This window comes from Aeromicrobium marinum DSM 15272, from assembly GCF_000160775.2.
GTDB classification, from domain to species: Bacteria; Actinomycetota; Actinomycetes; order Propionibacteriales; family Nocardioidaceae; genus Aeromicrobium; species Aeromicrobium marinum.
In genome coordinates this window covers 1,712,518-1,767,968 of record NZ_CM001024.1, presented here as the reverse complement: position 1 = coordinate 1,767,968, position 55,451 = coordinate 1,712,518, and the positions used below count along the sequence as shown (strand labels likewise).

The window sequence follows — 55,451 nt, the reverse complement described above, 5'->3', positions numbered from 1 at the left end:
GGTGCCGTAGCGGATGCGGGTCAGCAGCCCGCCCCGGACCGCCTCGCCGATCTGGCGGTCGTTCCATCCGAGGTCGAGGATCTCGTGACGCTCGATGCTGCCGCCGAGCACCTCGATGACGGCCGTGATGTCGTCCATGTCGCGAGTGTGGTCGTCGGGCGATCGGCAGCGGTGATGCCGAAGAGGGGGTGTGGACGACGGGCGGGGTGGGGACGAGGGCAAGGCACAGCACGGGAAGTTGTCACTGGGCACGGCAGATCTGCCGTGCCCAGTGACAACGAGCCGTGCCGGCTCCGTAACTTCGCGCGGGGGGAGGGGTCAGGACTCGGCGCTGAGGAGGTACGCGGCGAGCATCCGCTTGAGCTCGATGACGGCCTCCGCGTGCTCCTGGCCGTCCCGGATGGAGAAGTTGAGCATCGAGTAGACGACATGCACGATGACCTCGCCGATGATCTTGCGGCGGACACGCGGTGTGCCCGGCGTCAACGGGGCCAGGACACGAGCCACCTCTGCGCCCAGCTCACGTTCGGTCACCGCGGCGGTCGCACGGGTGGCAGGGGTGGACTGGACCGCGTGCCAGACCGCCCGGCGCGACGGATCGGCGACCCACAGGGCGGCGATGTGGTCGATCAGCCGGTCGAGGAACCGCAACCAGTCCAGGGTCGGGAGCTGCTCGGCGAACGACGCCAGCTCCTCGCGCACGGCGACGGCGTCCTGCCGGTCGAGCTCGCAGACGATCACGTACTTGTTGGCGAAGAACTGGTACAGCGTGCCGATCGGGAGGCCGGCGCGGTGGGCGACCTCCTCGCAGGTGAACGACTCGAATCCGACCTCGAGCAGCAGCGCGCGCGACTCCGCCAGCAGCTGGTCGAACTTGACCCGGCTGCGTTCCTGCGTGGGTCGCCGCCGCGGTTCGAGGATCTGGGCCGTCACGGCCCTCACCCTAGCGAGTGGCGCGCAGTCCGGCGTCGATCAACGGCACGATCATGTCGCCGATGCCGTCGAACCCGGCTCCCACGGTCTGGCCCTGCGAGTGTCGCAGGTGGATTCCCTCGAGGATCACCGCGAGCTTGAAGAACGCCAGGCCCAGGTGGAAGTCCATCGTGCTGACGTCGCGACCGGACTCGGTGGAGTACAGCTGCAGGATCTCCTCCGCGGACAGGTAGCCGGGGGCTCGGGGGGCGTCGGTCACCAGGGCCGCGTCACCTCCCCCGACGAGGGCGAGCTGCTGGTAGGCCAGCAGGATCGCGACATCGGTGAGCGGGTCGCCGAGCGTGCTCATCTCCCAGTCCAGCACCGCGGTGATGTGGTCGTCGCCCCCGGGGGACCGGTCGACCAGGACGTTGTCGAGGCGGTAGTCGCCGTGCACGATGGTGCCGTCGCCGGAGTCGGGCACCCTGGCCTCGAGGCGGCCCACGAGCTCGTCCATGCCGGGCAGCTCCCGGCTGGTCGACGCCGCGAGCTGCTTCTTCCACCGGCGCAGCTGGCGTTCCAGGTAGCCGTCGGGTCGACCGAAGTCCGCCAGTCCGACCTCCGCGGGATCGACCGCGTGCAGGTCGGCGAGGGTGCGGACCAGCTGCTCGGCGATCGCGCGGGTCCGCTCGGCCCCGAGGGGCTCGAGCTGCTCGGCCCGGTTGTAGGGGGTGCCGGACACCCGCTCCATCACGTAGAACGGCGCGCCGAGGACGGAGTCGTCGGTGCAGTGGGCGTGCATCTGCGGCACCGGCACGGCCGTGCCCGCCAGGGCGGACATGACCCGGTGCTCGCGGCCCATGTCGTGTGCCGTCGCCAGCACGTGGCCCAGCGGGGGCCGCCGCACGACCACCTCGGTGGTGCCGTCCCCGACCCGGTAGGTCAGGTTGGACTTGCCTCCGGTGATGAGCGACGCCTCCCACGGGCCGTCACCGAGCAGCCCCGGCACCTCCCGGGTGAGCCAGGTGCGGAGTGCGTCGAGGTCGAGCCCGCGGGGTGCGTCGGTCATGTCAGGCCTTCGGTCCGCCCGCCACGTACAGCACCTGGCCGGAGACGAATCCGGCCTCGGGGCTGACGAAGAACGACACCGCGTGGGCGATGTCCTCGGGCTGGCCCACCCGGGCGACCGGGATCTGGTCGGCCGAGAACTTGATGAAGTCGTCGAACGGAACGCCGATGCGCTCCGCGGTCGCCGCCGTCATGTCGGTCTGGATGAAACCGGGGGCGATCGCGTTGGCCGTGACGCCGTACTTGCCCAGCTCGATCGCGAGGGTCTTGGTGAGTCCCTGGATGCCGGCCTTGGCCGCGGAGTAGTTGGCCTGCCCGCGGTTGCCCAGGGCGGAGGTCGACGACAGGTTCACGATCCGGCCGAACTTCGCCTCGGTCATGTGCTTCTGGGTGGCCTTGACGGTGTTGAACGCGCCGCGCAGGTGCACGTTCATGACCAGGTCCCACTCCTCGACGGTCATCTTGAACAGCAGGTTGTCGCGGATGATGCCAGCGTTGTTGACCACCACGGTGGGGGCGCCGAGCTCGGCCACGACCTGCTCCACGGCGGCGTCGACGCTGGCCGGGTCGGACACGTCGGCCCCGACGGCCAGGGCCTTGCCTCCTGCCTCGGTGATCGAGTCGACGACCGGCTGGGCGTCGGCGGCGTCGAGGTCGAGCACGGCGACCTGGAGGCCGTCGGCGGCGAGGCGTCGGGCGACGCCGGCGCCGATGCCGCGGGCTGCTCCGGTGACGATGGCGGTGCGGGTCTCGGTCACGAGGACTCCTTGGGGAACGGGGGCGGAACGGGGTAAGCGCTTGCTTAGCGCCCTTCGCACACTAACGCATGACCCCGGCCCGCGGCAGCCCCCGGTGTGGCCCGTCTCACGGTTCCCGTGTGGCCCATCGAACATGAGGGTTTCCTCAAGTTCTGTGTATACTTGAGGAAACCCTCATGTTCAGGAGCTGCTGTGACCCAGATCGACCTGCACCTGCTCGACGAGTCGGCTCACCGAGCGGCGCTCACGCAGCGCCGTCGTGAGCGGACGGCCCGGGTCGAGCCACGCGGGCGTCGGCAGTTCACCGCCCACGAGCGGGCTGACATGTTCGTCGACGCCGGGTCCTTCGTCCCGTTCACGCCGTTGCGCACGGCTGACGGACAAGGCCCCGGCGTCGTCACCGGGTGGGGCCGGGTCGCCGGCCGGCCGGTCGTGGTGGTGGCCCACGACGCCGCCGTCGCCTCCGGTGCGATCGGTGCGGTGTTCGCCCGTGCGGTCACCACCGCGCAGCTCTTCGCGATCGACCACGGCTTCCCGATCGTCTACATCAACGACTCCGGAGGAGCACGGGTCCCCGACGGGGTCTTCGCCCTGCACGGCTGCGGCGAGATCTTCGCGCTCAACGTCCGGGCCCAGGGCCGGGTGCCCCAGATATCCGTCATCCTCGGCCCGTGTGCCGGGGCCGCTGCCTACTCGCCGGCCCTCACCGACTGGACCATCATGGTCAAGGGTCACGGTCACATGTTCCTGACCGGGCCCGACATCGTGAAGGCCGCCACCGGCGAGGACGCCTCCGCCGACGACATCGGCGGGTCGCGCCTGCACACCGAGATCTCCGGGGTCGCCCACCTGGAGGTGGACGACGAGCGTGAGGCCCTCGAGGCGACCCGGCGGTTGCTGTCGTTCCTGCCGTCGCACGTCGGCGGACCAGCGGCCCTCGACAGCGCGGTGCCCGCCGACCCGGCCGCGGTCAGCGCTCTGCCGTTCGTCGTCCCGGACAAGGCCAGCGTCGTCTTCGACGTCAACCGGGTGCTCGACGGGGTGCTCGACGCCTCGGCCCGGCTGGAGCTGATGCCGAACCACGCACCGAGCATCCTCACGACCTTCGCGCGCATCGAGGGACGGCCGGTGGGCGTGGTCGCCAACCAGCCGCAGGCCCGCGGCGGGATCCTCGACTCCAAGGCGTCGGTGAAGGCGGCGCGCTTCGTCGAGTTCTGCGGACGCTTCGGACTGCCCGTGGTGACCTTCGTGGACGTGCCCGGGTTCCTCCCCGGCACGGTGGAGGAGGGCCGGGGCGTCATCACCCACGGCGCCAAGCTGCTCAAGGCCTACATCTCCTCACCCGCCCCCGTGCTGACCGTCGTGGTCCGCAAGGCCTACGGCGGCGCCTACATCGCGATGGGCGCCAAGTCGCTCGGTGCCGACTTCCAGTGGGCCTGGTCGAACGCCGAGATCGCGGTCATGGGGCCCGGCGGTGCCGTGGCGCTGCTGCACCGCAGGGCGCTGGCCGCCGCTGAGGACCCGGTCGCGCTGCGCGACGATCTCGCCGCCACGTACCGCGAGGAGGTCGCTCGGCCGTACCTGGCGGCCGAGGCAGGCATCCTCGACGACGTGATCCTGCCGGAGGAGACCAGGGGGCGGCTCTCCGACGCCTTGGCGATGCTGGACGCCGGTGCCGCGCGGTGATCGAGGCGAGGGCCGACATCGTCGCGAGCGTCTGGAAGCTCCTGGTCCGTGAGGGCGACCCGGTCGGCGCCGGCGACCAGATCGCGGTGCTGGAGTCGATGAAGATGGAGATCCCGGTCGTCGCCCCCGTCGGCGGACACGTCACGCGGGTCTGCGTCGACGAGGGGCAGATCGTGCAGGAGGGCGACGCGATCGTCGAGATCGACTCCAGTGCGGGAGCCTGACCGCCGCTCCCGATCCACGCGGGTCTGACATCATCGCCGGGTGCACCAGTACCGGATGCCCATGCGGTGGGCCGACATCGACCTGCTGAACCACGTCACCAACGTGGTCTACGTCGCCCACGCGGCGGAGGCGCGCGCCGATCTGCAGGACCAGGGACTGCTGGCCGCCGACCGCTGGGAGGGCCGCGTCGAGGTGGAGTACCTGAGGCCGATGGCGCTGTCGCGCCGGTCGGTCGTCGTGGACTCCGTCATCGACGGCGGTCGTGTCGACCAGGAGATCACGCTCGGCGCCGGGGACGAGCGCACCGTGCACGCGACACTGCGCACCACGCTGGGCGCGCCCGACCCGCTCGAGCGGCGGGTCACGACCGACGAGCCCTTCCGGTGCCGCCTCCGGCGGTCCGACGTCGGGCCGGACGGCGTGGTCACCCAGACACGACTCTTCGAGGTGTTCCAGGAGGGCCGCGTCGCGACCTTCGCCCGGGCCGACGCGCACGCGACGGTCGGGGCGTTCGTCGTCGCGCGGGTCGACGTCCGTCAGGCCGCGCCCCTCACGTGGAGGGCCGAGCCGGTCGAGATCCACACCCTCGTCGCCGCGACGGGTACCAAGTCCTTCACCATGGCGGCCGATCTGGTGCTCGACGGGCTGGTCGTCGCCACCGCCGACGTGGTCTGCGTCGGGTTCGACCCGCAGACCCAGCGGTCCAGGCCGCTCACCGCCGAGGGACTCGCCGCGCTGCGCGCCCTCGGCTGATCGGTCAGGACGCGGTGTTGACCATGCTGTGCTGTTGGTCCACGGCCCCCACCGCTTCGCTGCGCTCAGGACGCGGTGTTGACCATGCTGTGCTGTTGGTTCCTGGCCCAACCCCGCTTCCCTTCGGTCAGGACGCGGTGTTGACCATGAACGTGGCCGCGTGCTGCGCGTAGGCCCAGAACTGCTCGTCCTGCTCCGGCGTCAGGTCGGCGCTGTCGAGGCCGGCGCGGAAGTGGTGCAGCCAGGCGTCACGCGCCTCGGCCGTGACGGCGAACGGCGCGTGCCGCATCCGCAGCCGCGGGTGGCCGCGCTGCTCGCTGTACGTGGTCGGCCCGCCCCAGTACTGCTCGAGGAACAGGGTGAACCGCTCTCGGGCCGGGTCCAGGTCGGCTTCCGGGTACATCGGACGGAGCAGCGGGTCGCCGGCGACTCCGTCGTAGAAGACGCGTACGACCTGCTCGATGGTCGACCGTCCACCGATGTCGTCGTAGAAGCTCATTCCGAGGACTCCTCGACGCGGGCACGGAAGAGGCTGGGGATCTCGATCCCGGCCTCGTCGAAGCGGTACTTGATGCGTTGACGCATGGCGCGTGCCACCGCCCACTGCTGCAGCGGTGCGGTCTTCAGCACGACCCGCACCACGGCTCCGTCGCTGTCGAAACGTTCGACGCCCCATACCTCGGGCTCCTCCAGCACCACCTCGCTGAACTTCTCGTCGGTGTACACCGCGTGCGCCTCCTCGGCGAGGATCTGCTGCACCACGTCGAGGTCGGCGTCGTAGCTGACGGTGATGTCCAGCACCGTGCGGGCCCACGTCTGGCTCTGGTTGCCGACGCGTACGACCTCTCCGTTGCGGACGTACCAGACCGTGCCGTTCACGTCGCGCAGCCGCGTGATGCGCAGGCCCACCGCCTCGACGGTGCCACTGGCCTCACCCATGTCGATGACGTCACCGACCCCGTACTGGTCCTCGAGGATCATGAAGATGCCGGCCAGGAAGTCCTTGACCAGGGTCTGTGCGCCGAAGCCGAGCGCCACACCCAGGATCCCGGCTCCGGTGAGCAGCGGCGCGATGTTGACGCCGAGCTGGTCGAGGATCATGACGAAGGCGATCCCGGCGATGAGGATGCTGGCGATCGAGGTCAGCAGGTCGCCGATGGCCGTGGCCCGCTGCTGGCGCCGCTGGGAGGCTCCGGGCCTCAGGTCGGCGAGGAACTCACCGGCCTTGGAGCGCGGGGTGGCACCGGGGACGCTGCCGGCGCCGGCGCGCCGGACGACGCGGCCGATGGCCCGTCGCACGAGCCATCGCAGGACGAGGGCGAGGACGACGATGAGCAGGACGCCGGACGGTCGCTCGACGAGGTATTCGAAGGCGCGTCCTTCGGGCAGTTGAAGGTCGAGGTCAGGCATGTGTCCAGCCTACGGACCGATAGAATGGCCCCATGTTGACCCCCGTGCGCCTCTTCGCCGTCGTCACGTCCGTCCTCGTCACCGTGCTGGCCACCGCCTCCGCCGGTGCGGCCGACGCCCCCACCACGTGGGAGGCCACCGAGGGGCTGAGCGGGCTGGAGTACCTCGGCCTGCTGGTGGGGATCCCCGCGGCCCTCTTCGGGGTCATCTGGCTGTTCGCGCTGCTCACCGCTCGCCGCAACTACGTCCCGCCGGCGCCGGGCACCGAGATCGAGCGCGTCTCCGCCCACTGACCCGTCCCCGCTGGGAGTGACGAATCGGCCCCTGATCTGCGGGATCAGGGGCCGAAACGTCACTCCCAGCGGGAAGGTGGGTCAGGCCGACCGGGCGCGAAGAGCTCGCGCGAGGTCGTCGCGGCCCTCCGAGACGTAACGCACCGCCGCGGAGTTCGCCTTCGTGGAGGCGAGCCAGGCATCGACCTTCGCCAGGACCTCCTCGTCGGGGTTGGCCGACGGGAAGAGATGGACCAGGGCCACCTGCCCGATCCAGACGCCCATGTCGTCGATGACCGTGTCGGCCATCGAGAGGTACTGGTCGACGTAGGGACGCAGGAGCTCCGCCTGGCCGGAGACCTGGAAGGCCCCCGCGATGTTGCGACGGGTCTCGTTGGGGGTGCCGGCGTCGACCGCCGCCCGGTGCCATGCCTCGGCCTTCGCGTCGGCCGTGGGCCGCACGGCCCGGACTCCCGCTGCCCGCTCACGACCGGAGTTGCTGGGGTCGCGCTCGAGCTCGGCCTCCAGCTCGGCATCGGTCAGCTCGCCCAGTCGGGCGAGGGCGAACAGCAGCGTCCAGCGCAGGTCGGTGTCGACCGCGAGTCCGTCGAGGGCGCCGCCCAGCACCGCCCGCAGGAACTCCGGCCCCTGGGCGGCCGACGCGCACCCACGGACGAGCGCCAGCTGGTGGTCGCTGCCGGGCTCGGCCGCCTCGACCAGCTCGCGCAGACCGGTCTCCCACCGGTGCCCCAGGTGGGGCTGCTGGGCCTCGGGGGTGTAGAGGTTGACGGCACCCTGGCCCTGCCGCAGGAGCGAGGCCACGGCGGTCAGGTCGGACTCCGACCCGACACCGGCGAGCACGAGGGACACGAAGTCCGCGGACGGCAGCTCGGCGTCCCGGGTCATGTCCCAGGCCGCGCCCCAGCACAGCGCCCGGGGCAGCGACTCCTCGAACGCATCGATGCCGCCCACCAGGGTCTGGAACGACCGGTCGTCGAGGCGGATCTTGGCGTAGGTGAGGTCGTCGTCGTTGAGCAGCACCAGATCGGGTCGGCGGCGCCCCACCAGCTCGGCGATCTCGGTCTCGGCTCCTCGCACGTCGGTCTCGATGCGCTCGGTGCGCACGAGCGCTCCCGCGACGAGGTCGTACAGGCCGATGGCGATGCGGTGGCGCCGGAGCGTCGGGTGGTCGGGGTGGGCGGTCTGCTCCACGACGAACGAGGTGAAGTGCTCGTGGCCCTCGGCGTCAGGCTCGGAGGTCTCGAACCGGGCCCGCAGCGTGTTGACGCCCGTGGTCTGCAGCCACTCGGCCGACCACGACTCCAGCTCGCGGCCCGACGCCTGCTCCAGCTCGACGAGCAGGTCGGCCAGCTCGGTGTTGCCGAAGGCGTGCCGGGTGAAGTACGCCCGGAGTCCGGCGAGGAAGTCCTCCTCACCCACCCAGGCGACCAGCTGCTTCAGGCTCGAGGCGCCCTTGGCGTAGGTGATCCCGTCGAAGTTCGCCTCGACCGCGTGCAGGTCGTGGTTGTCGGCGGCGATCGGGTGGGTCGACGGCAGCTGGTCCTGGCGGTACGCCCAGTTCTTGCGGTTGTTGGTGAACCCGGTCCAGGCGTCGGTGAACCGGGTCGCCTGCACCGACGAGTGGTGCGCGGCCCACTCCGCGAACGATTCGTTGAGCCACAGGTCGTCCCACCACCGCATCGTGACGAGGTCGCCGAACCACATGTGGGCCATCTCGTGCAGGATCGTGTTGGCCCGCTGCTCGTAGGCCGAGACGGTCTGCCGGCTGCGGAAGATCATCTCGTCGCGGAAGGTGACGCAGCCCGCGTTCTCCATCGCGCCCATGTTGTACTCCGGCACGAACAGCTGGTCGTACTTGCCGAACGGGTACCCCATCTCGAAGGCGCCCTCGAAGAACTCGAAGCCCTGCTTCGTGACGAGCAGGATGTCGTCCGCGTCGAGGTGCTCGACGAGCGACTGACGACAGAACACGCCGAGCGGGATGTCGTCGTACGCGCCGCTGTAGGAGTCGCGGACGACGTGGTACTCGCCGGCGACGAGCGCGGTGATGTAGGTCGACATGACCTGCGTGGGGGCGAAGTGCCACACGGCTGTGTCGCCGTCCACCGGCTCCGGCTCCGGCGTGGGTGAGTTCGACACGACCTGCCACTGCGACGGGGCGGTGACGTGGAACTCGAACGTGGCCTTGAGGTCGGGCTGCTCGAAGGTCGCGAAGACCCGCCGGGCGTCGGGCACCTCGAACTGGGTGTAGAGGTAGACCCGGTCGTCGGTGGGATCGACGAAGCGGTGCAGTCCTTCACCGGAGTGCGAGTAGCTGCACCGGGCCTCGACCCGCAGCTCGTTGTGCTCGGCGAGGTCGGTCAGGGGGATACGACTGTCGCGATAGGAGTCGACCGGCAGGTCGTGACCGTTGAGGGTGACGGCGAGGACCTCTGCGTCGACCAGGTCGACGAAGGTCGACGCACCGGCCGTGGCGTCGAACGTCAGGGTGGTGACGGACCCGAACCGGTGCGGCCCGGAGGCGGGCGGGTCGAGCGTGAGGTCGAGCTCCACCACGTACGTCCCGGTGGAGACGACGCTGGCGCGCTGCTGGGCTTCTTCACGGGTGAGATTGGTGCCGGGCATGCCGGCTACTCTGCCACGCGGTCAGGACACCGACGCGTCGGGCCGTGGGAGGATTCGGGGATGGATGCAGACTCTCCCCGGCCGACGCCGGCGGCCCGGGCCACCGGCAGGATGTAGGCATGCAGATCCCCTTCGCGACGTCCGAGCGCTCGTCGATCGGCATCGAGTGGGAGCTGGCCCTGGTCGACGCCGACTCCGGCGACCTGCGTCAGGTCGCGGGGTACGTGCTCGACGCGGTCGCGCCACCGGGCGGAGGGCCGCACCCGCACATCCGGCAGGAGCTGCTGCTCAACACGGTCGAGGTGGTGTCGGGGGTGGCGAGCACCGTGCGCGAGGCCGCCGAGGACCTGTCGCGCAACGTCGACCTCATCCGGACCGTCACCGACCGGTTGCGGGTCGAGCTGATGTGCGCCGGCACCCACCCCTTCTCGCGGTGGGACATGCAGCACGTGACCGACAAGGAGCGGTACGCGACGCTGATCGACCGCACCCAGTGGTGGGGGCGCCAGATGCTGATCTACGGCGTGCACGTGCACGTCGGTATCGAGGACCGCGACAAGGTGCTGCCGATCAGCCGGGCGATGCTGGCCTACTACGGCCACTTCCAGGCCCTCAGCGCCTCGTCGCCGTTCTGGGGCGGCAAGGACACCGGCTACGCCTCCAACCGGGCCCTCATGTTCCAGCAGCTGCCGACCGCGGGGCTGCCGTTCCAGTTCGAGCGGTGGAGCGAGCTGGAGGGGTACGTCGCCGACATGATGCGCACCGGCGTGATCGACAGTTTCGACGAGATCCGCTGGGACCTGCGTCCGTCACCGAAGTTCGGCACGCTGGAGGTGCGGATCTGTGACGGTTCGCCGACCCTCGCCGAGGTCAAGAGCCTCGCCGCCCTGACCCACTGCCTGGTCGAGCACTTCTCCGCCGAGCTCGACGCCGGACGCCCCCTGCCGACGATCCCGGCCTGGTTCGCCCAGGAGAACAAATGGCGGGCCGCGCGCTACGGGATGGACGCGATCCTCATCCTCGACGACGACGGCAACGAGGACCTGGTTACCGACGACCTCCGGCGGCTGCTGCCGGTGCTGGAGCCGGTCGCCGAGCGACTGGACTGCACCGCCGAGCTGGCCGGCATCCTGGACATCGTGGCTGCCGGCGCCTCCTACCAGCGTCAGCGGGCCGTCGCCGCTGCCAGCGGGGGCCGGCTCGACGTCGTGGTCCGGCACCTGGTGGAGGAAATGCGCGCGGGCCGTCCGTTGTTGACCACCCCATGACGACTCCCGCAGCTGACGCCACCACCACCGAGCAGGTCGACTTCTGGTTCGACCCGCTCTGCCCGTTCGCCTGGATCACCTCGCGCTGGATGCTCGAGGTCGAGCAGGTGCGCGACGTCCACACCGAGTTCCACGTCATGAGCCTGTCGGTCCTCAACGCCGACAAGGACGTGCCGGACGAGTACCGCGAGATGATCGAGCGGGGCTGGGGCCCGGTCCGCCTCGCGATCGCGACGGGCCAGCAGCACGGTCAGGCCGCGGTCCGCGCGCTGTACACCGCGCTCGGCACCCGCCGTCACAACGAAGGACGCGACTTCGGGCCCGAGCTGTACGCCGAGGCGCTGGCCGAGGCCGGTCTGCCCGCCGACCTGGCCGCAGCGGCCGACGACACGAGCCTCGACGACGCCGTCCGCGCCTCCCACGCCGAGGGCATCGGCCGGGTCGGCGAGGAGGTCGGCACCCCGGTGGTGGCGATCGGCGGCGTCGCGTTCTTCGGTCCGGTGCTCACCAGCATCCCCAAGGGGGAGGACGCCGGCACGGTGTTCGACGGCGCCCGGCTGCTGGCCGGCTACCCGGACTTCTTCGAGCTCAAGCGCACCCGCACCGGCGACCTGGACTTCGACTGACCCGTCGCCGGGTCCGGCGTGGCCGCCGGGTGTGAGCGGTGCCAGACTGGGCACATGCGCGTTCACGTCGCGGCGGACCACGCCGGTTTCGAGCTCAAGACCCATCTGCTGGCCTGGCTGACCGGGCAGGGCCACGAGCCGGTCGACCACGGCGCCTTCACCTACGACGCCGAGGACGACTACCCGCCGTTCTGCGTCGCCGCGGCCCAGGCCGTCGTCGACGAACCCGGATCGCTCGGCATCGTCATCGGCGGATCGGGCAACGGTGAGCAGATGGCCGCCAACAAGGTCACCGGCGCACGGGCCGCCCTGGCGTGGAGCACCGAGACGGCCGCCCTGGCCCGTCAGCACAACAACGCCCAGATCGTGTCGATCGGGGCCCGCATGCACTCCGTCCCGGAGGTCGAGGCGATCGTCGAGACCTTCCTGACGACACCGTGGAGCGAGGCCGACCGGCACCAGCGACGGATCGACCTGCTGCTGGGCTACGAGACCAGCGGCACCTTTGCCTGAGGGGCACACCCTCCACCGAGTGGCGCACGACCTGTCCGAGGCCTTCGCGGGTCGCCGGGTGAGGTCGACGAGTCCGCAGGGCCGGTTCGCCGCCGGCCGGCTCGACGGCCGCGTGCTCGCCGGCGCCGAGGCGTGGGGCAAGCACCTGTTCGTCTCGGTCGAACAGGTGCCGTGGCAGGTGCACGTCCACCTGGGCCTCTACGGGACGTTCCGGATCAGCCGTGGCGGCCGGCTGCCGGTGGTCGGGCAGGTGCGCTGGCGACTCACCGCCTCCGCGCGCAGCGGAGCACCGGTGACGGCCGACCTCCGGGGGCCCACGGCCTGCGAGCTGCTGATGCCGGACGAGGTCGACGCCGTGCTCGCGCGACTCGGGCCCGACCCCCTGCGCGCCGATGCCGACGCCGACGCGGCCTGGCACCGGGTCAGTCGGTCGGGTACGCCCGTCGCCGTCCTGCTGCTGGACCAGAAGGTGCTGTCCGGGGTCGGCAACGTGTACCGGGCCGAGGTCCTCTTCCGGCACGGCATCGACCCGATGACGCCGGGACGCGATCTCGACCGCTCCCGGTGGGACGCGGTGTGGGACGACCTGGTGCACCTCATGGCGATCGGCGTCCGGCGGGGCCGCATCGACACCGTGCGCCCCGAGCACGAGCCGGGCCCCATGGGGCGTTCGGCGCGGGCCGATGCCCACGGCGGAGAGGTGTACGTCTACCGGCGCGACGGACGGGCCTGCCTCGTGTGCGGGACCACGATCTGCTCCACCGTCCTGGCAGGAAGGAATCTGTTCTGGTGCCCCGGGTGCCAGTCCGCGACTAGGGTCAGCACGTGATCACGTCCCCTCGCGCCGTCGGGCGTTCGGTGATGCAGTACGCCAACGACCGGGTGGTGCGGTGGCGCAGCGGCTCGCGCGAGGGCCAGCTGACCGTGCTGGCCATCATCGTCGGCATCGACCTGGGGTTCTTCGCCGTGTCGATGGTGGAGTACAACCGCATGCCGGTCAGCGGGTTCTACGTGCCGCTGCTGCTCGGCATGCTGCTGCTGAGGTTCTGGCCGCTGGTGACGCTGGTGTCGGTCACGGTGCTCCTCGGGACGGTGACGGTGGTCAACGAGGGAGCCCTCACGACGGCCCGGACCACCTCGATCGTGCTCATGACGATCTCGATCTCGATCATCGTGTTCGAGGCCAGCCGGCACCGCAGCGGGCTGCCGGGCCCCCTCGGCGAGGCGATGCTGGTCGACCTGCGCGACCGCCTGCAGTCCCAGGGGGTCGTGCCCGCCCTGCCGGCCGGGTGGCGTTGCCAGTCGGCCACCGAGACCGCCGGGGGCATCAACTTCGCCGGTGACTTCCTCGTGGCGAACCTGTCGTCGGACGAGCGACACCTCGAGATGGTGCTGGTCGACGTGTGCGGCAAGGGCGTCGGTGCCGGGTCGCAGTCACTGCAGTTCGCGGGCGCACTCGGAGGCCTGATCGGTTCGCTGCCCCCGCTGGGCCTGTTCGCGGCGGCCAACGACTTCATGCTGCGGCAGCACTGGGACGACGGCTTCGCCACGGCGGTGCACGTGCAGGTCGACCTCGTCAGCGGCGACTACGGCATCATCAACGCCGGGCACCCCCCGGCGTTGCGGTGGATGGAGGCGTCGGGGCAGTGGGAGGTCGACGGTGCGCGCGGGCTGGCGCTCGGCATCGCGCGTCACCCCGAGTTCGATCAGACCACCGGGACGCTGGCCCCGGGCGACGCGCTGATGTTCTACACCGACGGCGTGATCGAGAGCCGCACCCAGGGCGTCACCGAGGGCATCGCCTGGTTGCAGGGCACCGCCACGACGCTCGTCGCGTCGGGGTTCGACCAGGCACCCCGCCGCATCCTCGCCAAGGTGAGCAACCACGACGACGACCGCGCCGTGCTGGTGCTGCGCCGGGATCCCTGAGCTCAGGCCCCCGGCCGCGGGAAGCTCGTGCGCATCGCCAGGTCCCAGCCGCGGTCGCCCAGCACCGTGCGGGTGGCCATCGACAGGGGTGCTGATGCCGTGACGGTGTAGCGAGGCTTCGGTCGGCGCACGGTCAACGACTTCTCGATGACCTTGGCGACCTTCTCCGGCGGGCCGCCGAGCCGCGCCATGGGGCCGGAGTAGACCTCCTGGGTCGCCCGCCCGACGCCGGCGTTGAACTCCGCGTAGGGACCGTCGGTGAGCCCGGTCAGGGAGGCGGCGGCGGCCTCGTCGAACGAGGTGGTGATCAGCCCCGGTTCGACGGTGACCACCTTCACGCCGAAGCCGGAGACCTCGAACCGCAGGGCGTCGGACAGGGCGTTCACGGCGTACTTGCTGGCGTGGTAGGCGCCGCCCCCGGGAAAGGTCAGGTGGGCGCCCATCGACGAGATGTTGACGATGCGGCCCGAACGGCGGTCCCGCATCGAGGGGAGCACGAGCTGGCACATGCGGACCAGCCCGACCACGTTGGTCTCGAACTGCCGCCTCAGGTCGGCGCTCGTGAGGGTCTCGACCGCGCCGGACTGCGAGTAGCCGGCGTTGTTGACGAGCGCGTCGATCGGTCCGTGACCGAGTGCCTCGTCGACCGCGGACCTCATCGAGTCCTCGTCGGTGACGTCGAGCGCCAGGGTGCGGCACCCGGCTGCGGCGAGCGACTCCAGGGTCTCGGGCCGTCGGGCCGTCGCCCACACGGTCCACCCCGATCCCACGAGTCGCCGGGCGGTGGCCTCGCCGATGCCCGAGGAACAGCCGGTGATGAGGACGGAGCGCGAGGTGGCCATGCCGACAGTATGCCCGCCGCGCCCCGTCAGGACAGGCGTTCGACGAGGGCGCGGCCCAGGTCGCGGCCGGACCGCCAGGCGGTCTCGACCGACGAGCTAGGGCCCCAGGAGTCGCCGCAGGCGCCGATCCGGTCGTCGCCGAGGTGGTGGGTGGCCGGACGGCCGTGGACGGGCCGGGCGAAGGTCCAGCGCTGCACGTGGACCAGGTCGGGATCCTCGTCCGGGACGTCGACGACCTCGCGGAGCGCTGCCAGCAGGGGTCCGGACGCCTCGGACGGGTCGGTGAGGTGGCGGGAGGCGCGATCGGCCGTCGCGTGGGCGACGAGCACCGGCGCCCGGTCGCCGCGCCGCAGGCCGTCGTCCGCCACCCACACCAGGTCGGGGTGGTCGTTGACGAAGATCCCGTCGACGTCGGCCCAGGTGCGGCGCGTCCACCGGGCGGTCAGCACCATCGAGGGCGAGTACGGGTCGTCGAGCGCGGCGTGCACCGGGTGACCCGGGCGCAGCAGTCGGCGGGCCTGCGGGTCGGGCATGGCGAGGACCACCGCGTCGTGGGGATGGTCGTCGACCCGGGGTCGCTGCCCGTCCGGCGTCACCGACCGGACGGGGTCGGCCTGTCGGACGTCGAGCCCGGTCGCCAGGTCGGCGACGAGGCCCCGCAGACCGCCCGGTGCCGCCCACCGGACCGGCCCGGTGGTGGTGCGACGTCCCTCGGGTGATCGGACGGCGAACGTGTCCGTCCAGGGCCGGGCGAGTCCGCGGGCGGACCAGTCGTCGACCACCTCGGCGAAGTCGGGCCCGGAGACGGTGAAGTACGAGGCGCCGATGTCGACGACCCGTCCGTCGTGGCGTCGCAGTGCCATGCGGCCGCCGGGCCGTCGACCGGTGTCGCGCACGACCACGGCGTGGCCGGCGGTCCGGAGCTCACGCGCGCACGCGATCCCGGAGATCCCGGCACCCACCACGACGACGTCGGCCACGCGCCGATCCTGCCATCGTGGGCGACGGTTCGCCCGTCGGGAGCGGAGGAGGAGCTGGAGCGGACGACGAGACTCGAACTCGCAACATTCTGCTTGGAAGGCAGAGACTCTAACCAATTGAGTTACGTCCGCGCGCTGCCGTGGCAGCGGGACCATGATGCCACATCCGGCCGCCGGGACGACCGGTCGGTCAGGGCCCCGACCGATCGGACAGCCAGGCGTCGTAGGTCGTGGTGCCCCGGTACGTGGGCTCGTCCGGCACCAGCGCGCCGGAGGCCATCTGTCGGCCGACCGCCCCGGGCAGACGCACGGGCACGACGAGTCGGCGGCGCCCCTCGGCGCGCAGCTGTCGGCGTGCCAGGTCCGGGATGTCGTGCAGCTCGGGCCCACCCATCTGCAGCTGGCCGGCTGGTGCCCCGGCGGCGATCCGGGCCACCACGCCACCGACCTCGGCCGCGGCGACGGGCTGCGACGCCATGCGGGGGACGAGGGCCACGGGTCCGGGGGAGGCGTCGACCACCTGGCCCGCGAACTCGTGGAACTGGGTGGCCCGCAGGACCGTCCACGGGACAGTGCCTGTGGTCACCAGCGCCTCCTGGGCGCGTTTGCCGAGGTAGTAGCCGTAGTCGACCACGTCGCACCCGACGACCGAGACGGCGACGTGGTGACGGACCCCGGCGGCGGCTCCGGCTGCGAGGAGGTTCCGGGTCGTGGCCGCGAAGAAGTCGACGGCGGCACGCCGCCGGATGGTGGTGACACTGAGCGCGTCCACGACGGCGTGCGTCCCCGCGAGGGCCTCCGCGAGTCCGTCCCCGGTCCGCACGTCGGTCCCGCGCCCGCGGGAGAGCACGACCGTCTCGTGGCCGTCGTCCTCGAGGGCCCGGACGACGTGGCTCCCGAGCACGCCGGTGCCTCCGGCGACAGCGATCCGCATGGCGAGATCGAACCATGCCGGGGCCCTGTGCGTCACCCCCCGGTGGCGACCCGGACGTCGGCGAAGGCCGCGGTGCCCTCGCGGGAGAAGTGGGTCGCCTCCTGCGAGGCCCACACGTCCCACCAGGGGGCGTAGGTCTCGCCGTCGCGGGCCAGCCCACGGTGACGACGCAACGGTGCCGGTGCATCGACCCAGACCAGGAGGCTGAGGAACGGGCGGATGGCCGCGGCTCCGCTGCCGACGCCGTCGAGCACGAGCAGGGGGACGGGGGGACACCGCACCGGCGGTGCCGGTGCGTCGCGGACCCAGCTCCAGCGCGCGATCGACCCCACCTGCCCGACGGCGATCGGCGCGAGGACCTCGGCGGCGACCCGCGGCGGGACGTCGTCGAGACCGTGCCAGCCCGGATAGAGGTCGTCGAACCGGAGCAGGGCAGCACCGGTGCGAGCCACGAGCGCGCCGGCCAGCTCGGACTTGCCGGCCCCGCTGGGCCCGTCGATCGCGACCACCGACGTCGACCCGCACGCCGGTGCCCGGTCGGAGACCAGTCCGACGAGGCGGTCGAGCAACGCATCGGGCACCGTGCCAGTCTCCACTAGACTCCCCGGAGTCGACGGGATGTGGCGCAGCTTGGTAGCGCGTCCGCTTTGGGAGCGGAAGGTCGCAGGTTCGAATCCTGTCATCCCGACTCGGTGAACCGGCTCGACCCGTGGCGGCAGGCAGCGGAGCGACCGCGAGGGCCGATGCTCGCGCGGGGTTCGCCTCGCTGCGCTCACGCCCTCGCAGGCTCGGGCTGGCGAACGCAGCACCGTGGCCGCCAGGGAGCGGAGCGACCGTGAGGGCGGAGCCCGAGGCGACGCGCGTCGGGTCGTCGTTCCGCTCCTGCCCTCGAGCCTCGGGCCGGTCAGTGAGGGCGGCGGGCGATCCAGAGCTGACGGTCGACCTCGACGTGCAGGTCGCGGCGCTGACGCACGTCGTCCGGGCCTCCGTCCAGCAACCGGTCCAGGCCTTCCGTCCTGTCGGAGCCGAGCCGACCGGCGAGCACCCGGCGGATGCCGCTCAGCCCGGCGAACGCGTACTCGCCCACCAGCCCGGGCGGCAGCTCGGCGACGTCGACGACCAACGGTCGGTGCACCTCGACGGCCAGCCCGGCCTGCTCGAGCGCTGGACCCCAGTCCGCACCCATGGCCGGCATGTCAACCTCGCGGTCCGCCCGCAGGACTGCGTGCGCGCGCTCCTCGGCCGATCCTCCGGGGGTGCCGTCGGGCACGAAGCGGGGGAATCCTGCCATCTCCACCACGGCGAGCAGCCCGCCCGGCCGGATCGTCGAGGCGATCGTCCGCAGCGCGCGATCGGGTGCGGCGAGGTGGTGCAGGGAGGCCGAGGCCCACGCCACGTCCACGGGCTCGAGGGCGGGCACGGTTCCGTCGAGGTCGGCCACGACCGTCGTGACCCTGCCGGCGAGCCCACGTTCCGTGGCCCGGTCCCGCAGGCGGTCCAGCAGCTCGCCCGAGGCGTCGACGGCGACGGCGACGGCGTGCGGGAAGTGGTCAAGGAGGCCGAGGGTGCCGGCGCCGGTCCCGGCGCCGAGGTCGAGGACCGAGCGGACGGGGCCGTCGGACAGGCGCTGGAGGTCCAGGTGGATCCCGTGCAGGGTCGGCTGCATCGCCCGGGTCTCGAGATCCAGCAGGTCGGCGAACGCGGCGTGGTCGTGGGAGCTCATCCGGTGAGGCTAGCCCGCGCTTGCTCTCAAGGCATAGCATCTTGCGTATGACGCAAGACAGGCCCGACAGCGGTCGGGTGGACGAGCTGGTCGGACGCCGCGTGCGGGCCCTGCGGGTCGCGCGGGGCTGGTCGCTCGACGACCTCGCGGGCCGCTGCTGGTTCAGCCCGGCCACGCTGAGCCGGATGGAGACCGGGCGCCGCCGGATCGGGCTCGACCAGCTGGCTGCCCTGGCCCGAGCCCTCGGCACGTCGATCGACCTGCTCGTGGCGCCGGAGGACGACGAGGACGTCGTCATCCGGCCGCACCGCGACGAGGCCCGAGGCACGACGGCCTGGTCGCTGACCCGGGAGCACGGGCCGCACGGGTTGAAGGTCGCCCGCATCCGTCTCAGCCGGCCTCTGCCGCCGGACGACGAGCTGCCCGTCCATCCGGGTCGGGACTGGTTCACGGTCCTGTCCGGCACGGTGCTGCTGCGCCTGGGGGACCGCACGATCCGGGTCGAGTCCGGGCAGGCGGCGGAGTTCTCCACGATGGTCCCGCACGCCTTCGGTGCCGAAGGAGGTCCCGCGGAGATCATCACGGTGCTCGACCCCGAGGGCGAGCGGGCGCACCGTCTCGGGTGATCGGACCGTTGCGCGGTTCAATGGTCCCGTGCTGCGACTCCTGGGACCCGTGCTGGTCGTGCTGCTCCTGGGCGGTTGCCAGCTGGCGTTCGACTCCCCGTCAGCGGTTCCCGGGTCGACCGCACCGCCGATCGACGCGGGCGTCCGACCTGAGGCGCCGCAGCGGGGGACCACGGCGACGGCGACCGTGACCCGGGTGGTCGACGGCGACACCCTCGACGTGGACGTCGACGGCGGAGGGAGCGAGTCGGTCCGACTGATCGGCATCGACACCCCGGAAGTGTTCCCCGAGGAGGAGTGCGGCGGCCGCGAGGCGACCCGACTCATCGGGTCCCTCGCCCCGGTGGGGACCGTGGTGCGCCTGGTGTCCGATCCCTCCCAGTCCGACCGCGACCGGTTCGACCGCCTCCTGCGCTACGTCGAGCTGCAGGACGGCACCGACCTCGGGGCCGCCCAGGTGGCCTCCGGTTGGGCAGAGGTCGTCGTGTTCGCGGCACCGTTCACGCGGCTGGGCGCGTACGACCGTCTCGCGGCGAGCGCCGGAACCCCAGCCTGCTGACCCTCCAACCCCGGGGAGGAGCGCGGGAGGGTGGGGCGGCTCAGGCGGCGTCGTCGAGCGTGGGGTAGTCGGTGTAGCCCTCGGCCCCGCCGCCGTAGAAGGTTGCGGGGTTCGGCTCGTTGAGCTCCGAGCCCGTGCGCCAGCGGGTCTCCAGGTCCGGGTTGGCGAGGTACTCGCGGCCCACCGCCACGAGCTCGGCCTGCCCCTGCTCGACGATCCGCTTCACCTCGTCGAGATCGGTGACCTGCGAGAAGCCGGTGTTGGCGATGACGGGTCCACCGAAGCGGGACCGCAGGTCCTGGAACAGCTCGCCCGCCGGATCGCCGAGGATGCTGAGGTACGCGATGCCGAGATCGGCGATGCCGTCGACGAGTGCCGCGTAGGTGACCGCCACGTCGGCCGGGTCGGTCTCGAGCGCGCCCTGGATGTTGTGGGCGGGGGAGATGCGGATACCCGTGCGCTCCGGTCCGATCGCCTCGGCGACCGCGCGGACGACCTCGACGGTCAGGCGCGCCCGGTTCTCGGGCGAGCCCCCGTAGCCGTCGGTGCGCTCGTTGGACGAGGGCGCGAGGAACTGGTGCAGCAGGTAGCCGTTGGCGGAGTGCACCTCGACCCCGTCGAGGCCGGCCGTGATCGCCGACTCGGCCGCGTGCACGAACTCGGCCACGATGCCGGGGATCTCGTCGGTCTCCAGCGCCCGCGGGACGGGATGCGGCTTCTCGCCCTCGGCGGTGATCATGTTCCCCGGTGCGGCGATCGCGCTCGGTGCGACGCTCTCGAGCCCGCCCTTGTTGTCGGGGTGGGCGATGCGACCCACGTGCATGAGCTGCACGACGAGTCGGCCGCCCCGTTCGTGGACCGCCTCGCCGACGGCGCGCCAGCCCTCGACCTGCTCCGGCGTGTGGATGCCCGGGGTCGCGAGGTAGCCCTGCCCCACCGCGCTGGGCTGCGTGCCCTCCGCGACGATCAGGCCGGCACCGGCACGCTGCCCGTAGTAGGTCGCGGCGATGTCGCGCGGCACCTGGCCGTTGCCGGCGCGGTTGCGGGTCAGCGGGGCCATGACGAATCGCTGGGGCAGGGTCCAGTCGCCGATGGTGACGGGCTCGAACACGTCGGACATGGGTACTCCTTGACGTCGGGGAAGGGCTCGTGGGGACCGCCCCGCAGCGGGGCGGTCCGTGAAGGTTCAACCATCGCGACGGTGATCCATTCCCGGCGTGGGCGGGATCACCGAGATGACCGCGACGCGACAGCCGACGTTCACCGGGAGGACGGCCGGGCATCGGTCACACCTGCGCGAATGGGCTCGTGCGGAGCTCCCTGGCCCCCGGCCCGTCCCGTCGTCAGGTGCTGATCGGCGGCATGGGTCTCGCTGCCGTCGCCGGAGTCGTGGGCCCGGCGGCCATACCGTCGCCCGCCGCCTCCTTCCGTCACCACCGGTTCCAGCACGGCGTCGCCTCGGGTGATCCGTTGCCGGGCGCCGTGGTGATCTGGACCCGCGTGTCGCCCACCCTCGACGCGCGTCCCGGCTCCGGGCTCGGTGACCCGGTCGAGGTGACCTGGGAGGTCTCGACCGACGAGGACTTCACCCGGATCGTGCGCTCCGGTGTCGTCACGACCGACGTCCGCAGCGACCACACCGTCAAGATCGACGTCGACGGGCTCCTGCCGGGCCGGAGCTACCTCTACCGCTTCGTGTCCGGGCCCGACGTGTCGCCGGTCGGCCGGACCCGGACGGCACCCGCGCCGGGCGCGATCCCGGCGCGTCTCCGGTTCGGTGTGGTGTCGTGCTCCAACTGGCAGGCCGGTTGGTTCAGCGCCTACCGTCACCTGGCCGAGCGGGGGGACCTCGACGCCGTCGTCCACCTGGGCGACTACCTGTACGAGTACCAGCCGGGCAAGTACACCCACGGACACGACTGGGACGACGTCCGCCACCACGAGCCGCCCCACGAGACCGTCACGCTGGCCGACTACCGGGTGCGGCACGCGCAGTACAAGACCGACCCCGACCTGCAGGCGCTCCATGCCGCCGTGCCGTTCGTGGTCACCTGGGACGACCACGAGGTGGCCGACGGATGGTTCCCCGGCGGGGCCTTCGAGCACCAGCCCGACGAAGGCTCGTTCGAGGACCGCAGATGGGCGGCACAGCGGGCCTACGACGAGTGGATGCCGGTCCGGCTGTCCGGCACCGCGGTCGCCGGCGACGGCGCCGACATCCACCGTCACCTGCAGTTCGGCGACCTCGCCGACCTCACGATGCTCGACCTGCGGGGGCACCGCGACCAGCGGCTCGAGGTCGACGACCCGCGCACCCACGCTGCCGACCGCTCGCTGACGGGTCCGGCGCAGCACGCCTGGCTCGTCGACACCCTGCGCACCTCCACCGCCCGGTGGAAGCTGGTCGGCAACCCCGTGATGATCGCCCCGATGCTGATGCCACCCCGGCCGTCCGCCGAGGAGATCGCGGTCCGTCGCACGACCGACCCGATGGCCTGGGGTCCGGCGCAACCGAACACCGACACGTGGGACGGGTACCCCGCCGACCGTCGACGCCTGCTCGAGGCGATCGGCGCGGACGACGTGGACGGCGTCGTGTTCCTCAGCGGTGACGTGCACACCGCGTGGGCGAACGAGGTCGAGGGTGCGGACGGTCGCCCCGTTGCGGCGGAGTTCGTGTGCGCGTCGGTCACCAGCAACAACGTCGACGACTTCATGGGCACGTCCCCGAGGACGGTGTCCCTCGCGATGGAGGAGGCGATCGTGACGCTCAACCCGCACGTCCGCTTCGTCAACCTCGACGACCACGGGTACTGCGTGCTCGAGGTCACCCCCGAGCGCCTCCTGATGGAGTGGTGGGCGATCAGCGACCGCACCGACCCGGGGGCCGGGACCCGCCGGCTCGCCGCCCGGGCGCTGCGGCCCGGATCGGCGCGGATCCTCACCGTGTGAACCGGCCGGGTGGATCCGTGGGCACGGCCCGGTGCCGTCGCTCGTCCCCGGATATCCCCGCAGCCCCGGGGTCGCGGGCCCGGTCCGACCCCGTAGAGTGGCCGGTGGCTCGCGTGGGATTTCCGCGGGCCATGTTCGTTCATCCACCGCAGGAGTCACCCACGTGAAGAGCACCACCGAGAACCTGAGCCCCACCCGGGTCAAGCTGACCATCGAGGTGCCGTTCGAGGAGTTCACCCCCTCGCTCGAGCAGGCCTACAAGACGATCGGTGCGCAGATCCAGGTGCCCGGGTTCCGCAAGGGCAAGGTGCCGGCGGCGATCGTCGACCAGCGCATCGGTCGCGGAGCCGTCCTCGACGAGGCCATCAACAGTGCCCTGCCCGGCTGGTACAGCGCCGCCGTGGCCGAGACCAAGCTGCAGCCGCTGAGCCAGCCCGAGATCGACCTGGCGAAGTTCGACGACGGCCAGGACATCGAGGTCGTGGCCGAGTTCGACGTGCGCCCCGCGATCGAGCTGCCGGACATCTCCACCATCGAGGTCAGCGTCTCCGACGCCACGGTCGGTGACGACGACGTCGACGAGCAGATCGAGGCGCTGCGCCAGCGTTTCGCCACCTTTACGGTGGTCGAGCGGGCCGCGGCCGAGGGCGACGCGCTGACGATCGACCTCTCGGCCGCCGAGAAGGACGGCACGGCCATCGAGGCCGCCACCGCGGAGGGCATGCCCTACACGATCGGCGCCGGGACCATGCTGGACGGGCTCGACGAGGCCGTCACCGGTCTCTCGGCCGGCGAGACCGCGACCTTCGGCACCACCCTGGTCGGCGGCGAGCTGAAGGGCCAAGAGGTCGACGTCACCGTCACGGTCACCGAGGTCAAGCAGACCGAGCTGCCCGACCTCGACGAGGAGTTCGTCCAGATGGCGTCGGAGTTCGACACCGTCGACGAGATGCGTGCCGACCTGACCGAGAAGGTGACCCGCGGCAAGCGGATGGAGCAGGCCGCCGAGGCCCGCGACCTCGTGCTGGAGGAGATCATCGGTCGCGTCGAGGCGCCGCTGCCCGAGGACATCGTGTCGGCCGAGCTCACCGGCCGCCGTCAGCAGATCGAGCAGCAGCTCGCCCAGGCGGGCCTCACCTTCGAGGGCTACCTCGAGGACGAGGGCCAGACCGCCGAGGAGTTCGAGGCCGAGCTGGAGCGCAGCGTGCGCGACTCGATCACCGCCCAGTTCATCCTCGACCAGGTCGTGGAGGCGAACGAGATCGGCATCGACGACAACGAGCTGAGCCAGCACATCTTCCGCCGCGCCCAGCAGTCCGGGCAGGACCCCAGCAGCTACATCCAGCACATCATGGAGCACAACCACGTGCCCGAGATGGTCAGCGAGGTGCTGCGCGGCAAGGCGCTCGCCTCGCTCGTGGAGGGCGCGAAGGTCGTCGACGGCTCGGGCAACCCCGTCGACCTGGCCAACCTCAAGGCCGACGGTTCCCTCGGCGGCCCCGACGACGAGGCCGAGGCCGAGCCCACCGCCTGACCGGTGCCACGGGGTGGGGCGCCGGGTCGCGACCGCTGAGAAGTGACCAAGAACGCCCCGCCCGGTGGTTCCGTTCATCGCGGGATACCGGCAGTATGTGACCATGCCCGCCACACCCGCCCGCACCACCGACGTCGCCGCCCTCGCGCTCGACTACGGTGACCGGTTGATCGTCGGCACGGCCCGCGACGTGCACCAGGCCGTGGCCGACCGCGCGTTCCGTGCCACCCGGGTCGTCGGCAGCCGCGTCCCCGAGTCCCTGCACGACGCGGTGGTCACGTCCCTGTACGGAGCCATCTCCGGTGTGCTGCGCGTCGGCAGCGGATCCGTGCGCGCCCTGTCGGCGCGAGGTGTTGGCCGGCCCGTCGAGACCACCCGGTTCGGTCGTCAGGTGGTCGCGGCCGTCAACGGGCTGATCGGTGACGAGCTGCGGATGCTCGACGACCCGCAGGCGATCACGATGTCGGTGCGGGTCGACGGTGACGACGTCCCGGTCACCGCGTGGCCGCTGACCGAGGCCTTCCGCGACGCCTCGAGCCACCTCGTGGTGTTCCTGCACGGCTTGTGCGAGGACGACGAGTCCTGGTTGAACGGCCGCAAGGTCCTCGGGACCAGCTATCCCGAGCGGATCACCGCCGAGACCGACGGCACCCCCGTCACGATCCGGTACAACACCGGGCTCCACGTGTCCGAGAACGGCAAGCACCTCGACGCGATGCTGCGGCAGATGGTCGAGGCCTGGCCCGTGCGGGTCACGCGCATCACCCTGGTCGGCCATTCCATGGGCGGCCTGGTCGTGCGCGCCGCCACCAACCACGCGACCGCCGCCGGCGAGACCTGGCCGCACCTGGTGCGGGACGTGGTCTGCCTGGGCACCCCGCACACCGGCGCCGCGCTCGAGAAGGTGGCGCACGTCGGGTCCCGCATGCTGCGGTTCCTGCCCGAGACCCGCCCGTTCGGCCGGATCCTCGACACCCGTTCGGCCGGCATCGTCGACCTGCGTCACGGCTACATCAGCGCCGACGAGTGGGAGGGCCAGGACCTCACCGTGCAGTGGGGTCTCGACCGCATCGCGGCCGCGCCGCTCGCCCATGCCGAGTACCACTTCGTGGCCTGCACCCTGGGCGCCAGCCAGCGCCACCCCTTCAGCGCGGTGCTGGGCGACCTGCTGGTCCACTTCTCGTCGGCCACCGGCGTGGGCCGCAGCGGCGCTGTGGTCGAGGGCGCCCGCTTCGAGTACATTCCGAGCGCGAACCACTTCGCCCTGCTCAACCACCCGAGGGTGGGGGACTGGCTGATCGAGTGGATCACCGCGTCGGCGCGCTCGCGCCGGGCGATCGCCGCCTCCGGCGACCGCTGACCCGCACCACCAGCCCGAAGGAACCCCATGGCCAACCGTGACCTGATCTCCGCGAGCATCGACATCGCCGCCCCGCCCGAGAAGGTGTGGTCGATCGTCTCCGACCTCAAGCGGATGGGGGAGTGGAGCCCGCAGTGCCGCAAGATGATCGTGCGCGGCGGCGAGGTCGGCGTCGGCACGACCACCATCAACGTCAACCGCCGAGGCCTGCTGGTGTGGCCGACCCGGTCGAAGGTCAAGGTCTTCGAGCCGAACCGCGAGCTCGCCTTCCGGGTGGTCGAGAACGGCACGGTCTGGAGCTACGAGCTGGAGCCGACGGCCACCGGTACCCGGCTCACGGAGTCGCGGCGTGCCCCGCACGGCGTCAAGAAGGTCTCGAACGTCCTGACCAACAGCCTCATGGGCGGCACGGACGACTTCGAGACCGAGCTGCAGGCCGGCATCGAGTCGACCCTGGCCACGATCAAGTCGACCGCCGAAGCGTCCTGACCGGGCGCGGGCGCGGCACCCGCGGCCTCGTCCGCCATCAGCGAACAGGCGGGGTTTGTGCGTGTGTCGCCCCGTCCCGGCGTCTACTGTCGAGAGCGTGAACACACCACACGATCAGCCCCGCATGGCCGGTGAGGCGGGCCAGCTCGACCTCGACGGTCACATCTACCAGCGCCTGCTCAAGGAACGCATCGTGTTCCTCGGGTCCGAGGTGCGCAACGACAACGCCAACGCGATCTGCGCCCAGATGCTGCTGCTCAGCGCGGAGGACCCCACCTCCGACATCTCGCTGTACATCAACAGCCCGGGTGGTTCGGTCGACGCCGGCATGGCGATCTACGACACGATGCAGTTCATCAGCAACGACGTCGCCACCTTCGGCATGGGCCTGGCCGCCTCGATGGGCCAGTTCCTGCTGGCGGCCGGCACCAAGGGCAAGCGGTACGCCCTGCCGCACGCCCGCATCATGATGCACCAGCCGTCCGGCGGCATCGGTGGATCGGCGTCCGACATCAAGATCCAGGCCGAGCAGAGCATCCTGCTCAAGAAGCAGCTCAACGAGCTGCAGTCCCTGCACACCGGTCAGACGCTGGAGCAGGTCGAGATCGACGCGGACCGCGACCGCTGGTTCACGCCGCAGCAGGCCCTGGAGTACGGCTTCATCGACCATGTGGTCGCCACCGCCGGCGAGGTCAACCGATGAGCACCACGACGACGGACAGGACGCAACCATGAGCTACTACATCCCCCAGTGGGAGGAGCGCACGTCCTACGGGTTCCGGCGCATCGACCCCTACGCCAAGCTGTTCGAGGACCGCATCATCTTCCTCGGCACGCCGATCAGCGACGACGTCGCCAACGCCGTCATCGCCCAGCTGCTGTGCCTGCAGGTCATGGAGCCGGACCGCGACATCAGCATCTACATCAACAGCCCCGGCGGCTCGTTCACGGCCATGACGGCCATCTACGACACGATGCGCTACCTCAAGCCCGACGTGCAGACGTTCTGCCTCGGCCAGGCCGCCTCGGCCGCGGCCGTGCTGCTGGGCGCCGGGACCCCGGGCAAGCGGTTCGCGCTGCCGAACGCGCGCATCCTGATCCACCAGCCCTACACCGAGGGCACCGGCGGTCAGATCTCGGACCTGGAGATCCAGGCCAACGAGATCATGCGGATGCGGTCGCTGATGGAGCAGATGATCTCGACCTCCACGGGCCGCTCGCCCGAGGACGTCAGCCGCGACGTCGACCGCGACAAGATCCTGACCGCCCAGCAGGCCCTCGAGTACGGCCTGATCGACCAGGTCCTCGACACGTTGAAGACCCCCGAGGTCTGACGACACGCACCCCGGGCCCCGCTCGAGACCGCGACGCCGTCCGTGATGGCGGTTACGCTGGCGAGGGCGGTGTCCGGGGTCTCGGGCTCGTCACCTCAGGCACGGAAGGGAAGGACCCCACATGGCACGCATCGGTGAGACCGCCGACCTGCTGAAGTGCTCGTTCTGCGGCAAGAGCCAGAAGCAGGTCAAGAAGCTGATCGCCGGGCCCGGGGTCTACATCTGCGACGAGTGCATCGACCTGTGCAACGAGATCATCGAGGAGGAGCTCGCCGAGGGTGCCGAGCTGAGCCTCGGTGAGCTGCCCAAGCCGCACGAGATCTTCGCCTTCCTCGAGGGCTACGTCATCGGCCAGGAGGGCGCCAAGCGCTCGCTGTCGACGGCGGTCTACAACCACTACAAGCGCGTGCAGGCGCAGAGCGCCGGGGGACGCGGCAAGGACGACCAGGTCGAGCTGGCCAAGTCCAACATCCTGATGGTCGGCCCCACCGGCTGCGGCAAGACCTACCTCGCCCAGACGCTCGCCCGGATGCTCAACGTACCGTTCGCGATCGCCGACGCCACCGCGTTGACCGAGGCCGGGTACGTCGGCGAGGACGTCGAGAACATCCTGCTCAAGCTCATCCAGGCCGCCGACTACGACGTCAAGAAGGCCGAGACCGGCATCATCTACATCGATGAGATCGACAAGATCAGCCGCAAGAGCGAGAACCCGTCGATCACCCGCGACGTGTCCGGCGAGGGCGTGCAGCAGGCCCTGTTGAAGATCCTCGAGGGCACCACCGCCTCGGTCCCGCCGCAGGGCGGCCGCAAGCATCCGCACCAGGAGTTCATCCAGATCGACACCACCAACGTGCTGTTCATCGTCGGTGGTGCGTTCGCAGGACTCGAGGAGATCATCGAGCAGCGCAACGGCAAGGTCAGCGTGGGCTTCAACTCCGAGCCGAGCGCCAGCACCCCCACCTCGGCCGAGAAGACCTATGCCCGGGTCGAGCCCACCGATCTGCTGAAGTTCGGTCTCATCCCGGAGTTCATCGGCCGACTGCCGGTCATCGCCAGCGTCAACAAGCTCGACAAGGAGGCGTTGATCCGCATCCTCACCGAGCCGCGCAACGCGCTCAGCAAGCAGTACGAGCGGCTGTTCGAGATCGACGGCATCGAGCTGGAGTTCACCGAGGACGCGTTCGACGAGATGGCCGAGCTGGCCCTCAAGCGTGACACCGGGGCCCGTGGGTTGCGCTCGATCGTCGAGGAGGTGCTGCAGCCGACGATGTTCGACGTGCCCAGCCGGGACGACGCCGCTCGAGTCGTCGTCGACGGAGCGGTCGTCCGCGGCGAGAAGGAGCCCACCATCATGACCCACGACGACGTCGAGAAGAAGGCGTCCTGATCCCGTGGCGCACACCGACATCACCCTGCTCGGTGCCACCGGGTTCACCGGCGGACTGACGGCCGACTACCTCGCGAAGCACCTGCCCGAAGGCGCCACCTGGGCCATCGCGGGCCGCAGCCGGAGCAAGCTCGAGGAGGTCGCGCGCCGCATCGACGCGGCCGGCGGTGTCCGTCCCGAGATCGTCGAGGCCGACACCGGTGACGACGAGTCCCTCGCGGCCATGGCCGCCCGCACCCGGGTGGTCGTCACGACGGTCGGGCCGTACCTGAAGTACGGCGAGGGCGTCGTCAGGGCGGCCGCCGAGGCCGGCATCGCCTACGTCGACCTCACCGGAGAGCCGCAGTTCGTCGACGAGATGTGGCTCAGGTACCACGCCACGGCCGAGGCCAGCGGAGCCCGCATCGTGCACGCCTGCGGCTTCGACTCCATCCCCTACGATCTCGGTGTCCTCGCGACCGTGCTGGCGCTGCCCGAAGGCGTCCCGCTGAGGGTCCGGGGGTACATCCGGGCCGCCGCGGAGTTCTCCGGGGGCACCTACCACTCGGCCATCAACCAGATGTCCTCGCTGCGACAGTCCGCACGCGTCGCCGGCGAGCGCCGGTCCGCCGAGGAGCGGCCCGCCGGCCGGGTCGTCAAGGGCGGCGGTCGGGCCGGGAGGGCCGACGGCGTCGAGGGCTGGGGCATTCCCCTGCCGACCCTCGACCCCTTGGTCGTGCTGCGGTCCGCCCGCGCGTTGGAGCGGTACGGCCCCGACTTCCGGTACGAGCACTACGCCCACCTCAAGACCCTGCGGATGACGGTCGCAGGTGGTCTGGGTCTGGGGGTGGCGACGCTGGCCGCACAGGTCCGTCCGCTGCGGGCGTTGATGCTCAAGGCCAAGGATCCGGGCGACGGTCCCAGCGAGGCGACCCGTGAGAAGTCCTGGTTCCGGCTGACCGTGATCGGCGAGGGCGGCGGACGCACCGCCCGAACCCTCGTCAAGGGCGGCGACCCGGGCTACACCGAGACGTCCCGCATGTTGGCGGAGTCGGCGCTGTGCCTGGCGTTCGACGACCTGCCCGCGGTTTCCGGTCAGGTCACCACGGCGGTCGCGATGGGTGTCCCGCTCATCGAACGTCTGCAGGCGGCGGGCATCAGCTTCGAGACCGAGGTCTCCTAGCGCTCACACCAGGCGCTGCGCCGGCGGCACGTCCGGCAGGTCGTCCGGGCCCGGCATCCTGGAGCCCGGCAGCGATGCCGCCGCGCTGCCATGGGCCACGGCACTGGCCAGACGCTCGGCCGGCCCCCGGCCCATCAGGTCGGCGATCAGATATCCGGCCAACGCGGAGTCCCCGGCGCCGACGGTGCTGCGCGGAGTGACGGGCGGTGGTGCAGCCGACCAGGCGCCGTCCGCGGTGAGCAGGAGCGCGCCACGGGACCCGAGGGTCAGCAGGACCTCCCCGAGGCCGCGGTCGAGCAACGGCTGCACGAGACGGTGCGCGCGGGACGGATCCTCCTCGAGGATCGTCGACGGCACCCCGAGCAGCTCGCCGAGCTCGTGGGCGTTGGGCTTGATCACGGCGATGCGGTCGGCGCAGCGCTCCAGAGCGGCGGCGAGGGCCGGACCGGAGGTGTCGAGGGCGATCCGTGCCCCGTCCACCCGGTCGACGACGTCCGCGTAGTAGCCGGGGTGCACGCCGGGCGGCAGAGAGCCGCAGAGCACCGCCCACCGCGCCCCGGACGCCTCGCGCGCCACGTCGCGGATGAGCGCCCTGTGGTGCTCGGTCGCCAGGGCCGGACCGGGCGCGTTGATCTTGGTGGTGGTGCCGTCGGCCTCGGTGAGGGTCAGGTTGACCCGGGCCGGCGAGCCGGTGGCGACGGTCCGGTGCGGCAGTCCGAGCTCGCGGAGCAGACGCAGCAGCGGGTCGTCGTGGTCACCGGGGAGCACGGCGACGGCGCGATGACCGGCGAGACGCACGACCTGCGCCACGTTCACACCCTTGCCGCCCGGCTCGTCGACGGTCGAGGTGGACCGGACGACACCGCCGCGCTCCAGCGCCCCGGCGAGGGTGACCGTGCGGTCGATGCTGGGGTTGGGGGTCAGGGTGACGATCATGCGAGGACGACCTCGACCCCGTGGTCCCGGAGCGCTGAGAGCTGGGCAGGATCGGCGCCGTGATCGGTGACCACGACGTCGAGGTCGGCGTAGGAGGCAAAGGTGTGCAGGTGTTCGTGGCCGAACTTCGAGGAGTCGAACAGGGCGACCACCCGGCGTCCCGATCGCACCAGGGCGGCCTTGACGGCGGCCTCCTCGTCGTCGGGGGTGCTGAGGCCGTGCCCGGGGGTTGCCGCGTTCGTGCCGAGGAAGCAGACGTCGGCCCGGATCGAGGCCAGGGCGCCCGTGGCGGCGGGTCCGACGGCGGCCGCCGTGACGCCCCGGACGCGACCGCCGATCAGCTGGAGCGTCACCGAGGCGATGGCGGTCAGCTTGCCCGCGACGGGCACCGAGTGCGTCACCGCGGTCACGGGGCGGTCGAGCGGGATCCGGTCGACCAGATGGCTGATGGTCGTCCCGGCGTCCAGGAGCATGCTGCCCCCGGCAGCCGGCAGGAAGGTCGCGGCAGCGTCCGCGATGCGTTCCTTCTGGTCGGCGTTGGTGGCGGCGCGCTGCGCCAGCCCCGGCTCGAGGACCGGGAGCCCTCGCGCGCTGACCGCGCCCCCGTGGACCCGCTGGGCCAGTCCGTCGCGCTCCAGGACGGCGAGGTCGCGACGGATGGTCTCGGTCGACACGCCGAGCTCCTCGGCCAGATCGAGGACGGCCACCCGTCCGTGCAGGTGCAGCCGCTCGGTGAGCAGCTGCTGGCGTTCGGGTGCGTACACGATCCTCCTGGCCCCAGCGGCGGAACCGTGACGGCACGACCTGTCGCGCTCGGTGCGTCGCGTTCTGCACGTGGGTTTGTGTGGGATTTGTGGCTTCTGGCCATTGTTCTACGTGGGAATACGTGTAAAGTCAAGGACTGCCGCGTGTTGTAGATCACCAGGAGGACCCCGATGGAGCCGCTGACCACCACCCCTGACCGTCAGGTGCTGCGGGGCGCCGGGGTGGTTCCCGGGGTCGGGTCGGGGCCGGTCGTCCGGCCCATGCCGCGCCCCTCGATGCCGGACCGCGATCCGCTGGTGGCCGTCTCGAAGGGGTCGGCCCAGTTCTCCGAGGCGGCCGCGACGGTGGCCGACCGACTGGCGACCCGGGCCGCCCGGGCCAGCGGTGCGGCGGCCGGGGTGCTGATGGCCACCTCCTCGCTCGCTCGGGACCGCGGACTGGCCGCCCTGGTCGAGAAGCGGTTGGCCGACGGCCATGGCGTGTGCGCCGCGACCGCCGGTGCGGTCGAGGAGCTCAGCGCGATGTTCGCTTCCGTCGGAGGACTGATGGCCGAGCGGGTCACCGACCTCGCCGACGTGCGCGACCGGATCGTCGCCGAGCTCACCGGCCAGCCGGAGCCGGGCATCCCGCAGCCGACCGAGCCGTCCGTGCTGTGTGCCGACGACCTGGCTCCGGCGGACACCGCCGGCCTGGACCCCGCCGTGATCGTGGCGATCGCGACCTCGCTCGGCGGAGCAACCAGCCACACCACGATCATCGCCCGACAGCTCGGCATCCCGTGCGTCGTGGGGGTCACCGGTCTGGACGACCTCGAGGTCGGGACCCCGGTGCTGGTCGACGGGGCGACGGGTGAGGTGGTGACCCACCCCGCCGTCGACGTGGTCCGGCTGCGCACCGAGGCGGCTGCCGCGGTCGGCGAGGCCGCGCGGTCGTGGACGGGGCCCGGGGCCACGTCCGACGGCCACCGGGTCGACGTGCTGGCCAACGTCCAGGACGGGGCCGGTGCCCGCGCGGCTGCGGAGCGTCCGGTGCAGGGGGTCGGGCTGTTCCGCACCGAGCTGTGCTTCCTCGACCGCGACGTCGAACCCACCGTCGTCGAGCAGGCCGACATCTACGGCGAGGTCCTGGCCGCGATGAGGGGCCGCAAGGTGGTGATCCGCACCCTCGACGCCGGGTCCGACAAGCCGGTCAGCTTCGCCACCATCAGCGACGAGCCCAACCCGGCGCTCGGCGTGAGGGGCCTGCGGCTCGGCCTGCGGGACCCGGCCATGCTGGACCGCCAGCTCGACGCGATCGCGACGGCCGCCGCGGACCACGACGCCCCGGTCTGGGTCATGGCGCCGATGGTCGCGACCGAGCAGGAGGCGGCCTGGTTCGGCGACCGGGCCAGGTCACGGGGACTGGTCCCGGGCGTGATGGTCGAGATCCCGAGCGCGGCCCTGCTGGCCGACCGGATCCTGCGCCACGTGGACTTCGTCTCGATCGGGACCAACGACCTGAGCCAGTACACGTTCGCCGCCGACCGGATGGCGCCGTCGCTGTCGCGGCTCACCGATCCGTGGCAGCCTGCGCTGCTCACCCTGGTCGAGCTGGTGGCCCGTGCCGGTCAGGACGCCGGGAAGCCGGTCGGTGTGTGCGGCGAGGCGGCCGCCGACGCGTCCCTGGCCTGCGTGCTGGTCGGGTTGGGGGTCACCTCACTCTCGGCGGCCGCGACCGCCGCGCCGCTGGTGGGGTCGAAGCTCTCGGCCGTCACCCTCGAGCAGTGCCGGGCCGCGGCCCGCGCCGCGCTCGCCGCAGGCGATCCGGCTGCCGCCCGGGAGGCCGCGGCGGCAGCCCTCGCCTGACCCGGTCGCCTGCTCCCCGGTGGTCGAGGTGCTGCGCTCAGACGGCCAGGGTGGCCTCGGTGGTCGCCCGCTCCTCGGTGGTCGAGGTGCTGCGAGGAACGAGCAGCCTCGAGACCACACCGACGGCCAAGGTGGCCTCGACGGTCGCCTGCCCCTCGGTGGTCGAGGTGCTGCGAGGAACGAGCAGCCTCGAGACCACACCGACGGTTCGGGGCAGCGCTCAGACGGCCAGGGTGGCCTCGACGGTCAGCGCGTCGGCCGACTCGTCGGCCACCAGGGTGACCTCCCCGACGACCCGGCCGGCGGCGGTCACGTCGGGCAGGGCTGAGGACAACAGGTCGAGGTCACGCTGCCGAGCGGTGACCGTGGCGGCGGAGATCTCGGTCTTCATGCCCACCTTGGCCACGGACTTGGCCCCCCGGAGGCCGGCCAACGCCTGGGCGGCGACGTCCTGGAGCGCCGGATCGCCCGGCTCGACCGCCAGGTCGGCGGAGGCCTCGGGCCAGGACGCGCGATGGATCGACCCCTCCTGCCACCACGACCAGACCTCCTCGGTCACGTAGGGCAGGAAGGGCGCCAGGAGCCGCAGCTGCACGGCGAGGGCGAGGGCGAAGGCCGACCGGGCCGAGGCCCCCTCGGCATCGTCGCGGCGGGCCCGCTCCTTGACCAGCTCCAGATAGTCGTCGCAGAAGTCCCAGAAGAACTTCTCGGTCACCTCCAGCGCGGAGGCGTAGTCGTAGTCCTCGAAGTGGGCCGTGGCGGCGTCGACCACGCCGCTCAGCCGGGTCAGCATCGCCCGGTCGAGCGGCACGGTCACCGCGGCCGGGTCGAGGTCGGCCACGCCGGCGCCCAGCCCGTAGGCGTCCTCGGCGGCCAGCACGAACTTGCTGGCGTTGAGCACCTTCATCGCCAGTCGTCGCCCGACCTTCATCTGGGCCTCGTCGAACGGCGAGTCGGCTCCCGGCCGGGCTCCGGCGGCGCGCCAGCGGACGGCATCGGCGCCGTAGGTGCGGAGGATCTCGTCCGGCACCACCACGTTGCCCTTGGACTTGCTCATCTTCTTGCGGTCGGGATCGACCACGAAGCCCGAGAGCGCGGTGTGGGTCCACGGCACTCCACCGAACTCGGCGTGCGACCGCACGACCGAGCTGAACAGCCAGGTCCGGATGATGTCGTGACCCTGGGGCCGCAGGTCCATCGGGTAGGTGGCCGCGAACAGCTCGGGGTCCCGCTCCCAGCCGGTCACCAGCTGCGGGGTGAGCGAGGAGGTGGCCCACGTGTCGAGGACGTCGGGGTCGGCCATGAAGCCGCCGGGGACCCCTCGCTGGTCCTCGCTGAACCCGGGCGGCACCTGGGACGCAGGATCGACCGGGAGGTCGGCCTCGTCGGCCAGGATCGGGTTCTCGTGGTCGGGCAGTCCGTCGGCGTCCAGGCGGTACCAGACCGGGAACGGGATGCCGAAGAACCGCTGGCGGGAGACCAGCCAGTCGCCGTTCAGGCCCTCGATCCAGTTGGTGAAGCGGGACTGCATGTAGCCGGGCTTCCACGAGATCTCGTCGCCCCGGGCGACGAGGGCGGACCGCAGCTCGGGATCGCGCCCACCGTTGGAGAGGTACCACTGCCGGGTCGAGACGATCTCGAGCGGCTTGTCGCCCTTCTCGTAGAAGTTGGCCACCCGCTGGGTCGGCACCGGATCACCGTCGAGGTCGCCGCTGGCGCGCAGGGCCTCGACGATCAGCTCGCGGGCGGTGAACGTGGTCTTGCCCGACAGCTCGGAGAACAGGTCGCGACCGGCGTCGGTGGCGATCCAGTCGGGGACCTCGCGCAGGATGCGCCCGTCCCGCCCGATCACGGTGCGGTTGGGCAGGGCGAACTCGCGCCACCACTGCACGTCGGTCAGGTCGCCGAAGGTGCAGCAGTGCACGATGCCGGACCCCTTCTCGGGGTCGGCGAGGGTGTGGGCGATCACCGGGACCTCGACGCCGAAGATCGGCGAGGTGACCGTGGTGCCGAACAGCGGCTGGTACCGCTCGTCGTCGGGATGGGCGACCAGCGCCACGGCGGCGGGGGTCAGCTCGGGTCGCGTGGTCTCCACGTGCACGGTGCCGGCGGGGCCGTGGTACGCCACCCGGTGGTAGGCGCCCGGGTAGTCGCGCGCCTCGAGCTCGGCCTGGGCCACGGCCGTCTGGAAGGTGACGTCCCAGAGGGTCGGCGCGTCCTGGCTGTAGGCCTCTCCGCGGGCCAGGTTGCGCAGGAACGCCCGCTGGCTGGTGGTCTGCGCCGCCGGGCCGATGGTCGTGTAGGTCTGGGTCCAGTCGACGCTGAGTCCCAACGTGCGCCAGAGCTCCTCGAAGACCAGCTCGTCCTGGGCGACCAGCTCGTTGCACAGCTCGATGAAGTTGCGCCGGCTGATCGGCACCTGCTTCTTCGCGTCGGGCTCGGCGGGAGGGGTGAAGCCGGGGTCGTACGGCAGCGACGGGTCACACCGCACCCCGTAGTAGTTCTGCACCCGTCGCTCGGTCGGCAGACCGTTGTCGTCCCACCCCATCGGGTAGAAGACCTCCTTGCCGCGCATGCGCTGGTAGCGGGCGATCAGGTCGGTGTGGGTGTAGCTGAACACGTGGCCGACGTGCAGCGATCCGGACACGGTCGGCGGCGGTGTGTCGATCGAGTAGACCTCGTCGCGGCTCCGGCTGCGGTCGAAGCGGTAGGTGCCCTGGTCCTCCCAGCGGGCCGACCACGCCGCCTCGAGGCCTTCGAGGGCGGGCTTCTCCGGGACGCGGTTGGCGGGGGTGGCAGTCACGAGGGAACAGTCTAGGCCGCCGGCCGCCCCGGCCCACTCCGCCTCGGCCCCCGCCCCCGCTGGGCGTGACGTTTCCGCCCTCGAATCGACGGAATCGGGGCGGAAACGTCACGCTCAGCGGGGAGTCAGCGGGGAGTCAGCGGGGAGTCAGCGGGGGACGAGTGAGGCGGTCCCAGTGGTGTCGGTGGTGACCGGCTCGATGTCCTCCTTGCGGCCGAGCGCGGACGGCCACCACATGTGCCGGCCGATGTCGAGGTTGAGCGCCGTCACCAGCACCGACCGCACGATGATGGTGTCGAGCAGCACGCCCAGGGCCACCGCGAAGCCCAGTTCGGCGAGGAACACGATCGGCAGGGAGCCGAGTGCCGCGAAGGTGCCCGCCAGGACGAGTCCGGCCGAGGTGATCACCCCGCCGGTGGCCGAGAGCCCGATCAGGGCGCCGCGCCGGGTCCCGTACTTCAGGGCCTCCTCGCGCACCCGGGTCATGAGGAAGATGTTGTAGTCGATGCCCAGCGCCACCAGGAACACGAACGCGAACAGCGGCAACGAGGTGTCGGCACCGGCGAACCCGAACACGTGGGTGAAGACCAGGGCACTGATGCCGAGCGCCGCACCGAACGACAGCACCACGGTGCCGAGCAGGATCACCGGCGCGACGATCGCTCGCAGCAGCACCACCAGGACCAGCAGCACGACCACCAGGATGATCGGGATGATCAGCTGGTTGTCCGCGGCCGACGCGTCCTGGACGTCCTTGATCAGCGCGGTCTGGCCGCCGACGAGGGCCGCTCCGTCGCCCACGTCGTCGAGGGCCGAACGGGCCCGGTCGACGGTCTCGTACGCCTCCGGCGAGTCGGGCGCGTCGACGAGGGCAGCCTCGACGTAGGCGACCTCGTCGTCCTGGCCGAGCACCTCGATCGCGCTGGGCTCCACGCCGTCGACCTCGGCCAGGGCGGCCACGACCTCGTCGGCGGTGTCGACCGCGGCGATGACCTGCAGCGGCGAGTCGGTGCTGACGGGGAAGTACTCGTTCACGATCTTCCCGGCCTCGATGGAGGGCTGCTCGGTGGTGAACGACTCCTCGTTGGTCAGACCGTCGGCGTCGAGCTGGAACAGCCCGAGCGTGCCGGCCGCGAGTGCCGCAGTGGTGACGGCCCAGACGACGCGCGGCCGGACGGCGATGCGGCGACCGATCCGTGCCCAGAACCCGGTGTCGATGCGCTCGGGGTCGCCGAAGTGGGGGATGAAGGGCCAGAAGACCCACCGCCCGCAGATGACGAGCAGCGCGGGGAGGAGCACCAGCATGAGCAGCAGCGCGACGGCGATGCCGGAGGCCGCCACGGGTCCGAGGCCGGCCGTGGAGTTCAGCTGCGCGAACACCAGGCACAGCAGGCCGATGATGACCGTGGCACCGCTGGCCAGGATGGCCGGCGCGGCACGGTGGAGGGCATGGGCCATGGCCTCGTGACGGTCCTCGTAGCGGCGCAGCTCCTCGCGGTAGCGGGCCACCAGCAGCAGCGCGTAGTCGATCCCGGCACCGAGGACGAGCACGCTGAGGATGCCGGCGCTCTGACCGTTGACGGTCAGGTCGGCGTACCGGGCGAGCAGGTAGACGATGCCCTGCGCGGTGAAGACGCTGGCCACCCCGCAGAACAGCGGGATGATCCACAGGATCGGGCTCCGGTAGGTCAGCAGGAGCATCACGACCACCACGCTGATCGCGGCGATCAGCAGGATACCGTCGATGCCGGCGAACGCCTCGGACTGGTCGGCGCCGAGGGCCGCAGGTCCGGCCAGGTACACCTCGAGGCCGTCGGCCCCCGCGTCGGCGAGCTCTCCCGCGGCCTCGACCCGGTCGGGGAGGACCTCCCAGCCGTCGCTGCCGAGCACCACGGTGGCGATGACCTGGGCAGCCTCGCCGTCCGCGGACGGGATCGGGCCCACGGCGTCGTCGGCGAAGTCCTCGATGTCGGCGAACGCCGCGGTGTCGGCCGAGATCTTGGCGAGGTCCTCAGGGGTCAGGCCGCCCTCGCGGACGTAGAGGACGACGAGGGGCACGGCGTCGGGGTCGGAGAACGATCCGGCCTGGTTGATGACCTCGGTCGACTCGGCGTCGCTCGGCAGGAACGACGCGATGTCGTTCTCCTGCACGTCGGCGAGCTTCGCGCCGAACGACCCGACCCCGCCGATGAACACCAGGGCCACCACGAGCACGACCCACTTGGCCCACGGGTGGGCGATCCAGCCGGCGATCTGACGATTCATGACGGTCCTCTCCGACGGGCGCCCCGGTGGCGCGGAACCATCATGGCGAACAGCGAGGACAGATGTGCATCAGGTGGACCCCTGAACCGACCCTGAACCGGTCGGGGTGACCACGATCACTCCGACGCGGTGAGGAGGCCGGCCAGTCCGTGCATCGTGAGACCGGTGGCGAGGCCGGCCAGCTCGGCGACCCGGTCGGCACCGGACCCGTCCGCCTGCAGGGCCGTTCGCCAGCCGAGCGAGACCAGCAGCGCCGAGAGGTCGACGGCGCGACGGGGGTCGATGTCGGGGAAGCCTGCGGTGAAGCTCGCGGCGATCTCGTCGGCCAGCTCGGCCTGCAGCCGCTCGAGCGTGGTGAACTTCTCGGGCCAGTCGACCTGCATGACGAGCTGGAACCGCTCCGGCTCCAGCGCCGCGAACTCGGCGACCGCGAACATGCCCGCGCGCACCTGGGTGTGCAGGGAGCGGCCGCGGACCTCCCGGTAGGACGACCGCAGGTGGTCGGCCATCGCCGCACAGTCCTGCCGTACGCACTCGGTGACGAGTCCGGCCTTGTCCTCGTACCGTGCGTACAGGGTCTGCTTGCTGGTGCCCGCGCGCCGTGCGATCTCGTCCATCGTGACCTCGTGGTAGCCGTGGTCGACGAGGGCCGACCGTGCGGCGGCGAGCAGCACGTCGTCGCTGAAGGTACGAGGTCGTCCGCGGGCCATGGCACCAGTGTGCCGTGTGGGAAGCTCGCTGCTTGCCTTTTGCTTGACTACAGGTAAAGTAATTGATCTCACACGTTCCCCGGAGGTCCCATGCGCCGCATCGCTCTCGTGTCCGCCCTGGTCGGTGCCGTCCTGGTGGCGCCATGGTCCGCGGCCGCCTCGACCACCGATGTCGCGGCTGCGGGCCAGAAGCAGTGCGACGTCCCGGCTCCCGGCGAACCGTTCGAGACCGCCGCGCCCGAGGAGGTCGGCCTCGACCCGGCGCAGCTCGACGTCGCCACCGGTTTCGCGTCGAGCCGGCTGCGCACCTCCGTCATGGTCTTCCGACACCACTGCCTCGTCGGCACGGGTCCGGGCAACCTTCTGGGGGACCTCGTCCCGCTCGACCTGTGGAGCTCCACGAAGAGCGTCGTCAGCCTGGCGGTCGGTGTCGCCGTCGACCGCGGGCTGCTCGACCTCGACGACCCGATCGACCTCTACCTGCCCCCGGGATGGGGCGACGCCGAGCGGCGCGCGATCACCGTGCGTCAGCTCCTGCAGGAGAACAGCGGTCTGAAGACCAGCATCATCACCGAGGCGGGCACCGTCGCCCTCGACGCGAACATCGTCCGGCAGGGGCTCGCGCTCCCGCTCGAGCACGAGCCGGGCACCTACTTCGAGTACGGACAGCGCAATCCCGACATCGCGGCCTACGTCGTCGGGCGTGCGGTGGGGGAGGACATCCAGGACTTCGTCCAGCGGGAGATCTTCACGCCCATCGGCATCCGGCCCGGGTCGTACATCTGGCTGCGCGACCGTGCGGGCAACACCTACGGGCACGCCCACCTGATCATGCGACCGACGGAGTTCGCCCGCGTCGGCATGCTCCTGGCGAACGACGGCCGGTGGGCGGACCGGCAGATCGTGTCGGCGGACTACCTGGGTGCCGCGACCGGCCCGAGCCCGACCAACGCCTGCTACGGCATGCTCTTCTGGGTCAACCGGACGCCGTGCATCACCCCCGACGTCCCCTCCCGACGTACGTTCGATCGCGAACCTCTTCCGGGGTTCGGGTCCGACGCGTTCGCCACCGTCGGCTTCCTGCAGCAGAACACCTTCGTCTCCCCGAGCCTCGGCACGCAGGTCACGTGGATGGGTGTGGCCGGCGACGTCTCGCCGGACCCGCAGACGCTGCTCACCGCCAACGTCAGCTCCGAGCTCTACCACGAGTTCTTCCGACGGTTGCTGCCCGCGTACACCGACGTCGACCTCCCGGACCTCGGCCCCTACGAGGACGTCGTGAGCTTCGAGGTGACCCCGGAGACGGTCGCCGACATCCGTGTCGCACTGGGTGCGCTGGGGGTCGGCGAGTTCGCTCCGCAGGGATGCCTGCTGGCCACCTGCGACGGCCGGCTGGAGACCCGGGGACTGGCGATGAACCTCGCCGCGGTGCTGGGGTTCGTCACCACCGCGGGCAGCGGCTGAGCCGGGCCCGCCCGCGACGGCGCCGACATGGGCGGTCCCTGCGATACTGGGGTCGATGAGACCCACGTACGCCGAGGTCGAGCACGCGTTGCTCGGTCGTTGGCCCGAATCCCGCCTCGAGCCGTCCCTCGAACGCATCTCGGCCCTGTGCCGCCTGCTCGGTGACCCTCAGGACTCGGCGCCGCTGATCCACCTCACCGGCACCAACGGCAAGACCTCGACCGGGCGGATGATCGACGCGCTGCTCACGGCGTTGGACCTGCGCACCGGACGCTTCACGAGCCCCCACCTGCAGAGCATGACCGAGCGCATCAGCATCGACGGGTCCCCGCTCAGCGAGGACGGCTTCGTCGACGCCTTCGCCGACGTGGCGGCGTACGCGCAGATCGTCGACGACAGCCAGGCGCACCCCCTGTCGTTCTTCGAGATGACCGTCGCGATGGCCTACGCGGCGTTCGCCGACGCGCCCGTCGACGCCGCGATCGTGGAGGTCGGCATGGGCGGTACGTGGGACGCCACCAACGTGGCCGACGGGCAGGTCGCGGTCATCGGTCCGATCTCGGTCGACCACGCCCAGTACCTCGGCGACTCGCCCCTGGCGATCGCCCACGAGAAGGTGGGCATCGTCAAGCCCGGGGCCCACGTCGTCGTGGCCGAGCAGGACACCGAGGTGCTCGACGTCATCGGGCAGCGGGTGGCCGAGGTCGGCGCCACCCTGCTGCGCGAGGGGGTCGACTTCGGTGTCGCCGCCCGGATCGCCGCCCTCGGAGGTCAGCAGGTCGACCTGCAGGGCCTCGCGGGGCACTACGAGGAGATCTTCCTGCCGCTGCACGGCGCGCACCAGGCCCACAACGCCGCGCTGGCCCTGGCCGCCGTCGAGGCGTTCACCGGCGGCAAGGAGCTCGATCCCGACGTCGTGCGGGCGGCCTTCGCCACCGTCACCTCACCGGGCCGGCTGGAGGTCGTGCGCCGCAGCCCCACCGTGCTGCTCGACGCGGCCCACAACCCGCACGGACTCCGGGCCGCCGTCGCCGGGGTGGCCGAGGAGTTCGCCTTCAGCCCGTTGGTCGTCGTGCTCGGCGTCATGGCCGACAAGGACGTCGAGGAGATGGTCGAGGTGCTCGATCCGGCGGTCGCCCACGTCGTCTGCACCCAGAACTCCAGTGACCGCTGCATGCCCGCCGACGAGCTCGCGGGCATCGTGGCCGACCGCCTCGGTGACGACCGGGTCAGCGTCTCGCCCCGACTCGACGACGCGCTCGAGCGCGCGATCCTCCTGGCGGAGGCGTCCGAGGGCTTCGAGGACGCGATCGGCAGCGGCGGTGTGCTGGTCACCGGCTCGGTGGTCACGGTGGGGGAGGCCCGCACCCTCGCGGGCACCGCGGCGGAAGGTCGGCGGTCGTGAGAGGTCTGTGCGCCGCGATGCTGTTCTTCCAGTCCATCGTCCTCGGACTCTCGACCCCTGTGATGATCTCGGTGGAGGGCGTGGACCGCACCCCTGCGCTGGTCATGGGCCTGGGCCTCACGGTGCTGTGCCTGCTGACCGCGGGATCCCTGCGCCGGCCGCAGGCGTACTGGGTGGGCCACGGGATCCAGGTCGCGTCGATCGGGCTGGGCTTCCTCGTGCCGATCATGTTCTTCGTCGGTGGCATGTTCGCCGCCCTCTGGATCGCGGCGTTCCGACTCGGTGCCCGCATCGACGAGGACAAGGCCCGCTGGGCCCGGGAGGCAGCCGAGCAGGGCGACGAGACGGACACCGCGGGTTAGTCTGGATCGATGGTCCGGGTGCTGGCGGTGGCCGACGAGGACGCAGCGGTCGTGGCGGCTCCCGGCGGGCAGCGGGACCGGCTGCGGTCGATAGGCTCGCGGCCATGACCCAGCGCACGCTCGTCCTGCTCAAGCCCGATGCGGTCCGCCGCGGACTCACCGGCGCGATCCTGTCCCGCTTCGAGGCCAAGGGCCTGACGCTCGTCGCGATGCAGCTGCGGTCGATCGACGCGGCGATGGCCGACGCGCACTACGCCGAGCACGTCGAGCAGCCCTGGTACCCGCCGCTGCGGGAGTTCGCGGTGTCGGGACCGCTCGTCGCCGTCGTGCTCGAGGGCGACGAGGCCATCGGCGTGGTGCGGGCACTCAACGGCGCCACCGACGGGCGCGCCGCCGCTCCCGGCACGATCCGGGGGGACCTCTCCCTGTCCAACCGCGAGAACCTCGTGCACGCCTCGGACTCCGAGGAGTCCGCCGCTCGCGAGATCGCCCTGTGGTTCCCCGACCTCCCCGCCTGATGTTTCCCAGGTGATCCTGGGAAACTGACACCTCACCCCGGTTGCAACAGGGGTCAGGTGCCAGTTTTCTGTGCCCGGTGACGGATTCCCAGGTCATCCTGGGAAACTGCGGCGGGGGTCAGAGGCGCAGGGCGGGCACCGGAGCGCCGAGCACGCCGTCGTACTGACCGCGGACGTCCTCGGGCAGCCAGATGACCTGATGGCCCTGCGGGGCGACCGTCACGGTCTCGGTCATCTCGACCACGTCGACGACCTGTCGCGGGTCGTCCTTCGGCGCCTGCGGCTCGTGCTGGATGAGCACGACCCGCATCTCGACCTCGACGTCGTTGGGATTGGCCAGGCCCACGCCCCAGAAGTCGGCCGGCTCGTAGGTCTTGCGCTGCTCGAGGTCGATCATCACGACCGTCACGTCCTGCGTGAGGGGCGGGTGCTCGGCCTCCATGATCTCCACCACGTGCGCCTCGACGCCGCGCACCGAGCGGTTCCCCTCGCCGGTGAACGCCAGCACGTCGATGCCGGTGGAGCCCGGCGGCACGCACACGGCGCCCCGGTCCATGCCCAGCACGCTGTGCGGCACCACGTGGGGCAGCTCGCGGCCGTAGTGGTCGCGGGCCACGAACCGCAGGGTCGGCAGCAACGCGGTCTCCGTGTCGTTGCGGAACGACAGGACCTGGTCGAGGCCACCGGACTCGCTCTTGGCACGGTAGGTGACGGTGAGCGGCGCCTTGCCGCGGGAGAACAGGCCCATGCCCCGAGCCTAGCCAGCCCTGTCGCCCGGGCCCGCAGTGGCGCGTGGCCGTTAGGCTGGTGACCATGTCCGTCGAGTCCGTCTTCCCCCGCCTGGAGCCGTTGCTGCCCTCGGTGTCCAAGCCGATCCAGTACGTCGGCGGCGAGCTGAACGCCACCGTCAAGGACTGGGACTCCGTGAGCGTGCGGTGGGCCCTGATGTACCCCGACGCCTACGAGGTCGGCCTGCCCAACCAGGGTGTCCAGATCCTCTACGAGGTCCTCAACGAGCGGGACTGGATCCTCGCCGAGCGCACCTATGCCGTGTTCGCCGACATGGAACAGGTCATGCGGGACCACGACATCCCCCAGTTCACGGTCGACGGCCACCGCCCCGTCGGCGCGTTCGACGTGCTGGGTCTGTCCTTCGCCACGGAGCTCGGCTACACCAACATGCTCACGGCGCTGGACCTCGCGGGCATCCCGCTGCACGCGGTCGACCGCCGCGACGAGGACCCCGTCGTGATCGCCGGCGGGCACAGCGCCTTCAACCCCGAGCCGGTGGCCGACTTCGTCGACGCCGTCGTCCTGGGCGACGGCGAGGAGATCGTCCTGGCCGTGAGCGAGGTCGTCCGGGAGCACAAGGCCGAGGGTTCACCCGGCGGCAGGCTGGAGCTGCTGCGCCGTCTGGCGGCCTCCGGCGGCGTGTACGTGCCACGGTTCTACGACGTCACCTACGGCCCCGACGCCTCGATCGAGGCGATCGTGCCGAACCACCAGGACGCCCCCGTCCGGGTCGCCAAGCACACGCTGATGGACCTCGACGCGTGGCCGTACCCGCGCAAGCCCCTCGTGCCGTTGGCCGAGACGGTGCACGAGCGGTTCAGCGTCGAGATCTTCCGCGGCTGCACCCGCGGCTGCCGGTTCTGCCAGGCGGGCATGATCACCCGGCCGGTACGGGAGCGGTCCCTGCAGAGCATCGGTCAGATGATCGACAACGGACTGGCGGCGAGCGGGTTCGACGAGGTCGGGCTGCTGAGCCTCTCCAGCGCCGACCACTCCGAGATCGGTGAGATGGCCACCCAGCTCGCGGACCGGTACGAGGGCACCAACACCTCGATGTCGCTGCCGTCGACCCGGGTCGACGCCTTCAACATCACGCTGGCCAACGAGTTCAGCCGCAACGGACGACGTTCCGGACTGACGTTCGCCCCCGAGGGCGGCAGCGAGCGGATGCGCAGGGTCATCAACAAGATGGTCAGCGAGGACGACCTCATCAACACCGTGGCCGCCGCCTACTCGCACGGGTGGCGTCAGGTGAAGCTCTACTTCATGTGCGGACTCCCCACCGAGACCGACGAGGACGTGCTGCAGATCGGCGAGCTCGCCAAGCGGGTCATCGACACCGGTCGGGAGGTCGCCGGACACAAGGACATCCGCTGCACCGTGTCGATCGGTGGCTTCGTCCCCAAGCCGCACACCCCCTTCCAGTGGGCGGCACAGCTCGACCACGAGACCACCGACGAGCGGCTGCGCAAGCTGCGGGCGTCGGTCCAGTCCGACAAGAAGTACGGCCGTGCGATCGGCTTCCGCTACCACGACGGCCGCCCCGGGATCGTCGAGGGCCTGTTGTCCCGCGGCGACCGTCGGGTGGGCCGGGTCATCGAGGCCGTGTGGCGCGACGGAGGCCGTTTCGACGGGTGGAGCGAGCACTTCTCGTTCGATCGCTGGGAGGCCAAGGCCGCGGAGGTGCTGGCCGGCACCGGGGTCGACCTCGACTGGTACACGACCCGCGAGCGGGGCGCCGACGAGATCCTGCCGTGGGACCACCTCGACTCCGGGTTGGACAAGGACTGGCTCTGGGAGGACTGGCTGGACGCGCTGGCCGACGACCCGGTCGAGGTCGAGGACTGCCGGTGGACCCCGTGCTTCGACTGCGGGGTCTGCCCGTCGATGGACACCGACATCCAGATCGGCCCCACCGGTCAGCAGCTCCTGCCGCTGAGCGTCGTCCGGTGACGGGTGCCACCACGCTGGAGGGGACGCCGAACCCCGAGGCGCCGAACCCCCAGCTGCCGATCGTGCAGAAGATCCGCCTGCGCTACGCCAAGCGCGGCCGGCTGAGATTCACCAGCCACCGCGACTTCAGCCGCGCCTTCGAGCGGGCGGTCCGCCGCGCCGGGGTGCCGATCGGACACTCGTCCGGCTTCAGCCCGCACCCGAAGATCTCCTACGCCAATGCGGCACCCACCGGTGCGGCCAGCGAGGCGGAGTTCCTCGAGATCGGCCTCACCCGCGTCTGCGACCCCGAGGAGGTCAGGGCAGCGCTCGACGCGTCCCTGCCGCCGGACCTCGATCTGATCGACGTGGCGGTCGCCGCGCCCGGGGCGTTGGCCGATCGTCTGGAGGCCTCGCTGTGGCTGGTGGACCTGCCCGGGGCCGACGTCGGCGAGGTACGGGCGGCGATCGACGCCGCCCTCGCCGCCGAGGCGCTGACCGTCGAACGGATGACCAAGCGCGGACTGCGCGACATCGACGTCCGGTCCGCCCTCGTGTCGCTGACCTGCGAGGACACCGGTGACGGGGTGCAGATCGCCGCGGTCGTGGCCGTCACCGTGCCCACGGTCCGGCCGGACGACGTGGTCACGGCACTGCGCGCCCACGGGCTGCAGGTGCCGGGAGCGCCGGTGGCGACCCGGGCCGCCCAGGGCCCGCTCGTGGACGGAACGGTCGGCGACCCCCTCAGGTGACGAGCGCGTGAAGCCGGGGTGACTGTGCGATACTGGACACGGTCGTTCCTGCGTCCACCGACGCTGTTCGACCGGACGACGATCCGCCGGTTCCCGATCCTCGGCACCGCGCAGCCCGCGCGGACTGCCCCTCGGGTCACCGGCACGGCCGACGGGACCTCACCCTCGACCGCGACGCATCCGACCGGGTGCTGACCGCGGCGGTGGGAGCCCGTCGTAGTGACAGGCCGCGTGTTCGTCGCAGACCGAAGGCTTGGGTCCGCTGGACGGACCACTGACACCGCCCCGGATGGTCCGACGACCGTCCGAGGGCCGAGGAGAGCAGATGCTCGACGAGAACGACGCCCCCACCACCGCGACGACCACCAGCACGACGAGGACGCGTCGCCGAGCGGCCGGTCGCCCGGCCGGTCCGCCCGTCGCCGGTGACAGCGACTCCACGCCGGCCCCGGCTGCGACGGAGGAAGTCGCCGCCGCCACCACGGCTGACAGCGAACCGGCTCCGGCGGCCGAGAAGCCCGCCAAGAAGGCGGCGACCAAGAAGACCGCCGCCAAGGCGGCACCGAAGAAGCAGACGGCGAAGCAGGCCGAGCCGGCCGCCGCCCCCGAGGATGACGAGACGGGCGACGACGCCTCGGCGACCGCGCCCGCCGAGGCCTCGCCCGCGCCGCGGGCGCCCGTGGTGCCCGCCGGTGGCCTGATGTTCCAGGCCCCGGAGCCGGTCGTGGCTCCGCGCCGCGCCCGCCCCACCGTGGTGGAGGACGACGCCGACGACGACATCGAGGACGATGCCGACGACGACTCGACCGACGACGGGTCCGACGACGAGTCCGGCGAGGGCGGTCCACGCCGCCGGCGCCGCAGCCGCGGAGGTCGCCGTCGCCGCAAGCCCGACAGCGACGAGGACTCCGGCGACCGTGACGCCGAGACGGGCGACAGCGACGACCAGGACAGCGACGACTCCGGCGACGGCTCCGGATCGGCCGGCAGCCGACGTCGCCGGTCCCGCCGCCGCAGCGGTGACGGTGGGTCCGGGGCGGGCGACGACCCCGAGAACACCGTGGTGCGCGTCCGGGACGGACGCACGGCCGAGGACGAGATCACCAGCGTCGCCGGCTCGACCCGGTTGGAGGCCAAGAAGCAGCGCCGCCGAGAGGGCCGTGAGCAGGGCCGCCGGCGGGCGCCGATCGTCTCGGAGTCGGAGTTCCTGGCTCGCCGTGAGTCGGTCAACCGCCAGATGGTCGTGTGTCAGCACGACGACTACACGCAGATCGCCGTGCTCGAGGACAAGGTCCTGGTGGAGCACTACGTGGCCCGCGAGTCGCAGACGTCGCTCATCGGCAACGTGTACCTGGGCAAGGTGCAGAACGTCCTGCCGAGCATGGAGGCCGCCTTCATCGACATCGGTGCGGGCCGCAACGCCGTCATCTACGCCGGCGAGATCGACTGGTCGGGTCTCGGCAACGGCAAGCAGCGCAAGATCGAGGACGTCCTCACGTCCGGCCAGACCGTGCTGGTGCAGGTGTCCAAGGACCCGGTCGGGCAGAAGGGCGCCCGCCTCACCAGCCAGGTCAGCCTGCCGGGACGGTTTCTCGTCTACGTCCCCGGCGGACAGACCAACGGCATCTCGCGCAAGCTGCCCGACACCGAGCGCACGCGTCTGAAGACGCTGCTCAAGGAGGTGCTGCCCGCTGATGCGGGCGTCATCGTGCGCACGGCGGCCGAGGGAGCCTCGGAGGACCAGCTGACCCGCGACGTCGCGTCGCTGAAGGCACGCTGGGAGGACATCGAGCGCAAGGTCGAGGCCGGCAAGGCACCCGAGCTGCTCTACTCCGAGCCGGACCTGATGATCAAGGTCGTGCGCGACCTGTTCAACGAGGACTTCACCTCCTTGGTCGTGGAGGGTCGTGACGCCTGGGACAACATCTCCGGCTATGTCCAGCACGTGGCCCCTGACCTGGCCGAGCGCCTCGAGCGCTGGGAGCCGGAGGAGCACGACGGGCGGCACGCCTTCGCCGGGTTCCGCATCGAGGAGCAGATCCACAAGGCACTCGACCGCAAGGTCTGGCTGCCGTCCGGAGGGTCGCTCGTCATCGACCGCACCGAGGCGATGACCGTCGTCGACGTCAACACCGGCAAGTTCACCGGCTCGGGTGGCAACCTCGAGGAGACCGTCACCAAGAACAACCTCGAGGCCGCCGAGGAGATCGTGCGCCAGCTGCGTCTGCGCGACATCGGCGGGATCATCGTCATCGACTTCATCGACATGGTGCTGGAGAGCAACCGCGACCTGGTGCTGCGCCGTCTGGTGGAGTGCCTCGGTCGCGACCGCACCCGTCACCAGGTGGCCGAGGTGACCTCGCTGGGCCTGGTCCAGATGACCCGCAAGCGGATCGGTACCGGCCTGGTCGAGTCGTTCAGCACCGACTGCGAGCACTGCAAGGGTCGTGGCATCGTCATCCAGGCCGAGCCGATCGAGCCCCGCAAGGACGAGGGCCGTCGGGGCGGGCGTGGCGGTCGCGGCGGTCGCGGCGGCGGTGGTGACGGTCAGGGGTCCGGCCAGGACGGCGGCAACCAGGGCGGCAACCAGCAGGGCGGACGTTCCGGGGGCAACCGCTCCGGCGGCGGAGGTCGCAACAACGGCAACAACAACGGCAACAACGGCAACGGCCGTTCCCAGGGCCAGGGCCGCGGTTCCGGTGCGGGGGAGCCTGTGGTCGACGAGTCGGGGGCCGACGACTCCGCCGAGGCAGTGGCCGATCCGTCGGTGCACGAGCCCGACGGCAGCGACCAGGTCGTGGCGCCGGAGTCGACCGACGTGGTGGCCCCGGCCAGCCCGGTCGGGACGGCGTCAGCACCGGAGCAGACACCCGAGCCGTCGTCCGACCACCCCGTTTTGACCGACGAGGGTCAGGCTCCGTAGACTGGACCGTCGGTGCGTGCCCGTTCCCGTGGCACCCACTCCCTTTTTCCTGGGCGCACAGCGCCCGCCGCAGCAGTTCGACATGAAGGATTTCCCGTGGTGTACGCAATCGTGCGCAGTGGTGGTGGCCAGCAGAAGGTGGCCGTCGGCGACGTCATCCAGATCGACCAGGTCGCCCAGGCCGAGGGCGAGCAGCTCTCGCTGCCGGCCGTCCTCCTCGTCGACGGCGACACCGTCACGTCCGACACCGCGGCGCTCGCCAAGGCGTCCGTGACGGCCGAGGTCCTGGGCGGCACCAAGGGCCCCAAGATCATCATCCAGAAGTACAAGAACAAGACCGGCTACAAGAAGCGCCAGGGGCACCGTCAGAAGTACACCCAGGTCAAGATCACCGGCATCTCCGCCTAACCCGACACAGCAGGGACTGAACACATGGCACACAAGAAGGGCGCTGCGTCCACCAAGAACGGTCGCGACTCCAACGCACAGCGACTCGGCGTGAAGCGGTTCGGCGGCCAGCAGGTCAACGCCGGCGAGATCATCGTCCGCCAGCGGGGGACCCACTTCCACCCCGGCACGAACGTCGGTCGCGGTGGCGACGACACCCTGTTCGCCCTGTCTTCGGGCGCCGTGGAGTTCGGTCGCAAGCGCGGCCGCAAGGTCGTCAACATCGTCCCGGCCGACGTCGCTGCGGCCCCCCTCGCAGCCGCGGAGTGATCCGGGACCACTGAAGCTCATGTGAAGGGGCAGTCCGCAGAGGCGGGCTGCCCCTTCTCCCGTTCCACGGCCTCCGGCCCGGGCGGGGACCATCGATCAGAGAGGACGGGTCGTGGCGATTCCCAGTTTCGTCGACCAGGTGACGCTGCACGTCGCGGCCGGTGACGGTGGGCACGGCGTCGCCTCCGTGCACCGCGAGAAGTTCAAGCCGCTCGGTGGGCCCGACGGCGGCAACGGCGGTCACGGCGGTGACGTGATCCTGCGGGTCGCCCGTGACGTCACCACCCTGGTCGACTACCACCACGAACCGCACCGCAAGGCCGGCAACGGCGCGCCCGGTGCCGGCTCCAACCGTAGCGGCGGCAAGGGATCGGACCTGGTGCTGCTCGTGCCCGACGGCACCGTGGTGCGTGCCGGTGACGGTGAGGTGCTCGCCGACCTGGTGGGCGCCGGCACCGAGCTCGTCATCGCCGCCGGCGGACGCGGCGGTCTGGGCAACGCGGCTCTCGCGTCGAGCAAGCGCAAGGCCCCCGGATTCGCCCTCAAGGGCGAGCCCGGACAGTCGATGACGCTGACCCTGGAGCTCAAGGTCGTCGCCGACATCGGCCTCATCGGGTTCCCCAGCGCGGGCAAGTCCAGCCTGATCGCGTCGATCTCGCGCGCCCGCCCCAAGATCGCCGACTACCCGTTCACCACCCTCGTGCCGAACCTCGGGGTGGTCACCGCGGGCCAGACGACCTTCACCGTGGCCGACGTGCCCGGACTGATCGAGGGCGCCAGCGAGGGCAAGGGGCTCGGGCACGACTTCCTGCGCCACGTCGAGCGGTGCGCGGCCCTCGTGCACGTCATCGACTGCGCGACGGTCCAGCCCGGTCGGGATCCGCTCACCGACCTCGACGTGATCGAGAACGAGCTCACCCGCTACGGCGAGCAGACCGGGACGGACTTCTCCGACCGCCCGCGCATCGTGGCGCTCAACAAGGCCGACGTGCCCGACGCCGCCGAGATCGCCGGCTTCGTGCGCGGGGACCTGGAGGCCCGAGGGCTCGAGGTGTTCGTGGTGTCGGCAGCCAGCCACGCAGGCCTGCGCGAGCTCGGCTTCGCCATGGCCGAGATCGTCAAGGCCCGCCGCGAGGCGCTGCCCGAGGCCGAGCCGACCCGCATCGTGCTGCGCCCCCGGGCCGAGAGCGGCCTGGGTGAGGAGTTCACGATCGAGAACCGGGCCGGCCAGTGGGTGGTCCGCGGCGAGAAGCCCACGCGCTGGGTGCACCAGACCGATTTCAGCAACGACGAGGCGGTCGGGTTCCTGGCCGACCGGCTCAACCGGCTCGGCGTCGAGGCCAAGCTGCTCGAGCTGGGCGCCGAGGCCGGCGACGACGTCGTCATCGGTACCGACGAGGACTCGGTGATCTTCGACTTCGACCCGGAGACCCCGGCCGGCGCCGAGGTGCTCGGTCGTCGCGGCGAGGACCTGCGCATCGACCAGTCGGACCGCCGCACCAACGCCGAACGCCGTCAGCAGCTGGCCGAGAAGCGTGCGTACGAGGCGGAGGCCCGCGAGATCCGGGCTGCCGAGGAGCGGGCGGCGTCCGGCGCGCTCGTCCGCGATGCAGGTCCCGCGGGCGACGACCCCCATGCCGACGAGCCCGATGCCGACGACCCTGCCTCGACGCAGACCGGGGGAGTGGACGCGACCGATCGGGACGCCCCGTGAGTCGCATCGTCGTCAAGGTCGGGTCGTCGTCCCTGGCGACCCCCGAGGGTCACCTCGACGACGAGCGGGTCGTCGCCGTGGCCGATGCACTGGCTGCGGCCCGGGCCGAGGGCCACGAGGTGGTCCTGGTCAGCTCGGGGGCGATCGCCGCCGGCCTGGGTCCTCTGGGTCTGGCGCGTCGTCCCGGTGACCTGCCCACCCAGCAGGCCGCGGCGAGCGTCGGGCAGGGGGCGCTGATCGCCCGCTACGCCGCGGGATTCGCCGCGCACGGACTCACCGTCGGGCAGGTGCTGCTCACCGTCGACGACGTCACCCGGCGCAGCCACTACCGCAACGCCCAGCACACCTTCGTCAAGCTGCTCGAGCTCGGCATCGTCCCGGTCGTCAACGAGAACGACACCGTGGCGACCACCGAGATCCGGTTCGGCGACAACGACCGGCTCGCCGCGTTGGTGGCGCACCTCGTGCACGCGGACCTGCTGGTCCTGCTCTCCGACGTCGACGCCCTGCACACCGGTCATCCCGACGAGCCCGGGTCCCGGCCGATCTCCGACGTCCGCGGTCCCGCGGACCTGGAGGGGGTCGACATCGCGCGGATCGGATCTGCCGTCGGCACCGGTGGCATGGTGACCAAGGTCGAGGCCGCCCGCATCGCCTCGGCGGCCGGCATCCCTGTCGTGCTCACTCGCGCGGCGGAGGGCACCATGCGGGCCGCGCTGGCCGGCGAACAGGTCGGTACCCGGTTCCATCCGACCGGCAAGCGTCGCCCCGCCCGGCTGTTGTGGCTCGCGCACGCCAGTGAGACCAAGGGTCGGCTCGTCCTGGACGACGGTGCCGTCGGCGCCGTGGCCCGCGGCACCGCCTCCCTGCTGCCCGCCGGCATCACGGCGGTCGAGGGCGACTTCGTCGCCGGCGACCCGGTCGACCTGGTCGGGCTCGACGGCGCCGTCGTCGCCCGCGGGTTGGTCAACTTCGACAGCACCGAGCTGCCGGTGATGCTCGGCCGCTCGACCCGCGACCTGCTGGCCGACCTCGGACCGGAGTACGAGCGCGAGGTCGTGCACCGCGACGACCTGATGGTGCTGTGAACCGTACGATCGTCGCCATGCAGGACGATCCCGTGACCCAGCACGTGCACGACGCAGCCCGACGGGCCAGGACGGCCTCCCGGCAGCTGGCCACGGCGACCCGACACACCAAGGACGCCGCGCTGCTGGCCGCGGCCGACGCGCTCGTCGAGGCGACCGGGTCGATCCTCGAGGCCAACCGCGTCGACGTCGACAGGGCACGTGCGGCCGGGACACCCGAGAACGTCCTCGACCGCCTGCGCCTGGACGCCGACCGCGTGGCGGCCTTCGCCGACGGGGTGCGCGACGTGGCCGGGCTGCCCGACCCGGTGGGCGAGGTGGTCCGTGGATCGGTGCTGCCCAACGGCCTGCGGCTGCAGCAGGTGCGGGTGCCGATGGGGGTCATCGGCATGATCTACGAGGGTCGCCCCAACGTCACCGCCGACGCGGCAGCGATCTGCCTGAAGGCGGGCAGCGCGGTGCTGCTGCGCGGCTCGTCGTCCGCCGCGCGGTCCAACCGCGCCATCGTCGACGTCATGGCCGGCGCGATCGCCGGCTGCGGACTGCCGTCGGACCTGGTCCAGCTGCTGCCGTCGGAGGACCGCGCGTCGGCGACCGCCCTGATGAGGGCCCGCGGGCTCGTCGACCTCGTGATCCCGCGCGGGGGCGCCGGCCTGATCCGCACGGTCGTGCAGGAGTCGACGGTCCCGGTGATCGAGACCGGCACGGGCAACTGCCACGTGTACGTCGACGCCGATGCCGACCTCGACATGGCCGAGGCGATCGTGCTGAACTCCAAGACGCATCGCACGAGCGTCTGCAACGCCGCGGAGTCGCTGCTGGTGCACGCCGACGTGGCCGAGACGTTCGTGCCGCGGATCGTCGCCGCCCTCGTCGCCCGCGGTGTCACGATCCACGGTGACGCCACCTTCCGTGCCGCCGACCCCTCGGTCGTGGCGGTGACCGAGGAGGACCACGCCACCGAGTACCTCGACCTCGACATCTCCGCCGCCGTGGTCGGCTCCGTCGACGAGGCGATCGAGCACGTCCGGACCTACTCGTCGGGCCACACCGAGGCGATCGTCACGTCCTCGATGGCCACGGCGCGCCGCTTCACGCTCGGCGTGGACTCCGCCGCCGTGATGGTCAACGCCTCCACCCGCTTCACCGACGGCGGCGAGTTCGGCTTCGGTGCCGAGATCGGCATCTCGACGCAGAAGCTGCACGCCCGGGGGCCGATGGGGCTCACCGAGATGACCACCACCACCTACCTGGTCGAGGGCGACGGACAGATCCGCTGAGCGCGGGTCGCCCGCCCGGTCGGCGCTGGTAGATTGCTCCCATGCTGACCACGATGCTCCTCGCGGCCGAAGAGGCCGAGCACACCAACATGCCGTACGTCATCGGGGCCGTGACCCTGGTCATCCTGCTGACGCTGCTGTTCGGTCTGCTCGCCTTCGGCAAGGGCCGCGAGCACACCTGAGCACGCACCGCACGGGTTCGCCCGGTCGCCGGCGTCGCGTCGGCGTCATGGGCGGAACGTTCGACCCGATCCACCACGGTCACCTCGTGGCGGCCAGCGAGGTGCAGGCGTCCTTCGGGCTCGATGAGGTGATCTTCGTGCCGACCGGCCTGCCCTGGCAGAAGCTCGACCGTCAGGTCTCACCGGCCGAGGACCGCTACCTGATGACCGTCATCGCGACCGCCTCGAACCCGCTGTTCGAGGTGAGCCGCGTCGACATCGACCGTGACGGACCCACCTACACGATCGACACCCTGCGCGACCTGTCGGCCGCGCACCCCGACGCCGACCTCTACTTCATCACCGGCGCCGACGCCATGGCGGCCCTGCTCAGCTGGCGGGACCACGACGAGCTGTTCGAGCTGGCGCAGTTCGTCGGCTGCACCCGGCCCGGACACGAGCTGGACGAGAACTCCCTCGTGGGCCTGCCGGTGGACCGCATCACCCTGCTGGAGATCCCTGCACTGGCGATCTCCTCCACCGACTGCCGCGAACGGGTGGGAGCCGGCGAACCGGTCTGGTACCTCGTTCCCGACGGAGTCGTGCAGTACATCGCCAAGCACGGCCTCTACGCCTCCGAGTCCTCGAAAGGACCACACCCCTCATGACCGCCTCCGACCGTGCCGTCGAGCTGACCCGCGCCGCGGCCGCCGCCGCCGACGACAAGTCCGCCACCGGCATCGTGGCCTTCGACGTCTCCGAGCAGATCTACATCACCGACGTCTTCGTGCTGTGCACCACCACCAGTCCCACCCAGGCGCGTGCCGTGCAGGACGCCGTGGAGGAGCGGTTGCACACCATGGGCGCCAAGGCCGTGCGCCGTGAAGGATCCCGTGAGGGCCGGTGGATCCTGCTGGACTTCGCCGACATCGTCGTGCACGTCCAGCACACCGAGGAGCGGGCCTTCTACGCGCTCGAGCGACTGTGGAGCGACTGCCCCACGGTGCCGGTCGCGTGACCGACGGGCGGGCCGTCCGGTGAGCCGTCAGATCATCCTGTGGCGCCACGG

General features: G+C 71.3%; 56 protein-coding genes and 2 tRNA genes (2 of these 58 only partly in view). 37 read left to right on the top strand and 21 right to left on the bottom strand.

The window, feature by feature from the left end; all coding sequences use genetic code 11:
* The 4 genes from HMPREF0063_RS09005 to fabG form a co-directional block, all read right to left on the bottom strand.
* Positions 1-138 carry the 5' end (the start) of a hypothetical protein gene (locus HMPREF0063_RS09005; RefSeq protein ID WP_007078355.1) on the bottom strand. Its footprint begins 846 nt before the window's first position, so only the first 138 of its 984 coding nucleotides appear in the window; the start codon lies at positions 136-138; its stop codon lies beyond the left edge, outside the window.
* 180 nt (positions 139-318) lie between these two features.
* Positions 319-933 carry a TetR/AcrR family transcriptional regulator gene (locus tag HMPREF0063_RS09000; RefSeq protein WP_211208725.1) on the bottom strand — a complete coding sequence of 205 codons (615 nt, stop codon included), beginning with the start codon at positions 931-933 and terminating at the stop codon, positions 319-321.
* A 10-nt stretch (positions 934-943) separates the two neighbouring features.
* Positions 944-1,981: a phosphotransferase family protein gene (locus HMPREF0063_RS08995; protein WP_007078353.1), complete on the bottom strand. Its 1,038-nt coding sequence runs from the start codon at positions 1,979-1,981 to the stop codon at positions 944-946.
* Between the two features lies 1 nt (position 1,982).
* Complete coding sequence (fabG, locus tag HMPREF0063_RS08990) at positions 1,983-2,738, bottom strand: 3-oxoacyl-ACP reductase FabG (protein ID WP_007078352.1); 756 nt, start codon at positions 2,736-2,738, stop codon at positions 1,983-1,985.
* Positions 2,739-2,930: 192 nt separating this feature from the next.
* On the opposite strand from fabG, the gene HMPREF0063_RS08985 reads away from it, so the two are divergent.
* The 3 genes from HMPREF0063_RS08985 to HMPREF0063_RS15785 are packed head-to-tail and all read left to right on the top strand — an operon-like array spanning position 2,931 to position 5,402.
* Positions 2,931-4,424, top strand: coding sequence for an acyl-CoA carboxylase subunit beta (locus HMPREF0063_RS08985; RefSeq protein WP_007078351.1), 1,494 nt, complete (start codon positions 2,931-2,933; stop codon positions 4,422-4,424).
* Positions 4,421-4,648, top strand: coding sequence for a biotin/lipoyl-binding carrier protein (locus HMPREF0063_RS08980; RefSeq protein ID WP_007078350.1), 228 nt, complete (start codon positions 4,421-4,423; stop codon positions 4,646-4,648). Before HMPREF0063_RS08985 ends, HMPREF0063_RS08980 begins: the two co-directional genes overlap by 4 nt.
* A gap of 40 nt (positions 4,649-4,688) precedes the next feature.
* On the top strand, positions 4,689-5,402 hold the full coding sequence (locus HMPREF0063_RS15785; protein ID WP_050760935.1) for an acyl-CoA thioesterase: 714 nt from the start codon (positions 4,689-4,691) through the stop codon (positions 5,400-5,402).
* A gap of 127 nt (positions 5,403-5,529) precedes the next feature.
* Here HMPREF0063_RS15785 and HMPREF0063_RS08970 read toward each other — a convergent pair whose 3' ends face one another.
* Both HMPREF0063_RS08970 and HMPREF0063_RS08965 read right to left on the bottom strand, forming a co-directional pair.
* On the bottom strand, positions 5,530-5,901 hold the full coding sequence (locus HMPREF0063_RS08970) for a globin (protein ID WP_007078349.1): 372 nt from the start codon (positions 5,899-5,901) through the stop codon (positions 5,530-5,532).
* Entirely contained in the window at positions 5,898-6,812 is a 915-nt protein-coding gene (locus HMPREF0063_RS08965) for a mechanosensitive ion channel family protein (RefSeq protein ID WP_007078348.1), read from the bottom strand. The genes HMPREF0063_RS08970 and HMPREF0063_RS08965 overlap by 4 nt, the downstream gene beginning before the upstream one ends.
* A 32-nt stretch (positions 6,813-6,844) precedes the next feature.
* Here HMPREF0063_RS08965 and HMPREF0063_RS08960 point away from each other — a divergent pair, with 32 nt between their 5' ends.
* Positions 6,845-7,105: a hypothetical protein gene (locus HMPREF0063_RS08960; RefSeq protein ID WP_007078347.1), complete on the top strand. Its 261-nt coding sequence runs from the start codon at positions 6,845-6,847 to the stop codon at positions 7,103-7,105.
* A gap of 81 nt (positions 7,106-7,186) precedes the next feature.
* On the opposite strand, the gene pepN is transcribed toward HMPREF0063_RS08960, so the two are convergent.
* Positions 7,187-9,730, bottom strand: coding sequence for an aminopeptidase N (pepN, locus tag HMPREF0063_RS08955; RefSeq protein ID WP_007078346.1), 2,544 nt, complete (start codon positions 9,728-9,730; stop codon positions 7,187-7,189).
* 119 nt (positions 9,731-9,849) lie between these two features.
* Here pepN and HMPREF0063_RS08950 point away from each other — a divergent pair, with 119 nt between their 5' ends.
* Genes HMPREF0063_RS08950 through HMPREF0063_RS08930 form a run of 5 tightly spaced genes read left to right on the top strand, consistent with a single transcriptional unit; the run spans position 9,850 to position 14,066 of the window.
* Entirely contained in the window at positions 9,850-10,998 is a 1,149-nt protein-coding gene (locus HMPREF0063_RS08950) for a glutamate--cysteine ligase (RefSeq protein ID WP_007078345.1), read from the top strand.
* On the top strand, positions 10,995-11,624 hold the full coding sequence (locus HMPREF0063_RS08945) for a mycothiol-dependent nitroreductase Rv2466c family protein (RefSeq protein ID WP_007078344.1): 630 nt from the start codon (positions 10,995-10,997) through the stop codon (positions 11,622-11,624). Before HMPREF0063_RS08950 ends, HMPREF0063_RS08945 begins: the two co-directional genes overlap by 4 nt.
* A gap of 54 nt (positions 11,625-11,678) precedes the next feature.
* A complete protein-coding gene (locus tag HMPREF0063_RS08940) occupies positions 11,679-12,137 on the top strand; it encodes a ribose-5-phosphate isomerase (protein ID WP_007078343.1) in 459 nt (152 codons plus the stop codon).
* A complete protein-coding gene (locus HMPREF0063_RS08935; protein WP_040320211.1) occupies positions 12,130-12,966 on the top strand; it encodes an Fpg/Nei family DNA glycosylase in 837 nt (278 codons plus the stop codon). Before HMPREF0063_RS08940 ends, HMPREF0063_RS08935 begins: the two co-directional genes overlap by 8 nt.
* Complete coding sequence (locus HMPREF0063_RS08930) at positions 12,963-14,066, top strand: PP2C family protein-serine/threonine phosphatase (protein WP_007078341.1); 1,104 nt, start codon at positions 12,963-12,965, stop codon at positions 14,064-14,066. Before HMPREF0063_RS08935 ends, HMPREF0063_RS08930 begins: the two co-directional genes overlap by 4 nt.
* Before the next feature lie 2 nt (positions 14,067-14,068).
* Here the strand turns inward: HMPREF0063_RS08930 and HMPREF0063_RS08925 are convergent, their stop codons facing one another.
* From HMPREF0063_RS08925 to HMPREF0063_RS08905, 5 genes are all read right to left on the bottom strand, one after another.
* Positions 14,069-14,908 (bottom strand): SDR family NAD(P)-dependent oxidoreductase, encoded by an 840-nt coding sequence (locus HMPREF0063_RS08925; protein ID WP_007078340.1) that lies wholly within the window; start codon positions 14,906-14,908, stop codon positions 14,069-14,071.
* Between the two features lie 26 nt (positions 14,909-14,934).
* Positions 14,935-15,888 (bottom strand): NAD(P)/FAD-dependent oxidoreductase, encoded by a 954-nt coding sequence (locus tag HMPREF0063_RS08920; RefSeq protein ID WP_007078339.1) that lies wholly within the window; start codon positions 15,886-15,888, stop codon positions 14,935-14,937.
* Positions 15,889-15,943: 55 nt separating this feature from the next.
* Positions 15,944-16,020, bottom strand: a tRNA-Gly gene (locus HMPREF0063_RS08915).
* 58 nt (positions 16,021-16,078) lie between these two features.
* A complete protein-coding gene (locus tag HMPREF0063_RS08910; RefSeq protein ID WP_007078338.1) occupies positions 16,079-16,822 on the bottom strand; it encodes an SDR family oxidoreductase in 744 nt (247 codons plus the stop codon).
* Between the two features lie 32 nt (positions 16,823-16,854).
* Complete coding sequence (locus HMPREF0063_RS08905; RefSeq protein ID WP_040320708.1) at positions 16,855-17,403, bottom strand: nucleoside/nucleotide kinase family protein; 549 nt, start codon at positions 17,401-17,403, stop codon at positions 16,855-16,857.
* 33 nt (positions 17,404-17,436) lie between these two features.
* On the opposite strand from HMPREF0063_RS08905, the gene HMPREF0063_RS08900 reads away from it, so the two are divergent.
* Positions 17,437-17,510, top strand: a tRNA-Pro gene (locus HMPREF0063_RS08900).
* Positions 17,511-17,726: 216 nt separating this feature from the next.
* Here the strand turns inward: HMPREF0063_RS08900 and HMPREF0063_RS08895 are convergent.
* On the bottom strand, positions 17,727-18,545 hold the full coding sequence (locus HMPREF0063_RS08895) for a class I SAM-dependent methyltransferase (protein ID WP_007078336.1): 819 nt from the start codon (positions 18,543-18,545) through the stop codon (positions 17,727-17,729).
* A 47-nt stretch (positions 18,546-18,592) separates the two neighbouring features.
* Between HMPREF0063_RS08895 and HMPREF0063_RS08890 the strand changes: the two genes are divergently transcribed.
* Positions 18,593-19,171 (top strand): XRE family transcriptional regulator, encoded by a 579-nt coding sequence (locus HMPREF0063_RS08890; RefSeq protein WP_007078335.1) that lies wholly within the window; start codon positions 18,593-18,595, stop codon positions 19,169-19,171.
* A 28-nt stretch (positions 19,172-19,199) separates the two neighbouring features.
* Positions 19,200-19,730: a thermonuclease family protein gene (locus HMPREF0063_RS08885; RefSeq protein ID WP_007078334.1), complete on the top strand. Its 531-nt coding sequence runs from the start codon at positions 19,200-19,202 to the stop codon at positions 19,728-19,730.
* 40 nt (positions 19,731-19,770) lie between these two features.
* Here HMPREF0063_RS08885 and HMPREF0063_RS08880 read toward each other — a convergent pair whose 3' ends face one another.
* Entirely contained in the window at positions 19,771-20,850 is a 1,080-nt protein-coding gene (locus HMPREF0063_RS08880; protein ID WP_007078333.1) for an alkene reductase, read from the bottom strand.
* 188 nt (positions 20,851-21,038) lie between these two features.
* Here HMPREF0063_RS08880 and HMPREF0063_RS08875 point away from each other — a divergent pair, with 188 nt between their 5' ends.
* The 8 genes from HMPREF0063_RS08875 (at position 21,039) to HMPREF0063_RS08840 (ending at position 29,951) form a co-directional block, all read left to right on the top strand.
* Complete coding sequence (locus tag HMPREF0063_RS08875; protein ID WP_040320210.1) at positions 21,039-22,682, top strand: alkaline phosphatase D family protein; 1,644 nt, start codon at positions 21,039-21,041, stop codon at positions 22,680-22,682.
* A gap of 163 nt (positions 22,683-22,845) precedes the next feature.
* Complete coding sequence (gene tig, locus HMPREF0063_RS08870; protein ID WP_007078331.1) at positions 22,846-24,216, top strand: trigger factor; 1,371 nt, start codon at positions 22,846-22,848, stop codon at positions 24,214-24,216.
* 103 nt (positions 24,217-24,319) lie between these two features.
* Positions 24,320-25,576, top strand: coding sequence for a lipase family alpha/beta hydrolase (locus HMPREF0063_RS08865; protein WP_040320707.1), 1,257 nt, complete (start codon positions 24,320-24,322; stop codon positions 25,574-25,576).
* A 27-nt stretch (positions 25,577-25,603) separates the two neighbouring features.
* Positions 25,604-26,065 (top strand): SRPBCC family protein, encoded by a 462-nt coding sequence (locus tag HMPREF0063_RS08860; protein WP_007078329.1) that lies wholly within the window; start codon positions 25,604-25,606, stop codon positions 26,063-26,065.
* 124 nt (positions 26,066-26,189) lie between these two features.
* Positions 26,190-26,768 (top strand): ATP-dependent Clp protease proteolytic subunit, encoded by a 579-nt coding sequence (locus HMPREF0063_RS08855; RefSeq protein WP_007078328.1) that lies wholly within the window; start codon positions 26,190-26,192, stop codon positions 26,766-26,768.
* A gap of 28 nt (positions 26,769-26,796) precedes the next feature.
* A complete protein-coding gene (locus HMPREF0063_RS08850) occupies positions 26,797-27,399 on the top strand; it encodes an ATP-dependent Clp protease proteolytic subunit (RefSeq protein ID WP_007078327.1) in 603 nt (200 codons plus the stop codon).
* Positions 27,400-27,520: 121 nt separating this feature from the next.
* Positions 27,521-28,789, top strand: coding sequence for an ATP-dependent Clp protease ATP-binding subunit ClpX (gene clpX, locus HMPREF0063_RS08845; protein ID WP_007078326.1), 1,269 nt, complete (start codon positions 27,521-27,523; stop codon positions 28,787-28,789).
* Between the two features lie 4 nt (positions 28,790-28,793).
* Complete coding sequence (locus HMPREF0063_RS08840; RefSeq protein ID WP_007078325.1) at positions 28,794-29,951, top strand: saccharopine dehydrogenase family protein; 1,158 nt, start codon at positions 28,794-28,796, stop codon at positions 29,949-29,951.
* A gap of 3 nt (positions 29,952-29,954) precedes the next feature.
* Here the strand turns inward: HMPREF0063_RS08840 and HMPREF0063_RS08835 are convergent, their stop codons facing one another.
* Both HMPREF0063_RS08835 and HMPREF0063_RS08830 read right to left on the bottom strand, forming a co-directional pair.
* The gene (locus HMPREF0063_RS08835) at positions 29,955-30,887 is read right to left on the bottom strand and encodes a 1-phosphofructokinase family hexose kinase (RefSeq protein WP_007078324.1); all 933 of its coding nucleotides are present in this window, start codon (positions 30,885-30,887) and stop codon (positions 29,955-29,957) included.
* Positions 30,884-31,651, bottom strand: coding sequence for a DeoR/GlpR family DNA-binding transcription regulator (locus tag HMPREF0063_RS08830; protein WP_007078323.1), 768 nt, complete (start codon positions 31,649-31,651; stop codon positions 30,884-30,886). The genes HMPREF0063_RS08835 and HMPREF0063_RS08830 overlap by 4 nt, the downstream gene beginning before the upstream one ends.
* 171 nt (positions 31,652-31,822) lie before the next feature.
* Here HMPREF0063_RS08830 and HMPREF0063_RS08825 point away from each other — a divergent pair, with 171 nt between their 5' ends.
* Complete coding sequence (locus HMPREF0063_RS08825) at positions 31,823-33,496, top strand: phosphoenolpyruvate--protein phosphotransferase (RefSeq protein WP_007078322.1); 1,674 nt, start codon at positions 31,823-31,825, stop codon at positions 33,494-33,496.
* Between the two features lie 37 nt (positions 33,497-33,533).
* Here HMPREF0063_RS08825 and HMPREF0063_RS16595 read toward each other — a convergent pair whose 3' ends face one another.
* From HMPREF0063_RS16595 to HMPREF0063_RS08810, 4 genes are all read right to left on the bottom strand, one after another.
* A complete protein-coding gene (locus tag HMPREF0063_RS16595; protein ID WP_007078321.1) occupies positions 33,534-33,695 on the bottom strand; it encodes a hypothetical protein in 162 nt (53 codons plus the stop codon).
* Positions 33,696-33,716: 21 nt separating this feature from the next.
* The gene (gene valS / locus HMPREF0063_RS08820) at positions 33,717-36,299 is read right to left on the bottom strand and encodes a valine--tRNA ligase (protein WP_007078320.1); all 2,583 of its coding nucleotides are present in this window, start codon (positions 36,297-36,299) and stop codon (positions 33,717-33,719) included.
* Positions 36,300-36,446: 147 nt separating this feature from the next.
* Positions 36,447-38,564: an MMPL family transporter gene (locus HMPREF0063_RS08815; RefSeq protein WP_007078319.1), complete on the bottom strand. Its 2,118-nt coding sequence runs from the start codon at positions 38,562-38,564 to the stop codon at positions 36,447-36,449.
* A gap of 116 nt (positions 38,565-38,680) precedes the next feature.
* Positions 38,681-39,274 carry a TetR/AcrR family transcriptional regulator gene (locus tag HMPREF0063_RS08810; protein ID WP_007078318.1) on the bottom strand — a complete coding sequence of 198 codons (594 nt, stop codon included), beginning with the start codon at positions 39,272-39,274 and terminating at the stop codon, positions 38,681-38,683.
* Positions 39,275-39,364: 90 nt separating this feature from the next.
* On the opposite strand from HMPREF0063_RS08810, the gene HMPREF0063_RS08805 reads away from it, so the two are divergent.
* The 4 genes from HMPREF0063_RS08805 (at position 39,365) to ndk (ending at position 43,023) form a co-directional block, all read left to right on the top strand.
* Positions 39,365-40,738 (top strand): serine hydrolase domain-containing protein, encoded by a 1,374-nt coding sequence (locus HMPREF0063_RS08805; RefSeq protein WP_007078317.1) that lies wholly within the window; start codon positions 39,365-39,367, stop codon positions 40,736-40,738.
* A 55-nt stretch (positions 40,739-40,793) separates the two neighbouring features.
* Positions 40,794-42,143 carry a bifunctional folylpolyglutamate synthase/dihydrofolate synthase gene (locus HMPREF0063_RS08800; RefSeq protein WP_007078316.1) on the top strand — a complete coding sequence of 450 codons (1,350 nt, stop codon included), beginning with the start codon at positions 40,794-40,796 and terminating at the stop codon, positions 42,141-42,143.
* Positions 42,140-42,505, top strand: coding sequence for a DUF4233 domain-containing protein (locus tag HMPREF0063_RS08795; protein WP_083788892.1), 366 nt, complete (start codon positions 42,140-42,142; stop codon positions 42,503-42,505). Before HMPREF0063_RS08800 ends, HMPREF0063_RS08795 begins: the two co-directional genes overlap by 4 nt.
* A 104-nt stretch (positions 42,506-42,609) precedes the next feature.
* The gene (gene ndk, locus HMPREF0063_RS08790) at positions 42,610-43,023 is read left to right on the top strand and encodes a nucleoside-diphosphate kinase (RefSeq protein WP_007078314.1); all 414 of its coding nucleotides are present in this window, start codon (positions 42,610-42,612) and stop codon (positions 43,021-43,023) included.
* 118 nt (positions 43,024-43,141) lie between these two features.
* On the opposite strand, the gene HMPREF0063_RS08785 is transcribed toward ndk, so the two are convergent.
* Positions 43,142-43,771, bottom strand: a complete 630-nt coding sequence (locus HMPREF0063_RS08785; RefSeq protein WP_040320209.1) for a hypothetical protein — start codon at positions 43,769-43,771, stop codon at positions 43,142-43,144.
* 65 nt (positions 43,772-43,836) lie between these two features.
* Here HMPREF0063_RS08785 and HMPREF0063_RS08780 point away from each other — a divergent pair, with 65 nt between their 5' ends.
* The 12 genes from HMPREF0063_RS08780 to HMPREF0063_RS08730 all read left to right on the top strand — a co-directional run.
* On the top strand, positions 43,837-45,768 hold the full coding sequence (locus HMPREF0063_RS08780) for a TIGR03960 family B12-binding radical SAM protein (RefSeq protein WP_040320208.1): 1,932 nt from the start codon (positions 43,837-43,839) through the stop codon (positions 45,766-45,768).
* Positions 45,765-46,499 carry a TIGR03936 family radical SAM-associated protein gene (locus HMPREF0063_RS08775; RefSeq protein WP_007078312.1) on the top strand — a complete coding sequence of 245 codons (735 nt, stop codon included), beginning with the start codon at positions 45,765-45,767 and terminating at the stop codon, positions 46,497-46,499. The genes HMPREF0063_RS08780 and HMPREF0063_RS08775 overlap by 4 nt, the downstream gene beginning before the upstream one ends.
* A 325-nt stretch (positions 46,500-46,824) precedes the next feature.
* On the top strand, positions 46,825-49,422 hold the full coding sequence (locus HMPREF0063_RS08770; protein WP_007078310.1) for an Rne/Rng family ribonuclease: 2,598 nt from the start codon (positions 46,825-46,827) through the stop codon (positions 49,420-49,422).
* A 99-nt stretch (positions 49,423-49,521) separates the two neighbouring features.
* Positions 49,522-49,830, top strand: coding sequence for a 50S ribosomal protein L21 (rplU, locus tag HMPREF0063_RS08765; protein WP_040320702.1), 309 nt, complete (start codon positions 49,522-49,524; stop codon positions 49,828-49,830).
* Between the two features lie 24 nt (positions 49,831-49,854).
* The gene (gene rpmA / locus HMPREF0063_RS08760) at positions 49,855-50,139 is read left to right on the top strand and encodes a 50S ribosomal protein L27 (protein ID WP_007078308.1); all 285 of its coding nucleotides are present in this window, start codon (positions 49,855-49,857) and stop codon (positions 50,137-50,139) included.
* 112 nt (positions 50,140-50,251) lie between these two features.
* Positions 50,252-51,853 (top strand): GTPase ObgE, encoded by a 1,602-nt coding sequence (obgE, locus tag HMPREF0063_RS08755; protein WP_007078307.1) that lies wholly within the window; start codon positions 50,252-50,254, stop codon positions 51,851-51,853.
* Positions 51,850-52,941, top strand: a complete 1,092-nt coding sequence (gene proB, locus HMPREF0063_RS08750; protein WP_007078306.1) for a glutamate 5-kinase — start codon at positions 51,850-51,852, stop codon at positions 52,939-52,941. The genes obgE and proB overlap by 4 nt, the downstream gene beginning before the upstream one ends.
* 17 nt (positions 52,942-52,958) lie before the next feature.
* Positions 52,959-54,221, top strand: a complete 1,263-nt coding sequence (locus HMPREF0063_RS08745; protein WP_007078305.1) for a glutamate-5-semialdehyde dehydrogenase — start codon at positions 52,959-52,961, stop codon at positions 54,219-54,221.
* Between the two features lie 41 nt (positions 54,222-54,262).
* A complete protein-coding gene (locus HMPREF0063_RS16965) occupies positions 54,263-54,403 on the top strand; it encodes a hypothetical protein (RefSeq protein ID WP_007078304.1) in 141 nt (46 codons plus the stop codon).
* 47 nt (positions 54,404-54,450) lie between these two features.
* Complete coding sequence (nadD, locus tag HMPREF0063_RS08740) at positions 54,451-55,050, top strand: nicotinate-nucleotide adenylyltransferase (protein WP_007078303.1); 600 nt, start codon at positions 54,451-54,453, stop codon at positions 55,048-55,050.
* A complete protein-coding gene (gene rsfS, locus HMPREF0063_RS08735; protein ID WP_007078302.1) occupies positions 55,047-55,400 on the top strand; it encodes a ribosome silencing factor in 354 nt (117 codons plus the stop codon). Before nadD ends, rsfS begins: the two co-directional genes overlap by 4 nt.
* Before the next feature lie 19 nt (positions 55,401-55,419).
* Positions 55,420-55,451: the beginning of a histidine phosphatase family protein gene (locus HMPREF0063_RS08730; RefSeq protein WP_007078301.1), read on the top strand. It continues 613 nt past the right edge of the window; 32 of the gene's 645 nt are visible here — the first part of the coding sequence; the start codon lies at positions 55,420-55,422; the stop codon falls past the right edge of the window.

Excerpts from the sequence above, each read along its gene's own strand:
- HMPREF0063_RS08970 (WP_007078349.1), bottom strand. The coding sequence starts at position 5,901 with ATGAGCTTCTACGACGACATCGGTGGACGGTCGACCATCGAGCAGGTC.
- HMPREF0063_RS08810 (WP_007078318.1), bottom strand. The coding sequence starts at position 39,274 with ATGGCCCGCGGACGACCTCGTACCTTCAGCGACGACGTGCTGCTCGCC.
- HMPREF0063_RS08855 (WP_007078328.1), top strand. The coding sequence starts at position 26,190 with ATGGCCGGTGAGGCGGGCCAGCTCGACCTCGACGGTCACATCTACCAG.
- rsfS (WP_007078302.1), top strand. The coding sequence starts at position 55,047 with ATGACCGCCTCCGACCGTGCCGTCGAGCTGACCCGCGCCGCGGCCGCC.
- HMPREF0063_RS08785 (WP_040320209.1), bottom strand. The coding sequence starts at position 43,771 with ATGGGCCTGTTCTCCCGCGGCAAGGCGCCGCTCACCGTCACCTACCGT.
- HMPREF0063_RS08865 (WP_040320707.1), top strand. The coding sequence starts at position 24,320 with ATGCCCGCCACACCCGCCCGCACCACCGACGTCGCCGCCCTCGCGCTC.
- rpmA (WP_007078308.1), top strand. The coding sequence starts at position 49,855 with ATGGCACACAAGAAGGGCGCTGCGTCCACCAAGAACGGTCGCGACTCC.
- HMPREF0063_RS08780 (WP_040320208.1), top strand. The coding sequence starts at position 43,837 with ATGTCCGTCGAGTCCGTCTTCCCCCGCCTGGAGCCGTTGCTGCCCTCG.
- HMPREF0063_RS08805 (WP_007078317.1), top strand. The coding sequence starts at position 39,365 with ATGCGCCGCATCGCTCTCGTGTCCGCCCTGGTCGGTGCCGTCCTGGTG.
- HMPREF0063_RS08995 (WP_007078353.1), bottom strand. The coding sequence starts at position 1,981 with ATGACCGACGCACCCCGCGGGCTCGACCTCGACGCACTCCGCACCTGG.
- clpX (WP_007078326.1), top strand. The coding sequence starts at position 27,521 with ATGGCACGCATCGGTGAGACCGCCGACCTGCTGAAGTGCTCGTTCTGC.
- nadD (WP_007078303.1), top strand. The coding sequence starts at position 54,451 with ATGGGCGGAACGTTCGACCCGATCCACCACGGTCACCTCGTGGCGGCC.
- HMPREF0063_RS08825 (WP_007078322.1), top strand. The coding sequence starts at position 31,823 with ATGGAGCCGCTGACCACCACCCCTGACCGTCAGGTGCTGCGGGGCGCC.
- HMPREF0063_RS08945 (WP_007078344.1), top strand. The coding sequence starts at position 10,995 with ATGACGACTCCCGCAGCTGACGCCACCACCACCGAGCAGGTCGACTTC.
- HMPREF0063_RS08770 (WP_007078310.1), top strand. The coding sequence starts at position 46,825 with ATGCTCGACGAGAACGACGCCCCCACCACCGCGACGACCACCAGCACG.
- HMPREF0063_RS08860 (WP_007078329.1), top strand. The coding sequence starts at position 25,604 with ATGGCCAACCGTGACCTGATCTCCGCGAGCATCGACATCGCCGCCCCG.
- HMPREF0063_RS08850 (WP_007078327.1), top strand. The coding sequence starts at position 26,797 with ATGAGCTACTACATCCCCCAGTGGGAGGAGCGCACGTCCTACGGGTTC.
- HMPREF0063_RS16965 (WP_007078304.1), top strand. The coding sequence starts at position 54,263 with ATGCTGACCACGATGCTCCTCGCGGCCGAAGAGGCCGAGCACACCAAC.
- HMPREF0063_RS08815 (WP_007078319.1), bottom strand. The coding sequence starts at position 38,564 with ATGAATCGTCAGATCGCCGGCTGGATCGCCCACCCGTGGGCCAAGTGG.
- pepN (WP_007078346.1), bottom strand. The coding sequence starts at position 9,730 with ATGCCCGGCACCAATCTCACCCGTGAAGAAGCCCAGCAGCGCGCCAGC.
- HMPREF0063_RS08880 (WP_007078333.1), bottom strand. The coding sequence starts at position 20,850 with ATGTCCGACGTGTTCGAGCCCGTCACCATCGGCGACTGGACCCTGCCC.
- HMPREF0063_RS08965 (WP_007078348.1), bottom strand. The coding sequence starts at position 6,812 with ATGCCTGACCTCGACCTTCAACTGCCCGAAGGACGCGCCTTCGAATAC.
- HMPREF0063_RS08895 (WP_007078336.1), bottom strand. The coding sequence starts at position 18,545 with ATGAGCTCCCACGACCACGCCGCGTTCGCCGACCTGCTGGATCTCGAG.
- HMPREF0063_RS08890 (WP_007078335.1), top strand. The coding sequence starts at position 18,593 with ATGACGCAAGACAGGCCCGACAGCGGTCGGGTGGACGAGCTGGTCGGA.
- ndk (WP_007078314.1), top strand. The coding sequence starts at position 42,610 with ATGACCCAGCGCACGCTCGTCCTGCTCAAGCCCGATGCGGTCCGCCGC.
- HMPREF0063_RS08800 (WP_007078316.1), top strand. The coding sequence starts at position 40,794 with ATGAGACCCACGTACGCCGAGGTCGAGCACGCGTTGCTCGGTCGTTGG.
- HMPREF0063_RS08940 (WP_007078343.1), top strand. The coding sequence starts at position 11,679 with ATGCGCGTTCACGTCGCGGCGGACCACGCCGGTTTCGAGCTCAAGACC.
- HMPREF0063_RS08960 (WP_007078347.1), top strand. The coding sequence starts at position 6,845 with ATGTTGACCCCCGTGCGCCTCTTCGCCGTCGTCACGTCCGTCCTCGTC.
- HMPREF0063_RS08950 (WP_007078345.1), top strand. The coding sequence starts at position 9,850 with ATGCAGATCCCCTTCGCGACGTCCGAGCGCTCGTCGATCGGCATCGAG.
- HMPREF0063_RS08925 (WP_007078340.1), bottom strand. The coding sequence starts at position 14,908 with ATGGCCACCTCGCGCTCCGTCCTCATCACCGGCTGTTCCTCGGGCATC.
- HMPREF0063_RS08910 (WP_007078338.1), bottom strand. The coding sequence starts at position 16,822 with ATGCGGATCGCTGTCGCCGGAGGCACCGGCGTGCTCGGGAGCCACGTC.
- HMPREF0063_RS08835 (WP_007078324.1), bottom strand. The coding sequence starts at position 30,887 with ATGATCGTCACCCTGACCCCCAACCCCAGCATCGACCGCACGGTCACC.
- HMPREF0063_RS08745 (WP_007078305.1), top strand. The coding sequence starts at position 52,959 with ATGCAGGACGATCCCGTGACCCAGCACGTGCACGACGCAGCCCGACGG.